Origin of the sequence: Vibrio sp. 10N.222.52.B12 (genome assembly GCF_002875385.1) — a bacterium.
In the GTDB taxonomy this organism is placed as follows: Bacteria; Pseudomonadota; Gammaproteobacteria; order Enterobacterales; family Vibrionaceae; genus Vibrio; species Vibrio jasicida.
In genome coordinates this window covers 1-55,397 of record NZ_MDAW01000150.1, presented here as the reverse complement: position 1 = coordinate 55,397, position 55,397 = coordinate 1, and the positions used below count along the sequence as shown (strand labels likewise).

The following is a 55,397-nucleotide window of genomic DNA, read 5'->3' as shown; positions in this document are numbered from 1 at the left end:
ATCCCGAGTTCAGGTTAACTAAGAATACTTTTTTCAATTTCCAAGTTTTTTCTACAGCTCATAGAAAGAAATCCGACAAAAAAGCCATGCAAAGTAGACTCTGAATGGCTTTGGTTTGGGCAGCAATGACACCGCCCTCGTCTAGGACTGGTTACATTGAGCTTTGATCGAAATCGTTGCCTTGGTCAGTACCCGTCTGAGTATCCGAGTCGAAGCTGCCAGAGTCATCCGTGAAGTCAACACCTTGATCTTGACCTCCCGCACTTGTCCAGTCGCTGCCGCCAGATTCCATACCCGCCATATCTGGTTGCTGATCTTGAGCAGAACCTTGCATGGTGTATTGATCATCGACTTCAACTTCAACTGTGCCACTCGCACCTTCTACTGCGCTGCCCAATTCGTCGTAACCTTGGAATTGGATTTCGCTCGTACCTTCGTAACCTTCTGGTAAGTCAACCGATACTGGTTGGTTCAGGTTGCCACTTAATGTGAAGCTGCCATCGCCATTATCCAGTGCGTTGCTTACTGATGCACCATCAGGTAGACCGGACATTTCTGCATAATCCACCGATTCGTTACCGCTGACCTCATCTGGAACCGAGATAGAAATGGTATCGCCTGGTGCTGCAGTCACATCAGCTGCGCTCTCCTCTTCACTGTCTGCACCGTTTGCTGCTTGCTCTTCAGGCTGTTGCGCTTCGCCGACTTGCTGCTCTGATGATGCTTGAGCAGTTTGGATTTGTGGCTCGTCGCTTTGCGCTGAATCGTCCGCAACTTGGATGCTCAGGTTCTGATTAGACACCTCACCGTTGTCGTTGACCTGAACATCCATAGCCAAATTGCCATCGAAGTCATCGTTCGGCCAGTACGTCCACTCTTCATCACCTGATTTCGCGAAGAAACCTGCATCGTTTGCATCGGCGACATCCAACACTTCTGCTGAAGGGCTAATGCCAAGCTCATCAATCAACTGTGCTTCCGTTAGTGTTAGTGAACCATCATCAGCGAGTGCGTAGCCTTCGCTGGTAGTAGTTTCACCTTCACCTTGGATGTCGACATTAAAGAAGCTCTCAATGCGGTTTTCACCGTCAGTTGCAATAAAGCCAACTTGAACACCTCCGGTGTAGCCTTCTGCTGGTGTGAATTGGTAGTTACCTTGGTTATCGGTCTCTATCACACCTTGACCTTCCATTAGGCTCACTGACTCAATGCTCAAGCTGTCGCCTTCTGCATCGCTCAAGGTCGATAGCATGTCATCATTGGTGAACGACAAGGTGCCATCCGCTGCCATTTCTGTGGTAGAAATGCTGTCGATTTCTGGAGAAGCATTCTCTTGTGGTGCGTCTTCTTTCACGACCACACCTGTTTGCTCATCATGAAGCACACCGTCTTTATCAATCACGTAAGCGATATCCGCTTCACCAGTAAAGCCTGGTGCTGGATTGAATGTCCATGTGCCATCACCGTTATCGACAATCTCACCTTGGCTGCGATCAGCTAGGTGAACGAATTTCACTTCATCACCCGCGTCAGCGTCTACGTTTTCTGCCAATCCGATTAGGTCATCAGCGGTTAGGATAACTGCTTCACCCGCTAGGGTTTCGAAGTCACCTGAATCGATACCATCTTCGAACTCTTCTGGCTCATCACCATAATCCACCGTTGTTGCGGTCACGGTTACGAAGAACTCGCCATTAAAGTCAGCCGGAGGCGTCATTTGCAGGTCTGAGATATCCCACTCGTTCAAGTCGATGTATTGACCCGGCTCCGTAATGGTAATGGTGTTCACACCATCCGTAACTTCGAAGCCAACAGGGAAACCAGTCATCACTAGGTTACTTAGCGTTTCTGAATCGTCGATTAGACCGACATTCAAGCCTAGGTGACCTGTTTCGTCCTCACCGAAGACTAACGGACCATCATGGTCGGTTGTGATGACTGCGCCATCCGCAACAGGGCGAACAAACACTGGTACATCAAGTACCGTCTCAAACTCACCGTCACTTACCACAACTTGCAAGTCAGAAACACCCGAAAAATCGCTAGTCGGTGTGAATGTCCAAGTACCGTCACCGTTGTCTGTTACCTCACCACCATCTTCACCTTCTGCGGTGATAATGCGTGATACGACTAGGTTTTCAGTATCGATATCGCCGAACAAGTTCATCAGGTCGCCAGCGTCGAAGGTGAATGCGCCATCTTCGTCGGTTGCCATAAACGCATTACCCACATTGAATGGAGCATCATTGACTGGAATAACATCCACATTCAACGAGCCTTCAACCACTTCTTCACCATCCGTCGCGGTGTAGCCCAGTTCCACCAAACCATTGAAGTCTTGAGTGGTCACCAAGTGGTACATACCATCTGGCTGCTGAGTTAATGTCGCGTTTGCAGGAGCACGAACCGTGATGCTTTCTAAGCTGATTTCGTCACCATCAAGATCCGTGACTTGATCAGCGATGTAAGCTGGGTCAATCACCATGACCACATCTTCTTCGCCTTGCATCTGGATGGTTGGCGCTTCTGGTGCATCGTTAACCGCTTCGACGTTTAGATTGCCTTCAACCGGCGTAACTAAATCACCATCGCTGATGCCGAACGACATTGGCACATCACCATTGAAGTTCTCAGCCGGAGTGAATGACCAAGTACCATCACCGTTGTCTAGCAAGTCACCGTATTGCTCATCAATCACTAGGTCTACAGCAGACAGTTCATCGTAGGTGTTGTCGATGTCTGTCGCGTTAGCAAGCAACATGTCCTGCGTGATAAGAATGGTGGTATCTTCGGTGCCAGCAATATTCACTGGCGTTGATTGCGGCGCATCGTTAATTGGGTTCACCGTTAGGTCAACGCCCACTTCCACGCTTGCACCATCGTTATCAATCAAGTCGAAGCTTAGGTCGATATCGCCATTGAAGTTCGCATCAGGCGTAATCGTAAAGCTACCATCTTGGTTCTCAACAACGGTTGCATTGGCTACCGCGGTTAAGTTCACCGCTTCTAGATTATCGCTGTCGACGTCACCCGCTTGAGCCAGTAACTGCTCTTGACTCAATGTGATTGAACCGTCTTCATCGACGCTGTAAGCCAAGTCGCCAGATACCGGAGCATCGTTGACTGGCAATACATCAATGTTTGCGTTGGTTGTCGCAGTTGCACCGTCTTCATCAGCCACTACTACGTCTAGGCTTACGCCACCATTGAAGTTTTCATTTGGCGCGAAGCTGTAAGTACCATCGTCATTCGCCGTTAGAATACCGTCGCTACCACTGTAAGAGACGCTTTCTAGGCTCACGTCACCTTCCACATCGCTTGATTGCGCTAGCAGTTGCTCTTCCGTGAAGATAATGACTTCGTCTTCATTGACAGAGTAACTTGTCGCACCTGCGATTGGTGGATCGTTCACCTCAAGAACGGTAATACCCGCAGTGGTTGAGTCTGTCGCGCCCTCTTCATCGACAACTACAACGTCTAGGCTGACCTCGCCATTGAAGTTCTCGTTTGGAGAGAAGGTATACGTACCATCACCATTGTCTTGGAACACACCATCGTTACCACTGTAAGTCACACTGCTGATGTCTACGCCGCCTTCAATATCCGACGAATTAGCCAGTAGTTGCTCGTCACTAATGGTGATCGAGTTGTCTTCATGTACGGTGTAAGACGTGCTGCCTGCAACTGGCGGATCGTTCTCTGGCGTCACACTCACATCAATGTTGGCAGAGGTTGTATCCGTACCGTCTGACACATCGAAAGTGAAGTTCACGTCGCCATTGAAGTTCTCATTCGGTGCGAAGCTGTACGTGCCATCACCATTGTCGGTTAGGACACCGTCTGCACCTGTGTAAGTCACGCCTTCAACTGTTAGGTTGTCACCTTCTACATCCGTCGTGCCTGTTAATAGGTCTGCATCTGTAAAGGTAAGAAGACCGTCCTCACCCACGGTGAACGCTTGATCTTGTGGCTCTGGAGCGTCATTGACTGGCGTTACCGTTAGGTCGAGACCAGCAGCAACCACTTCTTCCCCGTCAGTCACGTCGTAGGTGAACTCGATGTCACCGTAGAAGTTCTCGCTTGGAGTAATGGTGAAGCTGCCATCCTCGTTCATTTCAACCGTTGCATTTTCATCATTGGTGCTCAGGTTGATTGCACTTAGATCGTCACCATCGATATCAACAGCGTGCTCCAGTAACTGCTCTTGAGTTAGCGTGATGCTGTTGTCTTCGGCAGTGACCGCCGCGATATCACCCGTTACTTCTGGTGCATCATTGGTTGGCGAGATATGAATCGTAACATCTTGCGTCGCTGTCGCCGTTGTACCTGTATCCACATCCGTAGAGATTGCGTTTACGGTTAGCGTCACATCGCCATTGAAGTCCGCAGAAGGGATAAACTCTAGCCCTTCTAGCTCGCCTGGTTGTAGTGACCAAGTGCCGTCCCCGTTATCAACACCAACCGATAGTGCGCTGCCTTCTGGCACATCTTCAATCAAGATAGAGAGGTTTTCTGAACCATCGGTATCGGTTAATGCTGCATCGATATCAAGCGGCACTGGCGTATCTTCGGTACCGATGATTTGGTAATCCGCGTCCGCTACCGTGATTTCGATGTTGTCGATACCAAACGATTCATCCCAAACGTCTTGATTCAAGGTTGAACCGAAGCCAAGTTGCAATTCACCATCCTCGACAGGAACCGTCAGGTTGATTTGGTGAGCTTGGTCATTCCAACCACTGAAACCTTCGCCTTGTGAAGAGCCGTGGACAACTTCACCTACTTCGTTGCCGTTAGAGTCGTAAAGCGTTGTCGTACCATCTTGAGTAAGGAACGCTGAATTCTCCAAGGTGGTTAGCGGTTCGCCGCCGACAAAGATTTGGAACGACTCGCCATCCCAAGAATCGATTTCGTAGAAGCTAAACGAGATATTCACTTCGTTGACATCGCTTGGGATCTCGTAGGTTTTGCTGACCGCTTCATCACCGCCAGTGCCACCAATACGACCCAACATATCGCCCGTTTCGAACCCTTGTGAGCTCTCAGTGTTCGCGTTCCAACCGTTCGAGCCAGACTCGAAGTTATCAGAGGCAATCACCAAGTCTGAAGCAATCGACAGCTCTGGCATATCGACCACAGATTGAACATCGATGTTCGCTTCTGCTGGTACGGTTGCGGTGCCATCGTTGACATCAAACGTCACGTTCACGTTGCCATCGAAGTTTTCATTCGGTGCGAAGGTGTACGTACCGTCACCGTTATCAACCAAGGTACCGCTGTCAGAGGCAACGTTTTCAACCGTTAGGTTATCACCATCGATATCACCTGCATTTTGCAACAGTTGCTCTTCGGTGAAGGTGAAGCTGGTATCCTCTTGCGTAACGAACTGCGGCTGACCAACCGTTGGCAAGTCATTCACTGGGTTCACAGTCAGATCGGCAGTGGCTTGAATGGTTGCATCACCGTCCGTAATGTCGAAGCTCAGATCAATGTCGCCATTGAAGTCCGCATCCGGTGTGATAGTGAAGCTACCATCATCGTTCGCAACAACGGTCGCATTACCGTCAACAGTCAGGTTGGATGCGGTTAGGTCATCGCCATCCACGTCGCCGGCTTGAGCAAGAAGTTGCTCTTGGCTGAGAGTGATAGAACCATCTTCATCCACGCTGTAAGCCAAATCACCTGATACTGGCGCATCGTTGACTGGCAATACATCAATGCTTGCATTGGTTGCTACCGTTGCACCATCTTCATCGGTCACGACAACATCTAGGCTGACATCACCGTTGAAGTTTTCGTTTGGTGCGAAGCTGAATGTACCGTCGCCGTTATCGGTAAAGATACCATCGGAGCCGCTGTAGCTTACGCTATCAATCGCGACGTCACCTTCAACATCAGAAGCATTCGCCAATAACTGCTCAGAGCTAATGGTGATGACTTCGTCTTCGTTCACTGAGTAGCTAGTTGCGCCGGCAATTGGTGGATCGTTCACCTCAAGTACCGTGATACCTGCGGTAGTTGAATCCGTCGCACCATCTTCGTCTACCACAACAACATCTAGGCTGACTTCACCATTGAAGTTCTCGTTTGGAGAGAAGGTATACGTACCATCACCATTGTCTTGGAACACGCCATCTGCGCCGCTGTAGCTGACGCTATCAACCGAAACATCGCCTTCAATATCTGACGAATTCGCTAGTAATTGCTCATCGCTGATGGTGATTGAGTTGTCTTCGTGTACGGTGTAAGACGTGCTACCTGCCACCGGTGGATCGTTCTCAGGCGTCACGCTTACATCGATATTCGCCGTCACGGTATCTGTGCCATCGGAAACATCAAAGGTAAAGTTCACATCACCATTGAAGTTCTCATTCGGTGCGAAGCTGTAAGTGCCGTCACCGTTGTCGGTTAGGACACCATCTGCGCCAGTGTAAGACACTCCTTCAACCGATAGGTCATCGCCATCGATATCCGTTGCACCATCAAGCAGATCTTCATCAGTGAACAGCAAGACGCCATCTTCACCAATGGTGAACGCTTGATCTTCTGGCTGTGGTAGGTCGTTAACTGGATTAACCGTCAGGTCAGCCGTTGCAACAATAGTGTCGGTGCCGTCGTTGATGTCGAACGTGATATCAATGTCACCATTGAAGTTCGCATCAGGCGTGATGGTGAAGCTGCCATCATCGTTTGCCGTGACCGTTGCATCACCGTCAACCACTAGGTTAGATGCGGTTAGCGCGTCGCCTTCTACATCCGATGCTTGAGCAAGAAGCTGCTCTTGGCTTAGCGTAATTGAATGGTCTTCATCGACACTGTAAGCCAAGTTGCCCGATACTGGCGCATCGTTGATTGGCAATACATCGATGTTTGCGTTAGTTGCCGCAGTTGCACCGTCTTCATCAACAACCACAACATCTAGGCTAACATCGCCATCAAAGTTGGCGTTTGGTGCGAAGCTGAATGTGCCGTCACCGTTATCAGTAAAGATACCGTCAGAGCCGCTGTAGCTTACGCTATCAATCGCAACTTCACCTTCAACGTCAGAAGCGTTCGCCAATAACTGCTCGTCACTGATGGTGATCGAATTATCTTCATGCACCGTGTAAGACGTGCTGCCTGCTACCGGTGGATCGTTCTCTGGTGTGACTGTCACATCGATATTCGCGGTCACGGTATCCGTGCCATCGGAAACATCGAAGGTGAAGTTCACGTCGCCATTGAAGTTTTCGTTTGGAGCGAAGCTGTATGTGCCATCGCCATTGTCAGTTAGGACACCGTCCGCACCTATGTAAGTGACACCTTCTACCGATAGATCATCACCATCAATATCCGTTGCACCATCAAGCAGATCTTGGTCAGTGAAGGTCAACACGCCATCTTCACCAATGGTGAACGCTTGATCTTCTGGCTGCGGCAAATCATTAACTGGGTTAACGGTTAGGTCCGCTGTTGCAACAATAGTGTCGCTGCCGTCGCTGATATCGAACGTGATATCAATGTCGCCATTAAAGTTCGCATCTGGCGTGATAGTGAAGCTACCATCGTCGTTTGCCGTAACCGTTGCATCACCGTCAACCACTAGATTAGATGCGGTTAGCGCATCACCTTCTACATCCGTTGCTTGTGCCAACAATTGTTCTTGGCTTAGCGTGATTGAGTTGTCTTCGTCGACACTGTAAGCCAAGTCACCCGATACTGGAGCATCATTGATTGGCAGAACATCAATGTTTGCCGTCGTCGAAGCGGTCGCACCATCTTCGTCCACGACTACAACATCAAGATTCACTTCACCATTGAAGTTTTGGTTTGGTGCAAAACTGAACGTACCATCACCATTGTCGGTAAAGATACCTTCGCTGCCACTGTAGCTCACGCTATCTAGTGCTACCTCACCTTCAATATCGGAAGAGTTTGCCAACAACTGTTCTGCACTGATGGTGATAACTTCATCTTCATCAATGGTGTAACTGGTTGTGCCTGCGATTGGTGGATCATTCACCTCAAGAACGGTAATACCCGCTGTTGTTGTATCAACCGCGCCGTCCTCGTCAACCACGACAACATCTAGGCTAACATCGCCTGTAAAGTTTTCGTTTGGTGAGAAGGTGTAAGTACCATCGCCATTAATTTCTAGCACACCGTCGTTACCGCTGTAACTCACGCTACTGATCGCAACATCACCCTCGATATCAGACGAATTAGCCAGTAGTTGCTCATCACTAATGGTGATCGAGTTGTCTTCATGCACAGTGTAAGACGTGCTGCCTGCAACCGGTGGATCGTTCTCTGGCGTCACTGTTACATCGATATTTGCCGTCACAGTATCCGTGCCATCGGAAACATCGAAAGTGAAGTTCACGTCACCATTGAAGTTCTCGTTTGGAGCGAAGCTGTAGGTACCATCACCATTGTCAGTAAGAACACCGTCTGCGCCTGTGTAAGTGACCCCCTCAACAGATAGGTCATCCCCTTCAATGTCGGTAGCGCCTGTTAGCAGATCCGCATCAGTAAAGGTCAGCACACCATCTTCACCAACGGTGAAGGCTTGATCTTGTGGTTCAGGCGCATCATTAACTGGTGACACCAATAACTCAAGGTTGGTTGAGACAACATCATTGCCGTCAGACACATCGAACGTAAAGGTAATATCACCATTAAAGTCCGCATCTGGCGTTAAGGTGTAAGTACCGTCGCCATTGTCTGTGATGGTGATGTTTTCATCATCCGTTGCCAAATTCAGCGCTGTCAGTTGGTCTCCATCCAAGTCACGCGCATTAGCAAGCAAATCTTCTTGCGTAATTAGGATTGAACCATCTTCTTCAACCATCGCTGAAACAGGCAATGCTTCAGGCGCATGTTCAATGTGGGCACCTGTTGCATTGACGTAGATGGTTTGAGAAACGGTTTCAGAATCATTATTTGATAGCTCTGTTGCCGTTGCCGTTACATTGATTTCTAGCTGTTGGTTAAAGTCTTCTGGCAATTGAATCTGTAGCTCTTGTTCAATTGCTGTGGTTGGAAGCGTTACAGAACCATCTGGACCGACTGTCACTTCACCGCTGTAGATCTGGCTGTTCACTTCACCTACATCAATGGTGAAGTTGAAGTCGGTGTAATCGGCATCGCCGCCACCGTAGAGATCTTCAAAGCCGTAAACCAGTTCACCGTCTTCGTTCACGGTAGTTCGGGTATGTTCAATGCCATCTTGGTTGAGCTCTGAGCTTGAACCACCATGGAAGACTGCATCACCGAATTGGCTTTGAATTACGGTTTCAGAACCATCAGCGCCAACAAACACGAGTTGTGGGTCAACCGTATCCATGTTCGCAGGAGAGCCATCTGCTGCACGGAACTCGTACTGACCATCTTGCATGGATGCAAAGTCATTGAAGTTATGACCGTTAGGAATCAAGAATAGGTTGAAGCTTTCCCCTTCCGAGATTTGGAAGCTGAACTGATCTTGTCCCGGAACGAGGTCACCGTCGCCACCAACTTGAGAGGCGTTTTCGTACACAACTTCAACGCCCGTGATGTTGCCATCTTCATCAACTTTGTAGTAACCCGCTGTGTTTTGGTAACCCGCGGTTTCACCTTCAAACGTAACCGTGATTTCAGTATCGTTGAAACTGGTGATACCGTTGTCTTGATCGTTAAGTACCCCTTCGTTGTCGTAGCTGATCACCGAACCTTCTGGAACACCATCAACGGTCACCGTCAGTGTTTCTGACAAGTCTTGGTCAACCAATGCTGCAGCGATGTTCACTTCAACAATACCGCCTGGCTCAACCAAGATTGCTTGATCATCCACGTTTCGACCATCGCCATCAGTGATGACTAGGTCTGGCGCATCTGCCACGGCTTCGATATGGACATTAATGTCTTGCTCAACTTCATCAGTACCGTCAGAAACCGTAAAGCTGAACTGCAAGTCACCACTGAAGTGCTCTTCTGGTACGAAGCTAAATGTACCGTCACCGTTGTCCGTTACAGTACCTTCATCACCCGAGTAATTAATGCTGGTAACAGTGAGGTCATCACCATCAATATCAATCGCACCACTTAGCAGATCTTCTTGCGTGAACAGGATGCTGCCATCCTCTTCAATGTGGTACATGCCAGGCGCAACAATTGGAATGTCATTGACTGGGTTCATCGTCAATGTCATTTCATTGGCAACACTCAATTCACCGTCGCTCACTTCATAAGTAAACTCGATGTCTCCATTGAAATGCTGTGAAGGCGTAACGGTAAAGGTGCCGTCGCCGTTATCCACGATAGAGGCATTAGGATCATTGGTTTCTAGTGCCGTTGCGTATAGGTCATCACCATCTTGATCGCTGGCGTTTTCAAGCAGCATTTCTTGTGTCACGAGGATAGAGCCATCCTCGTCCACGTCTGCCACGATTGGCGCTGCTTCTGGTGCGTCGTTGACGAACTCAACTTTCAAGTCGATGTTTGCCGCCACCACATCGGTGCCATCACTCACATCAAACGTGAGGTCAACATTACCAAAGAACCCCTGCTCTGGCGTTAACGTGTAAGTGCCATCGCCATTGTCTGTTACTTGAACCGTATCGCTCAAGCTCGTCACGTTCACAACAGATAAGTCATCGCCTTCGATGTCCGTCGCTTGAGCCAGCAACTCTGCTTCAGTAATCGTGATGGCTTCGCCGTCTTCTGTGGTGAAGTACAAATCAGGCACATCTGGCAGGTCGTTCACTGGGTTAACGGTGAGGTTTAGATCCGCAGCGACGGTTTCAATCGCATCAGTTACGTCATAAGTAAATTCGATTTCACCAAAGAAGTTTTCGCTCGGTGTAATCATGAAGCTACCATCAGCGTTCTCAACGATGGTTGCATTAGGATCGTTGGTCGACAGGTTCACCGCTTCAAGATTGTCACCATCCACGTCCGTCGCGTTCGCTAACAAGTCTTCTTGAGTGATGGTAATCGAGCCATCTTCGTCCACGACTGCATCAATAGGACCGCTGACTTCCGGTGCTTCATTGACGATCTCGACATCAATTGAGGCGGTACTTGGTGCACTTGCTTGACCATCGCTGATGTCGAAGGTTAGGTTCACTTCACCGTAGAAGTTCGAAGTTGGCTCGAAGGTAAAGGTGTTGTCGCCGTTGTCTGTCAACGTACCTTGTGACTGGTCAACAAGCAGTAGATTCTCGATATGCAGAATGTCGCCATCCACATCGGTCGCACCTGATAACAGGTCTTTTGCTTCGATGATGATGGTGCCGTTTTCTAGCATTTGAGTGTGCAGCGGTGCACCAGGAACTGGCACATCGTTGACCGGAATAACGGTCAGATCTAGATGGGTATCGACTTCATCGGTGCCATCGAAGACTTTGTAATCGATGTCGACTTCACCATTGAAGTTTTCATTCGGCATAAAGGTGTAAGTGCCGTCGCCATTGTCGACAAGCTCACCGTTATCACCGCTGTAAGAGATATCAGAGATAGACAGCGCATCGCCTTCCACATCACTTGCATTGGCAAGCAGATCGTCCGCACTAAACGTAATGCCCACATCCTCATCTGTCGACAACACAATCGGACCAGAAACAATTGGCGCATCGTTTACTGCTTCGAAGTTGATATTGATGATGTTGTCGTCGGTTAGCTCACCATCCGTGACTTGGTAACCCAGCTCAATCTCACCGTAGAAGTTCTCAGCTGGTGTAACTGTCCATGTACCATCACCGTTGTCGGTTAACGTCGCGTGCTCCGCATTATCCCCCACCAGCTCTAGGTTTTGAATATCAAGAACATCGCTATCGATATCACTCGCTTGTGCTAGAAGCTGTTCTTCTGTGATAACCACAGAGGCAAACTGCGTAGAACCTTCGGTATCGATGGTCACATTTGGCAGGTCAGCGGTCAGTTCGATTTCACTGTCACCTTCACGGATATTCAGTTCGACCGTTTCAGTGATTTCCGTGCCGTCCACACCAATAGATGTAAATACTGCTTCATCATGACAAGTTTGCGAAACCGTCATGTTTTGAACCACATAAGTACCGTTACCTTGAATCGTTCCTAACTCAAAGTAAGACACTGGCTCGTTCACCGTTAGAGTGTAATCCGTCTCATAGCTACCACGATCTTCTTTGTGGTAAGTCATTGAGTCGATCAAGTCACCCTCAGAGTTGAATGCTCGAATTTCCACTTCTGTAAAGTGGCGAGACTCTTCCATAAACCAGCCGCCTAGACCATCTAGGTGGAAGCTGATTTCGTTGATGTCTTGACCTTCAACGGTTACAGTCAGTTTTTCATCGCCACTCAAACCTTGGCGGTCAGTATCGCCAATACCATGCCCAATGTGCGTGTTACCATTCCAAGCACCAAGAGGGTCGTCGTTACTCTGAACGGTAACCGTCAAATCACCATCAGTGAATTGACGCGTATAAGGGTCAACTTCATCCCCCCAATCATCCACACTCGCGTTGTCATCAAACGTACCGATTTGTGTCGTATGTGTACCGTTGGCTAATGCCTCATCATTTGGAATGAAGCGCACTTCCGTATCTGCAGGCACCTCCTGCCCGACTTCTAGCTGTACCCATTCGTCATTTAGATTCGCTTCAATGATGCCGTTTTCAGGGGCTTGGTCGAGACGTAACGCAGGCTCTTCACGCAGAGAAACACCCACGGTTTGGTCTTCTTCCGCTTGAATAAAGATTTCGTCGCCCGCTTCTGGCGCATCGTTGACAGGGTTAACGGTCAGATCCAGCGTGGTCAGAACATCATTTTCGCCATCGCTGATGTTGTAAGTGAAGTCCAACTCACCGTTAAAGTTTTCCGTATGCGTAATGGTGAATGAACCATCGTCGTTGGTTACGATCGTCGCATCTGGATCATTGGTTTGTAGATTGCTGGCAACAAGGTCATCACCTTCAATGTCTGTCGCATTCGCAAGCAACTGTTCTTGCGTGATGGTGATGGCGTTATCTTCATCCACCTCCGCTTGAATGCCTGACGTTTCTGGTGCGTCGTTCACCGCGATAACATCGATGCCTGCGGTTGTTGTATCCGTTGCGCCATCTTGGTCGATGACCGTCACGTCGAGCGAAATGTTACCGTCAAAGTTCTCATTTGGCGTGAAGGTATATGTGCCGTCGCCATTGTCCACGAAGCTACCGTCGTTACCAGAGTAGCTAACATTCGCCAAGGCTACGTCGCCTTCCACATCAGAAGAGTTGGCTAACAACTGCTCGTCACTAATGGTGATTTGACCGTCTTCTTGAACCGTGTACGACGTAGAACCTGCCACCGGCGGATCGTTCACTGGTGTTACGCTGACATCAATGAATGCTGGTGTTGAACCCGTGCCGTCAGACACATCGAATGTGAACTGAACATCACCGTTGAAGTTCTCATTCGGCGCAAAGCTGTAAGTGCCATCGCCATTATCGGTAAGCACACCATCCGCACCTGTGTAGAGAACGTTTTCGATAGACAGATCATCGCCATCAATATCCGATGCGCCTTCCAATAGGTCTGCATCCGTGAACAGCAAAGTGCCATCTTCTTCTACCGTGAACTGTTGATCTTGCGCTTGTGGCAAGTCATTCACAGGATTAACCGTAATATCCAGACCAACTTGTACCGAGCCACCATCGTTATCAATGATATCGAAGGTCAGATCTAGGTCGCCGTTGTAGTTTTCATCCGGTGTGATGGTGTAGCTGCCATCATCGTTGTATTGAATTGTCGCGTTGTCATCTGTCGATAGATTGATGGCTTCAAGGTTCTCGCTATCAATATCGCCCGCTTTGGCAAGCAACTGCTCTTGGCTTAGCGTAATTGAACTGTCTTCGTTGATGGTGTAAGCCAAATCACCCGAGACTGGAGGATCGTTGATTGGCAATACGTCGACATTGATGTGCGTATCAACGGTCGCCCCATTCTCATCTTGAATGGTCACATCCAACTGAACTTGACCATTGAAGTTCTCGTTTGGCGCAAAGCTACAAGTACCATCGCCATTGACGGTAAAGATACCATCCGAGCCTTCATAGCTGATGCCAACAAGCTCTACATCACCCTCGATATCAGATGCGTTGGCAAGAATTTGTGACTCACTGAATGTCAGTACTGAATCTTCGTCAACCGTGTAAGACGTTGGACCGGCAACTGGAGGGTCATTCACTTCAATGACCGTAATGCCTGCGGTCGTTTCGTCAATCGCTCCTTGCTCATCCGCCACAATCACATCAAGGCTGATATCACCGCTGAAGTTCTCATTCGGCATGAAGGTGTAAGTGCCGTCACCGTTGTCTTGGAATACGCCATCCGTGCCTGAATAGGTCACGCTATCGATAGACACTGCGCCTTCCACATCAGAAGAGTTAGCCAGAAGCTGCTCGTCAGAAATGGTAATCGCGTTGTCTTCATCAACCGTGTAAGACGTTGAACCCGCAACCGGAGGATCGTTCACTGGAGTGACGCTCACGTCCACATTTGCTGGTACGGTCTCAGTGCCGTCAGAAACACCAAAGCTAAAGCTGACGTCGCCGTTGAAGTTTTCGTTTGGTGCAAAGGTGTAAGTACCATCGCCGTGGTCAGTCAGCACACCATCGCTGCCTGTGTAGCTAATGCCATCAACCGTTAAGTTGTCGCCATCGATATCGGTCGCGCCAGCAAGCAAGTCTGCATCGGTAAACTGAAGCGTGCCATCTTCTTCAACACTGAACTGCTGGTCTTGAGGAACAGGAAGATCGTTAACCGGATTAACCGTTAGATCCGCCGTTGCTTGGATAGTGTCTGTGCCGTCCGTAATGTTGAATTGGATATCAATGTCACCATTAAAGTCCGCATCTGGTGTAATCGTGAAGCTGCCATCATCGTTCGCTGTAACGGTTGCGTTTCCATCAACAGTCAAATCGCTAGCAGTCAGGTCATCGCCCTCAATGTCAGATGCTTGAGAAAGAAGCTGCTCTTGGCTGAGTGTAATCGCGCCGTCTTCATCAACGCTGTAAGCCAAATCACCCGATACTGGCACATCATTGATTGGCAATACATTCACATTGATGACGGTATCAACTTCAGCTCCATCTTCATCTCGAATGGTCACATCAAGTTGAACTTGCCCGTTAAAGTTCTCGTTTGGCGCGAAGCTGCACGTGCCATCATCGTTAACGCTGAAAATGCCATCCGGACCATCGTAACTAATGCCAACAAGCTCTACATCGCCTTCCACATCCGAGGCATTCAACAGCACTTGCGACTCACTGAAGGTCAGAACAGAATCTTCATCAATGGTGTAAGAAGTTGGTCCTGCGACTGGTGGATCGTTCACTTCCAGCACCGTAATGCCAGCAGTGGTGGCATCCGTTACGCCTTCTTCATCAGCGACGACAACATCAAGCGTCACTTCACCATTAAAGTTTTCATTTGGAGAGAAAGTGTACGTACCGTCTCCATTGATTTGCAACACACCATCGCTGCCAGAGTAGCTCACGCTATCAATCGAGACATCCCCTTCTAAATCCGAAGAATTTGCCAACAGTTGCGCGTCAGAAATGGTAATAGAGTTGTCTTCGTGAACCGTGTAAGACGTTGAACCAGCCACAGGAGGATCATTCACCGGCGTGACGCTCACATCCACATTCGCTGAAACTGTATCTGTGCCATCGGACACATCAAAGCTGAAGTTCACATCACCATTGAAGTTTTCATTTGGTGCAAAAGTGTAAGTCCCATTGCCGTTGTCGGTCAGGATGCCGTCGCCACCGTCGTAGCTCACACCTTCAACTGTTAGGTTGTCGCCTTCAATATCCGTTGCGCCAGTAAGCAGGTCTGCGTCCGTAAAGATCAGCGTGCCATCTTCTTCCACACTGAATTGTTGGTCTTGAGGAACAGGCAGATCGTTGATTGGATTAACGGTTAGGTCAGCGGTTGCTTGAACGGTATTCGTGCCATCTGAGATATCGAAGCTGATGTCGATATCACCGTTGAAATCTGCGTCCGGCGTGATGGTGAAGCTACCATCGTCATTTTGAGTCACCGTCGCATTGCCATCTACCGAAAGATTAGACGCAGTCAGTGCATCACCTTCCACGTCGGAAGCTTGCGACAACAACTGTTCTTGGCTCAAACGAATCGAGCCATCTTCGTCCACCGAGTAAGCAAGATTGCCAGACACTGGCGCATCATCGACTGGTGTGACGCTTACATCAATGTTGGCAGAAACCGTATCCGTGCCGTCGGACACATCAAAGCTGAAGTTCACATCACCATTGAAGTTTTCATTTGGCGCAAAAGTGTATGTCCCATTACCGTTGTCGGTCAGGATGCCGTCGCCACCATCGTAGCTCACGCCTTCAACTGTTAGGTTATCGCCTTCAATATCCGTTGCGCCAGCAAGCAGGTCAGCATCGGTGAAGACCAGCGTGCCGTCCTCTTCCACCTCAAAGGCTTTATCTTCAGGCACTGGTGCGTCATTGATTGGGCGAACGGTTAAATCGATAGAACTTGAAACGGTTTCTTGACCATCACTGATATCAAACGTTAAGTCGAGCTCACCATTGAAATCAGCGTCCGGAACCACGGTGAACGTACCGTCACCATTATCTTGAACCGATGCATTCGCACCCACTTGGACGTTAGACGCAACAAGGTCGTCGCCATCAACATCACTTGCGTATTCGAGTAATTGTTCTTGAGTGAAGGTAATAGTGCCATCTTCATCCATGATGTAAGCCAGATCTTGTTCTACCTCTGGCGCGTCGTTTTCACCTTCGACTTTAATTTGGAACGTTTCGCTCGTGGTTTCTGAGTCGAAATCATCTTCTACTTGCGTCGTGGTCTCTTCACTGGTGTCTTGAACGTCCACCGCAAAGGTTTCTTCTGTGGTTTCTGAATCTAGGTTATCACCACCTTGTGAACCTTCAGAACCGGATGAAGAGGCACTTGGCGCAGCCGACGTTTGTACAGCTTGTCCTTGTGCTTCATTGCCTTCTGCGTCCGAACCACCTTCAGAGCCAGAGGCATCGCCGCCACCAACAGCTTGTGCACCCGCACCTGAAGCCGCACCGCCGCTGCCAGCCGCTTCTTCACCAGACCCACCGTCTGATGCCACGCTGTCTACCACGTTCGATTGAGCGGCATCCGAACCACCGCTACTCTCTGGCGTGTCTTCTTGTACCGCACCACCGGACGCCGAGGCTTCTTCTTCCGATCCAGCACCACTTGGATTGTCTTCCATCGCCTGATTGGCTTCGTCTGCTGCGTCGGTATTTTCAGCACCTGTCGCTACGGTCGAAGCAATCGTATTTTGTTGATTTTGCTGCTGGGAGGGCGTACCCGCGTCATTGGTTTCCGTTTGTTCTACCGCGTCATTTAGGTCTTTGTTTTGGTTATTTTGGTTGTTGTCACCTGCCATTACAGCCTCCGTTGCCATTAGCTAACTGATCGTGTTTAGAGGCAGTAAAGGACACCATTCTGGAAAACCAACTTTTTTATCCAACTTTTTTCATACTCATGTTGTTTAACCAAAAAGAGGTAAAAAAAATTTGAAAACGCAATTTAAAGATCCTTAGTTATTGTCATTAAAGCAATTAGGGCGGTGGAACAATGATAAACATGACGAATCTGTTGCGCTCAGTCGACAACAGCCACAAAGGGCTGCAATTGCTATTGGGAGATTTTTATAAGGATTTCAGCAGCGCGGCGATCAACATCGAAATGCTGCATAAACAAAACCGTTTCGAAGAGCTGAGCGGCTACTCAAAAAAGCTGAAAACCATTCTGGTCTTGCTTTGTGATGATGATTTACCACCCAAGATGGCAAAGCTAGAGCATTTAAGTAAGCACCACTTTCCCGCACCTAATGAATTGATTGAGGACATCAAAACTGAGCTCAATAACGTGAACAAACAAATAAGCCAGCTGTTAGATATCGAAAACTCTATCGATAACAACACTGATGATGAATAACAGAGGTGGAGCATGAGTAACAAGCAGATCGAGCACCACCTCAGAAAAGCACTCGTTTCCAACAACGAGTCTTCGAAGGTGACCGCAGACGATACGATCGTGCTAGCCAGTGCGATGACCAGCGTACACAAAACATTGCTGGTTATCTTTTTGCTTTCAATGGTGGCGATCGCCGTGGCGTCTCAAGCTCGTATCGACATTGTGGTGTCGGTGCGCGGTGAGCTATTGCTGGAATCTGACGTAGAAAAAGTGCAACACCTTGAAGGCGGTATTCTCGAAGAAATGTTAGTGCGCAAAGGCGAAGTGGTTTACGAAGGTCAACCTATTGCGCGCATTCGCTCTTTGGATAGAAACACTCAACTCGATACGGTGAACACAGAAATCATTCAGCTTGAGTTAGACAAACTCCGTTATGAAAGCCTGCGCGATATGGTAGAGCCCGATTTCTCTGCCTACATCGAAAAATACCCAGAACTCGTTCAGGTAAATATGAATACCTGGCAGCAAGAGTTTTCCAAAAACCGATCTAATGAAGAGTTGATCACTCACGACATCAATCACAAGAACTCGTTGATTGATTCTATGCTTAAGCGCCGCAAAAGCTCCGAGAACCAGCTTTCTTTGATTCGCAAGCAGCTCAATATCAAGAACACCCTCTATAAAGAAGAAATGGCATCTTATGTCGATGTTCTGAATATGCAGGTTCAAGAGTCAAACATGGTGCGTGAGATTGAAAACCTTGATGAGTCAGTCATGAATGAGCGCTTCCAACTCGACAAACTAGAAAAGCAGTACCGAGACTTGGTGGAAAATCGCAACTCCGAATACCAAGCGCAAATCATTCAAGCGAAGAAAGATCTCAAGTTAAAACGCATTCTTCGTCCTCAACACTCTGACAAAGTGGATCGCCTCGTGGTCTACGCCCCTATTGATGGTGTGGTGGATAAAGTGCACTTCAACTTCCGCTCTGCCGTGATACCGCCGGGGGAAAGTATCGCGGACATTGCGCCGATCAATAACTCCCTTCATGGCGAAGCGAAGATTCCACGTAAAGACATGGGTTTTGTTGAAATTGGACAGGCAGTCAAAGTGAAGATGGACACCTACAACTTTGCCAAGTACGGATTTTTGGAAGGTCGAATCGCGTCGATCAGCCGTTCGTCCTATGAAGAAGAGGACGCTGAATTCTACCTCGCGGAGATCCAAATCAGCCAAAACTATCTAGAGCGTGGAGGCACACAATACAAACTGTCCCCTTACATGGAGTTTACCGCCGACGTGAAAACAGGGTCACGTCGGGTGATCGAATACGCTGCGAAGCCGGTTATGTCGGCTATCGAAGACGCGTTCGATGAGAGGTAATGGATGAGTAACAAACCTTCCTACAATATTTCCGTTCCTGTTATGCGCCTAAGCATTGCTTTCAGCTTGGTGCTGGCTGCACTCGCCTTCTATTTGTATGTTTCTTGGGAAAAAGTGGATTCAGTGGAGCAAGTGCAAAACGCGCCTCTGTTAGTTCAAGCCCAACAACTCAACCAAACCATCGAACTTGATATCCAAACGCTTCAGCGCTGTTTAACCGCGCGTTATTGCAGTACAACAGAGCTCGATTTTAAGGTTCTGAAAAACGAAATTGACCAGTTTAAGTCTCTCGCATCACTCAACAAAACCGAGTTTAGCTTGGTGGGCGCGACCGAATATACGCAGCTTGAACTGGCGATTAATCGCTTCTCGGACAGCTCAAAAACACGTGACGATGTGTTGGCACTGTATCTCTCGCTCACCAACAACTACCTACAAATGGACGACAACTATCGCACCATGTTTAACAACCATGCGAGCGACCTAATGATGGAGAAAAACGAGTTCTTCATTTGGCTATTTATGGTCGTTGTTGTGTTGGTTGGTATCGCCGTGCTATCGAATTTGGTGGCAATCCTAAAACTGAAAAAATCCAATTCGAATGAGCGCGACATTGACCAAGAATTCGATGGGCTTTATCAAGAGCTCAAACAACTGGATTTACAAAGGTTGGAAGAGTTGCTGAATGAAGTGAGCATCAATCCGAAGCAGCGTCAGATCTACTCTCACTTAAAACTGATTTTCAGCAAACTCGAAGAGCAAAAACGCAATAACGATCTCTACAAACAGCTCTATGCTCTGATTGGTTACGAGATTCGTGGCATCACCAACACCATTAACGGCGGCGTGCAATACCTCGTTCAAGAGACCGATGAGAGCGGCGTTTTGATGGCGCAAGATATAACCTCGGCTGCCAATACCCTGTCTGAATTGGCAGAGAACTACAACCGACTCATTTCACAAGGGACCGAGAGCAAATCGAAAGAGTTTTCACTGCTTAATGTGTTGTCTGAATTGATGATTCACATCAGTTCCAAAGTGCAGCGAAATGAAGGTGAGCTAGACTGTTTTATCTCGGATAACTTGCCAAACCGTGTTGAAGGGCAATCCACCAGCTTATTCTGGGTGTTGTTCCTACAGCTATCGAATGCCATCCAACTCAAAGCCGATAAGAAACTGCTTGTCACCATTGAATCGGGCGCAGCGTCAGACATCGAAAACACCCGCTTAACCATCAATCTAAACTTCTTAACCACACTGGATGTGCCGTTTGCCAAGCTCAATACCCTACACTGGAGCGACCATAAACAGCACACCGCAACCAAAGACGATTTGGCGAAAAGCGTGCTGAAAGATTATGGCTATTACGAGAGCCATTGGTATCAATCGGGCAATCAGGAACGTTTTCAAATTCAGCTCGATTTAAAAGCCAAGAGCTTCCACACCGAGAAAACTCGCTTCGACAATAAACGTTTGTTGCTGTGTGCCAACTCTCAGCTGCGCATTGATGTGATGAACAAAATGCTGGTCAACTTGGGCTTAGAGATCACGCCAATTCAAACCCCGAACGAGCTCTTCTCTGCTGCAAAAACCTTTGGCGAATACGATGCCATCATGCTGACTGACACGTTCGAGCCACACAAGCTGCCCTCACTGAGCAAAACGGTAAAATCGCAACTGCGCAATCACCCGAATACCAAGTTGTTGCTTTCGGTCTCTAGCACTCAGCAAGCACAAGAGAGCCATACCTTTGTCGACAAGATTCTGAACTCGCCTGCGACTCCGTATGAGTTCATCCCCAATCTGTTAGCAATCATGGAAGCGGAAGCCTCTGAAGATCAGATGGAGAACAGCTCATTCCTGATTGTGGAAGATGACCGCGTTCAACAGATTCTACTCAAACGTATTTTGAGTAAGCAAGAATACGAAGCCGATACCGTTGGCGATGGCGCAGACGCTGTTCAGCACTTCATGAATCAGCGCTCGGACATCATTTTTATGGACTGCATCATGCCGGGCATGGGCGGTATTGAAGCAACCAAACGCATTCGACAATACGAACAAGAAAGCGGACAAAACCCTTGCACCATTATAGGTGCGACAGCATTGACCAGCAGTAATGAACACCAAGCTTGTATCGAAGCTGGGATGGATTACGTGATCAGCAAACCTTATAAAAACGACGAAATCATCAAGGTGATCAACAAATATGTGGCGGTACAGAAACTTAACTAGCTGCGTATTGGCAGCACTAACATTGAGCAATGCTCCTTCGGCAATGGCGACCACCTTGCTTGAGGCGGTCAAACTCGGCTTGGAAAACAACTTATCTCTGCGCGCTAGTGACAAAGGCGTGGAGGAAAACGAATACAACATCGACATTAGCCGTTCTAAGTTTCTACCCTCTTTAAACGGTGCCGCTGATACTACATGGAATGAAAACGAGACCATATTAACTGGAACACCGGATACGCGTTCTAGCTACAACTCAAACAGCTACAGCGTGTCTTTATCCCAATCGGTGTTTAACCTTAGCGACATCTTCAAATACGGCACCGCGAAGCTGGATTTCAACATTGAAGAAATCAAACACGAGAACAAAATCCAGAGCACCATTTCTGAAATCGCGACGCAATATTTCGAGTACCTGAAAAACAACGCGCAAATCAAAGCCACAAAAGTTGAGCTTAAATCGTCTGAAACACGTGAACGCCAAATGCGTCGCAACGTGGAGCTTGGCAACACTGCGGCGAGCGAGTTGTATGAGGTAATTGCTCAGAAAGAAGGCATTGCCAACCGCTTAAGAGCCTTAGAGAAAGACCGACGCGTAATTTTGAACGGTTTAGAGATTCAAGTTCAATTCCCGGTCACCCCATCGCAGGACATCTACGAAAGCGTGCCTTTGGCAGAAATCAGCGAATCCGAACAACGCGCGATTCTTGAACAAGCGTTGAAGCTCAATAACGACTTATTGGTTGCGAAGAAAACCGTAGAACGCAGCCGAAGAGGCTTGAAAGAAAGCGGTTCAAACTTCGTTCCGACCGTATCGCTCTCTGCCAGTTACCGTTACGACGATGCGAACAACTATGACCGAACCGACCCAACCGCAACAGGGGACAGTAATTCCACCAGCGTCGGTTTAAACTTGAATGTGCCAATTTTCTCCGGCGGTTCGGATTACTACGGTTATCAAAAATCGTCGACTGGCATCGAGCGAACCGAGCTGCTGTACCAAGATTCGTTGTTCACGACGCGCAATAGCGTTAATACCTCGGTGCTCAACATTAATGACTTCTCCCGCGCCATCAGCAGTTACGAGAACATCATCCGTGCAAACTACGCTTCCTACAAAGGCATTCAACGCGCTTACCAGCTTGGTACGCGAACCATTACCGACTTACTGGCAGCGGAAAGTAAACTGTTTAGCGCGCTACGTGATTACGAGAGCGCACGTTATGACTACATCATTGAATCGATCAATCTTGAGCAAATCAAAGGCATGTTGTCGGTGCAATCTATCGAAAGCATCATGCAGTTGATGAGCGATATCGAAGGCAGAAGCAATCAAGACTTAGTTCCAAAACACCTTCTCTCCAAACCATCGATTAAGAAAGGAGGTCGCAATGCAAACTGAGCATTTTTCCCAGAAGATTAACTTCGCTGACAAGTGTTATCTGACTTTCTCAACGGTCATCTCAACACTGTTTGGTTTAGTGCTGCCCTTTTCGATTCTGATTATCTTTGACCGTGTTTTACCTAACCAAGCCAAAGACACGCTGTTTCTTCTGTTTGCCATTATCTTGATCACTATCTTCCTCGATTATCACTTAAAGAATCAGGAAGAGAAGATTTCGTCGGTGATCATGAAGCAGTTCGAGACCAACCTAACCAACAAGGTGTTTCAATCCATCTGTTTGGCTGAGATATCGAAGTTTCGTCGTCTAGAACCTGGTGAATACCTAGAACGTATTGCCACCATTCCAGAAATTAAATCCTTCTTTGGCGGAGAATCTGTACGGGCATTGATCAACCTTGCCGTCAGCATACTGACCATTCTGATTATCGGTCTGATCAACATCTGGGCAGGGGTGACCATCTTGCTCGCCTCCATCATTTTGGCGGTGTTCGCACTCAGCCTCTCCAAGCAAAAAATCAACAGCCTAGAAAACAAATCCGACATCGAAGGCTTAACCACCTCAAAAATCATCGAGATCATCTCTAGCCCACTCGATATCAAAGCGCGCAATATGGAATATCGCGTTGAGAGCCTCATGACACAAATGGTGGAAGAGCGTGAAGTCGAGAACATCAAATACGAGCAAATCGAATCAAACTTCAGCCTTATCTTGTCGCTCATACAACAGCTCTCCATTGCTTGTGTGGTGGTAGTTTTGGCAACGGCAGTTATCAACATGCAATCGAGCCAAGGCATCATGGCAGCCATCATCATGCTTACCAACCGCTACTTCGCCCCATACCAACAAGTGATGCGCACGGTGAGCCGCTGGGAGTTGAACAAGCTTCATATTCAACGTATCGCCGAGCTGCTTGAGCTTGCTGCATCTGTAGAACAACAAAATGATACGACAGAAGTCGAGCGCATCTCGGTGAAGTATTCGGAAAAGCAACGCATCGAGTTTGAACGCGGTCAGGCTTACTTGCTAACGGGGAAAAGCGGCGCAGGCAAAACCCACCTCGCCAATTGCATTACGCGGCAAAACACCGACAGCAAGCTCGATATCCAAATCAACGAGACACCGCTCGATGACGTCAACTACAACGTCTGGCGTAATAGCGTGCTCATGGTCGACAAAACCAGCTCGTTCGTCGAAGGCACCATCATAGACAACTTGACTTGTTTCCGCCCGAGCTTAAACAACACCGCATTTGCGCTTTGCGAAACCATGAACATCAAAGCACAAATCGATGCCCTTCCCGCAGGTTTTTACACCGAGCTTAAAGGACATTTACGCAACCCATTCTCACGCCAAGTCGCTTATGCCTTGTTGTTAGTGCGTGCCTTACTTGCGAACAAACGTGTGTTGATCTTCGACGACATCGACTGTGTTTATGACGACGACTTTGCTCGATTGGTTTTGACCAGTACCGCCTATCGCGCCAACGACAAAATCCTAATCATCGTCAGCAATAAGATGGACAAACTCAATCATCGCCTCAAACGCGTCAAACTTACCGGAGGTGACCAATGAGTATTTTGGTTGATTTTAATAATGTCCCTCAGCGCTTGTTGGACTTTGAGGCTCGCAGTTATGACGAGCGATACAATCAGTCACCTTTGATTCGTGGTTTAGCTTACACCCTCATTGCGCTTGAGTGGGAAGGCACACCTTCTATCCTCAGTGACGCTTTTATCCCTAAACCAAAAGACAGCGACAGTTTTATCGCTACGATTGAACGCCTTGGTTACCGTTGTGACGTCACCAAATTAAAAACATTGGAGCACATCGAGGGGCACCCTCATCCTTGTTTTATCGAGATAGAAAACCTCACTGCGATTTTCTTGGGCACCAAAGACGGCAAACTGATCCTGTTTGATTACACCAATAACAACACCATTGAATACCCGCTCTGCAAGAAGCCGTGCTTGTTGGTCTCGATCAGCGAATACTCCCGCTTGTTCCGAGAGCCGCCACCAGAATCTCAAGACCGCAGTAACTGGATTAAATACGCGTTTTATCGCTACAACAATGAACTCAAAAGCCTGATTATCCTCAGCTTCGTGATCAGTATCTTGGGCGCACTCCAACCCTTCTTTATCATGAGTGTGTACAACTTCGCCTTGACGTCTAGCTCGCAAGCCACGCTCTATTGGCTCACGTTGTTTGCGGTGATTGTTGGATTCTCGGAATACTTTTTTAAGAAAATGCGGGTCAACATCATTGCCACGTCAGGTAAGGACTTGGCGGTACACATTTCTCAAGCGGTTATATCCAAGCTGCTATGGCTCCCGTATGCGATGACATCCACCGCCGGCGTGTCTTCTCAGTTGGCACGTTTAAAAGACATCGACACATTCCGCCGATTAGTAACGGCAGAATCAACCTTGAGCTACTTCGACATGCCGTTTGTTATCGTGTTCATTGTCGCGATTGCCATCATGTCAGGAACCGCTGCATTGGTCGTCATGGCGGGTTTGATTCTGATGCTGGTGTTCTGTGTTTATTCTCGTTACATCTACTCACAAGCCACGTCTAAGAGCTCTCGCGCCAACGCCATGGTTTCTTACCAATGGAATGAGATTCTTCGCGGCATCAAAACCATCCAAGGCTTGCCACTGTTGCGCGTTATTCAATCTCGCTTCAGCGCTTCACACATGCAAAGCACAAACGATGCAGAAAACGTTGCCGTCACCAACAGCAAGGTTCAAGCCGCAGGTGGCAGTTTGATTCAGGTGATAGGTACCGCAAGTATCGTGACCGCGGTTATTGGTGTAATGGATGGAACGTCTGACGCTGGTGCCATGCTTGCAACCGTAATTTTAGTCTGGAAGGCGTTAGGTCCGATAATGGGTATCTACAACTCCATATCCAAATTCCAATCCATTAAGGCGTCCTCTGCGCAAATCAACAACCTGATGGCAATGAATGACGACAAGCTAACGTTAGAGAAAAGCCCCCCTATTCGCCTGTTCCAAGGCAGCATTGTCGGCAGCGGTGTAAGCCATCGCTACACTGGCGCGGCAACAGGCTTAACCAATCTCGGGTTTAAAATTGCCCCAGGGGCGAAAGTGGTGATTTGCGGACCGACTGGTTGCGGCAAAACCACGCTAATCTCCATTCTTGCGGGTTTAGAGGATAGATACCAAGGCGCAGTGTCGGTAGACGGCTACAACATCAAACAGTTCAACAGTTATCGCTACCGAACCTCGATTAACTACATCCCGTTTAATTTGCATATTTTTGAAGGCTCTCTGGAGACTAACTTCATCTTGCATAATGGACTCATCCCTACAGAAAAGATGCAAGAGATGGTGAGCTTTTTCGAACTGGATGCGTGGTTGCCAGAAGGATTGAACACTCAGCTAAGCGTAGATAAATGCAAGAATTTACCTAACGGTATTCAACAGAAATTGCGCCTCGCGCTGGGGCTTGGAAGCTGTGAGCAATCACTGATCATCATCGATGAGCCATTTAATGGCGCTGAGCAAGAAAATGCCCAGTACTTCAACCGCTTGTTCACCGATAAATTGCTAAACAAAACCGTGGTGTTCTCTACCAACGATCCGAGCTTGATCGCCACTTCGAACATGAGTTTGGTATTAGAGCCAGACGGCAACTTGAAATATTTTGGCTTAACAGACAAATACTTAAACAGCTTAAGTTAATACTGTGGCGCTTATTCACAAATCCAGCATTACTTAATGAATGCAATTGACAAACATATAGACCAAAGAGATGATTCGCATGGACAAGACGTATGATAAGGGATGAAATGTACACATTCGTTGCTGACAAACTCGATACCGTTTATTTATCAGCGATTCCAGACAGCCATGATTTTCAGGATTGTGATATTCCGGAGGAGGAACTCGAGATCCGAGAGATTATTGACGTTTGGTATGAAAGTGCTTTCTTGCCTGATTTTAATCTTCAACGTATTGAAATTGAAAACAAAGCGCAGCTCGTTGAAACCCAAAGTCATGTCATGAGCAAAGACACAACCACCTTGGCTTTTTTGCTTAAAAATAGAGTTTATCGAGCAGCCCTTAAAAGAGTATTAAGTGTATGGACTCGAGAACAAACCGCTAAAACGCAATTACAACTGCTGTTGCTGTCCACTGAACAATGAAAAAAGCCAGCTAACTCGCTGGCCTACGTACCGTTCTTCTGAGATTAGCAATCTCACTACACCCACCCATCAAATTTCAAACGCTTCTGAATACGCTCAACCGCTTCTATTTGCATTTGGCGCACTCGTTCGTTCGAGATATTTAGCAAACCACCCACTTCAGAAAGAGTCTTAACGCTGTGTTCAAACAAACCGAAACGATGGATTAAGACTTGTTGTAACTTTATCGGCAATGTATTGACCACGTGCTCTAACGCTTGAGTAAAACACTCATCTTCACAGTCTTGCTCAGGGTCTGGCGTATATTTACTTTCACAATGGTCAAGAACGAATGGCGCATGTTGCAAATCAACCGTGGTAGAAACATCAATAAAGCCACTCAAAGCAACCAATTCATCAACTCGCTCGACTTTAACCCCAGAACAGTTAGATAGCTCTGCAATGGAGATGTCTTTACTCATGCTTTTACTCGCGTCGTGTTTTTTGGATGCTAAGCTGTTTATCTCTTTGCAAACATGAACAGGGAGTCGAACCGTACGGCCATTATTCATCAATGCCGCTTCGATATTTTCGCGAATCCACCAAACAGCATAGGTCGAAAAGCGGAAGCCTGGTTCTGGATCAAACTTATCGATGGCTTTGATCAAGCCGATGTTGCCCTCTTCAATTAGGTCAAGCAACGTGAAATTGTTACCAGTACGTTTTAAGTAGCTTTTTGCAATTTTCACCACCAAACGTAAGTTAGACTCAATCATGACCTCGCGCGCTTCTTTATCACCCGCACGATTAAGCTTGGCGTAATGCAGTTCATCTTCTCGAGAGAGTAAATCAATCCCCACGATGTCTTTTAGATAATGCGCGTAAGGATCTTTACCTGCAGAAAGCGTTTCTTTCATTGGCATCTCATCCGTGACACCTCGGGACCTAGCAAAACACTCGTTGTTCATTTCCCCGTCCTTATAAAGCCAACTTTATTTGTGTAACTCTTTGGCTACTTTTCTACGTGGCTCAATTAATATACCACCCAACGAATAACATTCGTTTTACGTTGAGTGTAGACAAGGCTTTTTAGCTTTACCAAGAAATTGCATTTAATTTCATATCAACCCTGCACTCAACTGTCAAAGCGTGAGCGGGTTGGTATTTATGGAGCAGCATTCAGTATCGTATTTACATCAGAGTTGATAGCAGAGTTTCACTTACTAACTGTTAAATAAATTCACTTTTAAAACATATATTTAAAAACTGTATTTAATATTAGCAAACAACAAAGTCGCAGGTACTTCGCCAAACAAACTGCCACTGCTACCGTTAAAGCTTTGGATTACCGTGAGCAATTGCCAGTCATTAGCAAGGGAGTAGTTACTCGATATCCCAAGGAAATAGGAATGATCATCGTAGTAACTGGTTGAAAACGTGACGCGGTTTAGAGGTGTTAAGTCAAAGCTCACATCGGCGTACCATGTATTTCGTGTAAAGCTCAACGTTTTTGCATCGAGAGGAAGGTTCAAATACGCCAATGCGCTTGATGCATCTTGCGGCTCAGAGATAAATAACCACGCTGTACGCCCCATCCAGCTGCGTTTGCCGCCAAAGCTGTAATCCGATTCAATACTGGCAACTGTGGTTTTTCTGGTCGGTTCACCCTCAAATTCTGGATCAATGGGATCAAACCACGTGAGCTCTCCACGAAAACCCGCATCAAACACATCCGTTGCAAAACCAGCACCGAGTACGTAATCCATCCGAGCTCGCCCTGCAATAAACTGATAATCCCATCCCGATTGATTGGCGAAATAACGCAGTGAGGCACTGTCTTGCCCTGACTGACGAGCTGGTGAAAACACCAAATCTACGCCGTCGGCAAAGCCCAGCTTTCTGCTCAGCATGACCGCATCCGTGCCTGCCCGCTCTTCATAGTCAAAATCGTAAATCGAATACGCATTGTAGATATCGTTTGGATTCCATATCGTATTCATCGACCAATTGATACGAAAGCGCCCTAGTTGCGCTCCCCAGTCATTTTGCTGCCAAGTGAGATATAGACGATCAAGCTGACTGTTAATGACCACATCATCTTCATGCCAGTTTTTGCTTAAATCCATGTAACCAGAATCCAACGCGACCAAATCGGCATAGCCAGGAAAGTCGGTAGAATCGCCCCAAAGTGCTCGATTTCGTAGCCCAACATTCACACGCCAGCTAGAGGAAAAACGGTATTCAAAGTTAAGTCGATTGTGTATCAAGTTATCGAACGTATTATCAGTGCCATCAGGAATACTGTAGGTTGCCATGTATTTGATGTAACCATCCAAATCCCATGACTTTTGAGGCTCTAACCCGGGAACAGCAGACAAGGCAGGACCAGCCTGAAGACTAAGCAATGAAAGACTTAACGCCTTAATAAACACTGCATTTACTTTTGTTCTGGGCAAGTAAGTATTCAATCGGATAGCTTTAGTGCAAGTCGCAGACAAATGGGAAATAGCTCTATGCATGCGACCTCTCTGCGCGATTATCGATATTGCTGAAATCACGCGCTAAACGGCCGTCTTCAAACACGATAATTCGGTGTGCACGTTTTATCACCCGCGGATCGTGGGTCGAGAAGATAAACGTCGTCCCCTCTTGCTCGCTAAGTTGCTCCATAATGTCGAGCAGCTCCGCGGTGCTTTTGACGTCTAGATTGGCAGTAGGTTCATCCGCCATGACAAAACGAGGCTTCGGCGCTAAAGCACGGGCAACCGCAACACGTTGTTGCTGCCCACCAGACATTTTGCCTGGCACCTTATTCATCTGTTCCGCCAACCCTACTTGTTCAAGTAAAGACGTCGCACGTTCACGGCACTCTCGCTCGGTTTTACCTTGCAGCTGCATGACGAATTCCACATTCTCAAGCGCGGTTAACACAGGTAACAAACTGTAGTCTTGGAAGATGAAGCCTATATTATCGCGACGATAGGCAATCAGTTCTTTTTCTGACATCGATGAAATCATGCAACCGTCGATTTCCACTTTGCCTGAGCTTGGGGCATCAATACCTCCAATCATGTTCAGCAACGTCGTTTTGCCCGAACCGGATGGTCCCATGATCGCAATAAATTCACCCTGCTTAATCTCTAGGTCTACCGACTGCACTGCGTGAACAGGGTAATCACCATCGGCGTTGTAAATCTTAGTTAGGTTTTCTAGTTTGATGGTCATTAGCTTTTCTCCGCCATGGCATCCACAGGTCGATGCTTCAAAATTTGTCGTGCGGGATACAGGGCTGCGATAAGGCTGGCAACAAAAATCGCGACAATGATCATTTGATATTCCGTTATCGATACCCGTGGATAAAGCAAGGTATCCACGCCATAAGCCCCTAGCCCTTCCGCCATGCCAGCCAGCGACAATCCGGTAACACTTAGCACCTTAAGCATAATTGCACTCCCGAGTAACCCAAGCGCACAACCGCTTAATCCGAGGAACAAGGTTTCGAAAACGATCAACAAGCGTATCTTGTGTTTTTGCATGCCTACAGCCATTAACACACCGAACTCTCGCGTACGCTCAAACACCGACATCAGCATGATATTAATGATGCCAAGAGTCATCGCCAGCACAAAAACCACCAGCATCACTTGGTTGGAAACATCCATTGTGCTCATCATGGTCGAGAGCAAAGGTTGGATCTCTTGCCAAGGTCTCACACTGAGCAAGTCTTTACTTTCCGGCAGTAAAATAGAATGGGTGAACTCCAGTAACTGCTTGAGCTCAGCATCGTTATTAGAAGTAAGGAGTATCGCAATTTCGTGCGTGCCACTCAGCCCCGCTACCTTTTCAAGATCCGCTTTGCGGACGTAAACATTCCCGTCATCAAATCCTGTCGATGGTGTTTTGAATATACCTCGAACACGAAATGCCGCGCCTGCGACCTCCCCGTTCACATCAGACAAAGTGAGTACGACTTTGGAACCAACGCGTAGCTTCAATCGTTCGGCTATCTTGCTCGAAACCAAAATCGAATTTCTGCCTTCTTCACTCAGCCATTCCCCGTCGACAATATGTTTCGAGAGTGGCGTGATGTTTTGCTCTTGCTCGATATTAACGCCGTTGATGCGAATACCACGTGTACTGCGCGCCGACGCTATCATGCCATCTGCTAGAAATCGCTCAGAGATGGCTTTCACTTCTCGGTTACTCGCCAACACTTTGGTTATCTTATCCGCATCGGGAATTACATCTTTAAGCTCAGGATTGACCAAATAGGACTTTTGCTGGATCTTCAAATGACTGGTTTGCCAAGAGATGGCGTTCTTGATCATGCTATCGACCAAGCCATTCATGAAACCCATCATGGCAACCACGCCCATCAGGCCAAATACCATGGCTCCGAGCATAATTGAGGTTCTCAACTTATTGCGCCACAAGTTACGCCACGCCAACTTAACCAGCATGAGCACCTCCTTTTAACCCTGCCGCAATGGGCATTTGAAGCATGCGAACCATTGGGTAAAGCAAACACAACAAAAGAATGAACAGCACGACGACGATTTGATTGAGCAGTAAATGTGGATCGAGCGAAACGGGCACAATAGGTTCAAAACCACTTTCGCGCATGAGCTTGGCGGCATCGCCGGTAATTTCGATTGGATTAAAATAGAAATACCCCAACACGGGAGCACTCACAATAAGCCCAATAATGATGCCAATTATGGACATAAACAGAGACTCTATCGTGAGCAGAAGAACGAGTTTGGAGCGCAACATTCCGGTTGCCAACATAACAGCGAACTCACGTTGGCGTTCTAATGTCGTCATTAAGATTGTCGCGAACAAGCCAAAACCAACAATGCCGTAGAGAATATAAATCAAGAAAATACCGCCCGCTTTATCCAAGGCGATTTGCTGTGCCATTTCAGGCGACAGCTCTTTCCAATCTTTCACGGCTACGTTATCGCCATACTCGGCTTTAAGCTGTTCAACGGTATCAGGTAGATCTCTTAGACTCTCAGTATTTAAAACCCATGCGGTGACTTGGTCATCCAATGAATACAGGTTTTGCGCAGTATCGAGCGGCATGTACACCAACTGAGAATCAAGCTGCTGCAAAGGAAAATGAAGAATGCCCGAGATTTGATACAAACCTGCCGCGGTCTGTCCTCGATAACCGGCACCGTAAAGTACTAATTCATCACCAACCTTGAGTTGTAAATAATTCGCTAAACCACCACCAACTAGCACTGATTTTTGCCCCGATTGGATGTAGCTTCCCTCAATCAACTTGTCGCTGATATTGGAGTACTGGTCTTCAGCTTCAGGCTCAACGCCTAGTACCATCACGCCTTTTGAGCGTTCGTCTTTTGCGGCTAAAGCAAAAGACTCTACCCGAGGTAATACCACATCAATATTAGGATTGCTTTTCGCCGCTGAAATGAAGGTGCTGGTTTGCGGCAATACATCATCAATACTTGAGGAATCACTAAACTTTGGGTTCTGTAACTGAATGAGCCCTGTGTAGAATTTGGCCGCGTTTTTAATATTGGCGCTATAACTGCCCTCTTGGAAAGCACGAGTAATGAGAGAAAGGAACAAAACCAAAGCCAATGCAGAAGCAGTCAATAACGTTCTGCGTTTTTGTCGCCATAAGTTTCGCCACGCCAGTTTCACCAACATTTGTCTATCTCCTCACAAGGATCTTAACCATCAAATGAGTCTAATCACGTAAAGACTTCATTTGCTGCTGAGAGAAAAAACTGTCATCGATATCAAAATCAAACTGCGCTTGGTGAGTAATGAGTACGGTTTTGTTTTCTGGCTTATCAAGCGGCTGCATTTCCATTCTGGTCGCCAATTTTCTCCCGCCGAGCTCTTTCACATCATAAGTCGTCATCACGTTCACTCTCTCATCAAACTCATCGTAGAATTCCACTTTGCGCTGCAGATAGGTCGATTTGGAAATCCACAACGTTACTTTGCTCCAAACCACGGGAGCATCGGGCTTAGCAACCGCATCTATCACCCAAACCTTATCGCCATCAAATGTATCCTCGCCTTTCAATTGATGCTGATAATCGACCACAATGGAAGACTGGTTGATCAAGTCATCGTTGGTGAAGTCTGAGCCCATCCACGACTGGCTCAACATAGATGGCGCAATTTTGATGACGCGTTCAATACTCGGCACCCAATTCCACATTTCGCGCTGGCGTTTCAACGAGGCACTTCCTTTGTCCTTGGCCGGTGCTGTCACTAATACGAGCGATAAATCCGTTCCTTTAGTCCAACTTTTCATTGTCATTGAACGTGTCCAATCAGGCCGAACAATCTCCATTGTTGATTCGCTGTAGCTCGAGTCGCCTCGCATTGCTTGATCTGACTTTTTAACAATGTCGGAGGCACTTTCCGCATGCAAAGAACATGAAGCAGTAACACAAAGTAGAGATAATAAGGCTTTATACATGACATACCTCAATGTTAGAAAAACAATGATTTACTAAAAAAATAACAATGAAAACAGTAGGTTCAAATCAGTATAGCAAGCGAGATGGAGGGGGTAGCGAGAGGTGGTTCAAAGTTTTACTGAACCTTACGAAGTAACGGCTCAACGTTAGTTCTATTAATGATCTGAAAAACAGCGCGGTTCTTACCATTGGCCTTACCGCAATACATAAGTTGATCTGCGTCTTGTAAACTTAATTTTGCATCGAATGTTGGATAGAAAGCGCATCCTAGGCTGACACTAACGTGCATAGTTTTTCCATCTAGCAATATGGGAAAATCGTTTATCCGAGCACAAATTTCCCTAGCAAGCACTTCTGCTTCTTCCGCGGAGAGTGCTGCTGTCACCAAAGCGAATTCTTCACCACCAATACGAGCAAGCGTCATGCGCTCATCAGTAACGGATTGCGCGGTATTCGCAACCGCGACGATCGCTTTGTCCCCAACTAGGTGACCAAACTGGTCGTTAATCGACTTAAAGTCATCGATATCAAACACCATCACAGTCAAGTTGCTGCGCATGGCGCTCAGCGTAGAAAGTTGCTCTATCAAATGACGGCGGTTGTAGAGCTTTGTCAAAGGATCAGTCAGGGTCAATTCGAATAATTGTTGGTTGGCGAGCGTTAACTGCCGAGTCCGTAACTCGACAGTTCGTTTTAATGAAAAGATATGAAACATTGCAGCTATGATAAGAGCAAAAACGGCAACGGGGACAAGGTAAGTGGGGTATACGGTTTTCACATGTATCCAGCGGCTTAAGATGCGATCTTTATCCGTTTCTAGCACTCGTTCAAAGGCATGTGAAATTTTTGCAATGGACATAGGGCTGCCAACTCCTGCTGCAATTCTTAAGTCTTTACTATAAAGATGCAACGCAGGAACGAATGTCAGGCCCTCCGGCACGGTTGCCATGTAAAAATTAGTGACTTGCATATCAGCTACGAATAGGAAAATTTTCTTCTCTGCCGCGGCACGCAGCATCGCATCATTATTTGCATAAAGGGTGAGTGTTGCTTTCGGGTATCTTTGCCGTACAAAGAACTCTTCGTAGCCACCTTTTACGATGCCCACTTCCATTGCCGAGTCGCCCTTAAGCACCGCATTGATTTCAAGGCCCAGTATGTCCTTGTTGATATACAGTTGGGTATCAATTGGCATGATCACCGAGCCAAAGTCTAAATAGGCATCCCTCTCTCGTGAATAAATCAACCCGGCATGAATATCAGCCTTGCCCTCTTTCACGGCTTGTAACGATGCTTCCCAGTCTAAGAGTAGAAATTCTACGTGTAGATGATTTCGAGCTGCAAATTCTTTCCAAAAGTCGATAAGAATGCCTTGAGGTTCACCATCTGGCGTTAGGTAAGAAAAAGGTTTCCACGCTTTAGAATTGGCGACAACAAGTGTATCTTGCTGCGAATCATGGCTATAACAAGCAGCACTGTACAACACCGTCATCACCAGCGTTAAAAAGAGCAGCTTTGTGCTTTTCCAACCATAAGAACTATAACGTAAGAGGTACATACAAACTTTCGCCAACCTTAGGTTCATCTCGTCTAAGACTTCAATCGAACCTAAGATATAGCAGAGACTTATCAAACTGGTAGAACACCTTATTGATATGAATCTAAATTAATACACATTTTCTCAAAAATGATACTTTTTAACTATTCGTTACTGCCAATTGATAAGCCTTTGTGATGAATTTTATATCGAGAATAGTATGGTAGAACTCAAACGTTTGCTTAGAATTTTTATGCAGCAGCGAAAACACCTGACATAGCCCACAAAAAAACATAAAAAATGTAATGATTATTCGCTCGATAACTGTGGTTTTTGTTAACTTACGCGCAATTTTTTTGTGACCCGAATTTTTCGCTTTCGCTATGCCTTCTCAATATAGAATTAACAAAATCGTCGAAATTGGCGATACATTGCACCGCAGTGGTTGCGCACCATACAAGGTAGAGAAGTACACTCAACACTATGCTCAAAAGCATGGCGTCGATGTGATGATCCAAGCGACACCGACTGCGATCAACTATCAATTTCCCGATGACAACAACGCTGTGGTTCTTAAGCGCCTAAAACCTGCCTCTATTAATCTAAGCTTGTTAGCGAACACCATTATCCGGATCAACCAACCGAGTAGCGACCCCGTTCCTGAACCTGCGGGCTATCCGCCTTGGGTCATTGCGCTTGCGAACATGGGCATACCGCCAGCGTATTTAATGTTAGTTGGTAGCACATTAGAAGCGGTTGGTTTTGCATTTTTACTCGGTTTTATGGTGTGGGGCTGTCAGCAGGTCTGTCGGGCTCGACGAGCAATAGCCGTCGAGTTCATCGCCGCCCTATTTACAGGCATCATCGTTGCCTATCTTTCCAGCACAGGTTTACCTATACCCGTTTGGGCATTGTGCATCGCGACTATTGTCTTATTTGTACCGGGACTATCTATCGCCAACTCACTTGAATGTTTAGCATTTAATGATTTGGTTTCCGGAACGAGTTTACTCGGACAATGTGCACTCACATTGATCAAACTGTTTGTCGGCATCACTATGGGTCTCAATATTGGCGAGGCGATTTGGGGGCAAGCCCAGTCCATCGCGTATACCAACGAGATCCCGATTTGGATGCACATCAGCGGCTTATTTTTAATCTCTGCTTGTTTGGGTGTGATTTTTAATGCCCGTCTGATCGATATTCTATTGGGCTTACCCGTTGCTATGCTCGGGATGTGGGGACCTTTCTACCTTGGATTTGAAAGTGGTTGGGTGGTAGGCACATGGGTAACAACCGTGTTGATCACGTTATACGGTACATGGATAGCGAAAAAGATGGAGTTAACGGGGTCCATTTACATTGTCCAAGGCATCATCATTTTGGTTCCAGGCAGTCGCGTGTTGGTTAGCGCAAGTCAATCTGTGTTTGAACAATCAATTCTACCAATACCAAGTATTGGTCTTTCTGCCCTGTTTATGTTCTCGGCCATCGTTGCTGGACAAATCACCGCTTACTCTATCTACTCGCCAAAAATTGAACGCTAGCCAACATCGATGCTTCAGCCATGAAAAAAGCCCTATTCAAAATCCACTGTAGTGAAAACTTTGAATAGGGCTCTTTGCCTCTATGTTTCGCTTTTCTGTTAAAACTGCCTTTCCCTTTCTTTGCTTTTACTACTCGAGTTTTGAATAGTTGGCTGGTTACTACTGCTTTTAGTGCGTTATCTTTGATTTCGCCTCGGCCGAATTCGGTATCTTGATGACATTCATTCAGCTGAGGAGTCGGTTTTTTCGTTGCCATAAGTCCTCCGCAATGGTCGAACCAGATTGGACAATAATTTTCGAAAATAGTCAAATTTGTAGAATTAAATTCATTTTATTCTTCAAAAACTTCACAACAACGTCATTTATTTGAAATTTCATCAAAAATACAGTGGTTAAAAAGTGACTAAATACAAATATTTGCCCTATAAGCACCAATATATGTTGACTCTGCCTGTATTTAACCTAGACTCTCTCACGGCTAGAAAGAAAGTTCTTTGTTTTCACATTTCGTTGGATTACTCGTAATTCCCCCGTCCTGTGGTACGCAATAGCAATTTATTTTTCCACGCTATAAGCGCCGTATTAGGCGAAGATTTACATAAATTAGATATTTAGGAAATAGACATGTCTAACAAAGCTACTGGTACAGTTAAGTGGTTCAACGAAACTAAAGGCTTCGGCTTCATCCAACAAGAAAACGGTCCTGACGTTTTCGCTCACTTCTCTGCAATCCAAGGTGACGGCTTCCGTACTCTTGTTGAAGGCCAGAAAGTAGAATTCGAAATCACTCAAGGTCAAAAAGGTCCACAAGCTGAGAAAATCACTCTAGTTTAATCCTTTAAGATTTTGATATGGTAGCCAGCTCTAAGCTGGCTATTTTTTTGCCCTTAATTTATTGATACCCTTATGGCTTTAAAACCGACAATTTACAAGTTTCGTATCGCAATCTCCGATATGAACAACGACCACTACGACTCTAAGAACCTAACCATCGCCCTTCATCCTTCAGAGAAACCACAACGCATGCTCGCGCGTATTTTGGCTTTCTGTCTTAATGCAAAAGATGATTTAGAGTTCACGAAAGGTCTTTCAACAACTGAAGAACCGGATTTGTGGCGGGTGGAAGACGATCAGAGCATCACGCACTGGATTGAAATTGGTGAGCCAGAACCGGACCGCATCAAGAAAGCAACCCGCTTAGCAAAACGTGTAAAAGTGTATACCTACAACACAAAAGCATCCGTTTGGTGGGACAAGATGGCAGGCAAGTTTGGCATGCTTCCTGTTGATGTGGCAAGTTTGGATTACGACGCTATCGACTTGATTTCACAACACCTTGACCGCGGCACTAGCCTTTCTGTTATGATTACCGGCACCTCAATTTTCGTTGATATAAACGAACAACACGTCGAAGTGACGGTGAAGGAATTACAAAGTAATGACGCCTCTTAATGAACTGATCCAAGAAATGGGGTTCAAAAACATCCCTTTCGTTAACGAGCATAAAGCCGCGAGACGACGTTGGACCAAAGAACAAGCCCCATTGTTCATTAGAGTATGTGAAAACAAGCCTGAAACGGCGCCTGCCCTGCATTTACTTGGACTTTTGACCAAGTCTCATATTGAAGCCAGCGCACTGTACGAGCAGCATTCCACGTCTTCTCAACATATGCAGAAAGCGCTGAGTGATACCTTAGGCGATGAGCATGCAGACAAGTTTACTAATCAGTCCGCAGAAGACTTAATACTCATCACTCACCTATGGCTGTATACGCAAGGCTACTTAAACATGGATTTTAGTCTTGCTCATGATCATGCAGAACAAACTCAAGAAAGCCTTCAGCACGAACTCGTAATTAAACGTATGGATCTCGATGCTTTCCGTACCGACTTAATGCAGAGCTTCTACCTTGGTAAAGAAGCAACCCCAGCCAAATCGAATGGATTATTTGGTTGGTTAAGGCAACTCTTTTCCTCATAAAAAACATGGTTTTGTCAAAACCCGACACCTGCTAGACTACGCCCTACATACATGCAACGATTTCTTAACTATTGAGCTCGTTGCATGCCTCGTAAAGGACACTCATCCATTGAACATCAAGGGATCATTATGACGTTTATCCGTTGGATTTTGGGAAAAATCATTTTACTTCTCAATGCTGTATTCTCTCCTCGTGGCGTTAAACGTAGCGAAGAAGCTCAAAAAAGTGTTGACGAAAAAGCCACACATTACGCGCTATACCAATTTGAAGCCTGTCCTTTTTGCGTAAAAGTTCGTCGAGCGATGAAACGCCAGTCAGTAAACATCGAATTGCGTGACGCAAAAAATGACTCAGTACATCGTGAAGCACTGGAGCAAGGTGGCGGTCGCGTTAAAGTACCGTGTCTTCGTATTGAAAAAGATGGCGAGACACAATGGCTTTACGAATCTTCAGACATCGTGACATACATTGAAAAAGAATTTGCCTAGTTCCCCCTAAGAACATTGGCGGATGTAGAAGAGGCACCTATTGGTGCCTCTTTTCTTTGATGCGAAAACATTATTCTGTTTACTGATCCACAATCAACATTAGTTCTACTCGACGGTTACAAGCTTTACCAGTTGACGTCGCGTTGCTGCATTGTGGTACGTATTCTCCAAAGCCACGAGAAAACACGCGCTGGCGCGGTAAACTCGTCGCCAACAATTGCTTCTCGACTTCACGAGCTCGCTTTTCTGACAAACTGTCGTTGAAACTTGCAGCACCTGTACTGTCCGCATGGCCATCAATCACGACATCGACATCCGTTCTGCCTGATAAATAATGACCTAGGTTACGAATCCAATCTTGAGATTGCGAAGAGAGCTTCGCTGAGCCAGTTTGGAAATGAACCTGCTCTTTCAACCGAATCATAAGATGCTCGCCACTGATGGTTTCGTGGGCGATTTGATGCCTATTTAAAAACATCTCCAGTGACATCACGCCCTGTGGCTTTTTTCCCATCGAACTCGTCGCTTGTGTAGTCTGTCTCGGTGCAGAAACATAAGAAGTAGGTGCGTAACCCCACTCTGGATGTCTTAGCTCTGAATTTGTTCGAGGGGCGGTATCAAGAATGTTCCCCCCTGGGACCATGTTAGGATCCATGCTGGTGCATCCGGCTAACATACCGCATGCAACTAAAAACCAATGCTTCATACTGTTACCAACGTAGAATGAATTCCTGCTCACTGTGTCGGCTCAAAATGTCCAAACTTTAGTGCTTTCGTTTTTCTAATCTATTTTACAAGCACCTATCGTGCCAATGTTTTCTTTTACTCGACAATTTATCGGTGTTTCCAAAGGTTTAACCGCCTATCCCATCATATGCACATCACTAAGTTGCGACCAAATTTTATGAGCTAACATCCGCTAACACGATTTAGGGCAACAAACCACGCGCCATAACTATGTTTTGACTAAACTTTCTTCGATTGTCTCACTTTAGTGTAACAAGCCGTTTTAATGGTTTTCGTTGATAACGTTAACCGATAAACTATCGATAACTTTACAATCTAGAGCGTCACCCATGTTTAAAACCATTTCTAAAGGCGTTGTCCTTTTTGCCGCAGTAGCGGCACTTGCTGCTTGTGATAACGGCAATTCTCAGCCACAACAAGGTAAACAATACGAAGTACTGCCAACATCATTGACGGAATATGACCTAGCCCCACTGACGGAAGTCTTCTCTCTCAACTGTGGTCACTGCCGTACAATGGAAACCTTTGTTCCTCAAATCGAATCACTCACTGAACAGAAAGTGCAAAAAATGCATGTGACGTTCAATGAAAGCGCGCAAATCAGTGCCATCATCTTCTACACAGCGGTTATGCAATTAGATGGCACACCAGACAAAGCATTCATGGAAGAATTGTTTGCAGCAGTCCAAATGGGGTCAGAAGCGACGACTGATGAGCGTCAAGCAGCAGTAGAGAAAGTATTTGAATCTCGTAATTTAATTAGCCCATACCAATTGGACGAAGCTCAACAAGCTGAGCTGTTTAAGTTCATTACAAAGGCAGAAGAAATCACAACTCGTGGTCAGATTAACTCAGTACCTGCCTTTATCGTAAACGGCAAATACCAAGTGATCACTGGTGGTCATGAAACCGTTGAAGCAATGGCTGACACCATCAACTATCTGCTAAAACAACCAAAATAAGACAAGGAGCAATTGTGTCTAAATTTCTGTTTCCTCTTATCATTTTCATCCTAGCTGGCTTTTTTATTTACCGCACTTGGACAAACCATAAAGTCGCAGATGAAAACTTTGCAAAAGGCCAAGCGTTCTTGCTAGAAAACAGCAAAGCCGAAGGCGTCATTACAACAGAAAGTGGCCTACAGTACTTAGTACTAGAAAAAGGCACTGGTGAAGTCCACCCAACAGCGAACAGCAAAGTAAAAGTACACTATCACGGTACACTTATCGACGGTACGGTATTCGATAGCTCAGTAAATCGTGGCGAGCCGATCTCATTTGGTCTTAACCAAGTGATCAAGGGTTGGCAAGAAGGTTTACAGTACATGGTTGTTGGCGAAAAAATCCGCCTGTTCGTGCCAAGTACACTAGGTTACGGGAAAAGTGGCTCAGGCCCAATCCCACCAGCGAGCGTCTTGATTTTCGACGTGGAGCTATTGGATATCCAATAACCTCTCCATAAACTAAAAAACGCCGCGATAATCGCGGCGTTTTTGTTTTATTGGCTTAGCTTATGAACTCAACATCCAATTGTAGTCAGTATGCAATCAAACTTACCGTCATCTCATCTTCATACTGCCCAGCGGTGGCTCCGGGTACAGCTTTGTTTTCAAAAGCCATGTTGAATCGAGTTTGATTACCACGTCGAGTATTTAAAAATATAGGGCTATCTAAGTCGATATTCTGCCCTTGCAACGAAGTGGTATAAGGGACCTTGTGAGTGGGTTTCCTAGTATTAACAAGATGGCCGTTATTCAATGAATTGAGCTCGAGTTTAACCGATGCATTGCTAATCACAATAATATCCAACGCTCTATGATTTTGGTTAGTCAGGTTCCCCATATCCACGGTGATTCTCGCCCCCGATACGGAAATGCGAGAGCTAGACTTAGCTTCAATCCTCGCACGAACGAAAGGCTTTATGGTGTAATCAAGGCTGGCATTTTTGACGACTGCGTCCACTTGCTTACCAAACAGAGACAGTTCAAAATCAGCTCGATAGTTCCCAGGCTGCATGATTTTACCCTCTGGCACTTGCACCCAAAAATCGACCTGTTTGCCACCACGGTTTGGTAATAAAAAATCACCTTGAGGAGTTCTATTTAAGCTTTTTCTTTGTGCGTTCAAAACTGTCGAATTCACCTTACCTTGAGGCCCTGTAACAACCTGCTGCCAACCATTTGATGGTTTGATGGCAATACCATTTACACAGTTGACCAAGCGGTTATCTAATTCGACTTTACCTTGAAACCACAGGGTGTCAGGTTGCGCCACTTTCAGTTTATACGGCACATCATTGATACTCACTTGAAACGAACCCTCACACTGAGCTTCATTGATATCACTTGCCACCACTGATGAAGTAAAAGCGGTCACAAGCAACATTCCTGCGATTGTTAAGACATCACTGCAACTTATCGTGTTCATCCTATTCACCCTTTCCTTAGCAGTACAATGCACTTGATTACTTGTCATTACTCAGCACCACTTTGATTTCGCCCAAATTAATCAAGCTCGAATCAGATTCCGGAATCGTGATAATGATTGGCTGGGTGCTCAAACCGTAAAGTTGAACCAAGTATTTACCGGGACTCAGTCCTTGAATGAAGAAACGCCCTTGTTTGTTGGTGAAAAACTCAATTTGTTCATCATCAACCAACACACGCCCTTGTCGGTACTCGATAGGTTCACCGCTAAGACGCTTCAAATAACCACTCGCGGTGTATGACGCATCGGAACCTATCGTCAACAAATATCCGGTAGCTGCCGCAGGCATTAGTTCAAGTTTGCCATCCCCCCAGTCATAACCAACGGGAGAACCCATCACGTTATAATCCATCGAATAACGAGCATAAGGTTGCGAGATAGAGACCAGACCATCAATGCTTTGGGTTGCTATCGCTGTCGGCCTTCCTTGGGAGTCTACATCTAGATTCGCTGTCGCTTCCCCCAGTGTTGGGTGTACCTCTGCAACGACAAATGGCCCACTGGTTGCACGTCCCCACCCCCAGTCGCCGTCAACCATACCAATTGCTGTCGCTAACCGCACTGAAGCTTGGTATTGCTCGGTATCTTCTTTTCTCACCACATCACGACTCACTTCAGACTCGGCTCTGAATCGGTTTGCGGTGTAGCTAAGTTGAGCGCGTTGGGTATCACGAAACTCATCCCGCTCCGCTTCAATTCTCACTCCGTAATCACCGACATAGTTCAAACCTTCATTACTAAAATACGCTCGGCTTCGTTCATTCTCACTGTTGTAAGAGAGACCTATACGATTTCCATGCTCATCCGAATACCAATTGTATTCAAAGGTAAACAAGAAACGCGTATCCGGTTCGTTATAACGCTCGGATTCTTCGTATTCGGTACCAACCCCTACGGTAAAACCACCATGCCGCCAATTGAGCAACACAGAACCTCTCAACTCATCGTCATCCGGCGGAAGTTGCGTGACACGCCCCGTTAACGTCAGATCTAACTCACTATTGATTTGCCAAAAATAATTCGCGAGATACTGCGTATATGAGTTACCCTCTTGAGACTCTTGCCAAGGCTTACTTTGAAAGTCATCCGATTTTTCAATTGCAAAACGTAAGTTCGGCGACTGGCTTTCGCCACTGCCAAAAATACTGTTCTCGTAGTCAAGAGATGTTATCCACCCATCTTCGTCTGAACTTGCAGAGCTGAATGAATAACGCGCGGTGACATTACCGACTGCACTCTTAAATGTCGTCAATGCACCCCAAATTGCCGCTTCTTGGGCATACAAACCGTTGACTCCTGTCGTCAACCAATCGGTAACACCATATTCGATATAACCTGTTGCCACCCATTCGTCTTGATACTCAACTTGACGATTGTCATAGGTAATTGGTTGCCCAACAGAAAAAGAGTAATCAATCAGACCTTTTTTCAACAGCTTAGCGTTATAAAATTGAGTAAAGCGTAATACTTCCTGCTTACCAGAAACATAGTTAACGACAACCGTAATATCATTCGCACCGTTATCTAAAATCAGGTTCTTAAGGTTGTAGCGCCCCGGCTCTAATCGCCCACCAGAAATTCGCTCACCGTTGACATAAACTTCCACTTCAGCAGATTCAAGCAGGACAAGCTGCTGGCTGCTCTCTGGGCTTGTCTCACGATCCGGCTGCAAGTCTGCATATCGACTCTCAACAGAAAAACCGCCCAGTGACATTCCATAAATATGTCCGGACTCACCGCTGATCACATCGCCGACAGATGTGCGCATTGGTAGGTTAGGTTTGTCATAAAAAGCAATCCACTCACCTCGGGAAAAATTTGTTGTTTCGTTATCCACTTCGAGGTAATTGGCGAAAAGAAAGTTAACACCATTAGCACCACCGATGTTGCCTTGTGACAGCCAATCCAGCGAAGTGTCCCAAGTCTCAACGCTCTCTTGCCAATAATTGTTATAGGCAAAACTAAAACTATTTAACCAGCTTAGCGAGCCACTTTCGGAGGGAACAAAATCGGGGTAACTAGACGATAGATTTATATCTTGCTCGCTAAGGATTTGCGCAGAGAGGCGGACGTCAATAAACAATGATTCAGTGTTGAGAGTGGCTTCTATACCACGCTCAGCGAGCGTTGCGACATCAACGAATGTTGATGATTCTGAGCCAAAAAACTGCTGCCACCATTCTGGGCTCACTCGCGGCCCAAGCAAATTTTGAAGCACATCAACAGATACGCGTTCTAGAGCCATACCGTGTATTTCAACAGGGAGATCGCCAAGCTGATTTTGCTCATATACTAGGGGCAAAGAGAGGCTGTAAGAGCTTCCCCATACAGCCCCAGAAATAAGGACAGCGATCGATACGACGAATGCGCGCCACATTGTAACCTTCCGTGTATATCAGTGACGTTATGAAAACTGGGGGGTCGTTAGTTCACAAGAAGTGACTCGACGTTCACCAGAACTTTCTGATTTGGTACGAGATATTGCATCGGCAGAACCGGTTCTAATTGTTCCCAGTCCCAACGCTTAGTCTGACCTTGCCAATCAACCGAATAAGTGTGTTTGTTTAGCTCAATAACACTTGAACCTGTATTGCTAATTTTCAGGTTCGGCTTCTTGCCATTGGACACAATGATTTCGCTAGAATAATGGTCTTGCGCATCTTGTGGAGACACAAATACAAGCGCTCCGATTCGGAACAACATTTGTATGGCATCTTTCTCAACTTCATTCGCTTTGAGTGGCAATTGGCTCACGATCAAGCGATAGGATTCTGCCACGCCCTTAGGTGCACCAATATATTGCACTTTAATGGTCTGAGATTTCCCCGGTTGAATAAGAACTTGCGGTGGAAAGATCATCAAGTCACCGGTTTCAAGAAGCGACTCTTCATTGTTGAATTCGACCAATCGCTTAACACCAGTCACTTCGATAGGCAGAGGAGCAAGAGAGGTATTGGTTACCTTAAAAAATACCGTCGTCTCTTTCCCTGAATCGGAAAGAAATTGCACCATAGGGAAAAGCTCAAAAGCCAACACTTGGGCTGGCATATAAATCAAGATAAGAAATAATATTCGAAGTGTTTTCATACAACATAATGGCTGAGGGATGGGCAGAGCCTCCCTCAGCACATTCCTTTCTACATGTGGAATAGAGTCACATACATCGCGCCGCTGTATTCACCCCAACGCGCACCAGCTTGAGGTTTAGAGGTAATTGAAAGCTTGTGCTCATCAGTCATCGTTTTATCTAGGTTGTTACTAATTTCAACAACTTGATGGATACGAGCAACGGTAGTGTCAATCCCTTTGTCTTTTAGCTTAGTTTCACCATTGAAGCTGTACTCCATTGGAATTTCATCTTCATTACTGTTGGTAAAACCGAACGGGTCAACTTGGACAATGCCTTTAGTACCGTATGAGTTGCACCATGTTTTAAAGCCAAATTCTTTGGTGTCAGATGATTTGGTCAAGTCGAAATTAATGACGTCCAAATTGCCGTAAGTCATCATTTCACAACGCTTAGGCACTTCACCTTTGAACTTGACATAAAAGTCTGCACGACCTTCGTCAGACCCAACGACCCAAGGGTTCGCAATGGCACCAGCCGATAAAAGTAACGCCATTGCTGCAAAACCTGCTAAACGTTTCATGATTGTTCTCCTTTACATTTATTCCTGCGGTTTAGACCAAAAGTTGAATTAAGTAGACGAGATAAATGTACGCCTTATTAACTTTTTTCCTATCGGTCATCTGACCAGCAATAATGAAATAAAGAATGAGGAAAGTATCATAAAAAAATAAAATTGATTTAGAACAATAAAAACAACAATTACTCCATCATTAAAGCACCAAGCTGATTACGACTTTGCTTCCCTGTTTTACATAAAATATGTGATACATGAGTTTTAACTGTGCTTAAACTTACGTTCATTTGAACCGCAATCTCCTTATTAGAATAACCTTGAACTAAATATAAGAATACTTTTTGCTCTTTCCCCGACAACTCATATTTCGTACCAAGAACTTCCATGGACAGGCCAGTATTTGATTGCCCTCTTACGATGTTTCTCAAGGAATAAGACATTGCCTCTCGACTAAACCAAAGCTGACCAGAGGTAACCATCCTTGTGGCTTTATGGAGAAGTTCTAACGTCATATCTGACTCAAGCAAGCCACACCACCCCAAAGAAATCAGCCCCTTAACACCTTCTAAGTCTTGTTGATTTGCATTCACAAGTATCCAAGCCCCTCCACGTGTAATTGGAGAAATTAAATGAAGAGATGGATTTCCTAGCGTAGAACGATCATAAATAACCAGATCATTTTCTGTCAACCCCCAAAGTTTATTGACAGAAGTTTCAATAAAAAATGTATAAGCTTTAAAACTGTGTGAAAGACCCGCAATAACCAACTCAGACCACTCAGGATTTTCTGAAACAACAAAAACCTTTTGTGAGATCTTCATAATGCATCCTTTTAAGGATTGTAATAATTAAAAATAACAATTATAGAGAGCCTGAGTATATTACTTTATTATCAGATTGATATTTTGACTATCTTCACAATACAGTTTTTATTTATCTGGGTTAAATTTCGAAAACAGAAAATAAAAATTAAAACAAAAACGCCGCGATTATCGCGGCGTTTTTTCTATCAGATAAAGTTATACCCAAGTAATCTGAAAGTGATTAGCTGTATTAAGCTTTCGGGTAAAATACCAGTTTATCCCCTTCCACCATGACGCAATCCATGTCCGCGGCATGAGCGGCTTTTTTGCCAAGCTCGGTATCTTCAAATACCACACACTCTTTCGCGTTTAAGCCAAGCTGTTTTGCTGCCATCAGAAAAGTGTCTGGGAAGGGTTTGTGATTTTCTACGTCAGTAGCCGTCACGACTGCGTTTAGCTTCTTCAAGATACCCGCTTTCGTCAGTAATCGCAGTGCACTGTCACGTTGACTGCCAGTCCCAACCGCGATCTTCTTTTCGCCAAAGTATTGGTCAAGAACCGTATTGGTGCAGGAAATGATTTCGCCATGCAGTTCCATCTCTGCAAAGGTTTCCATCTTGAAACGAGAGACAGTTTCAGGATCAAGAGACAAACCATGCTCACGGTTCACTTCACCTACAATTTTGAAGCTTGGCATTCCACCTAAGCTGTGTAACCAGTCTTGATGAAATGGGAAGTCAAATCGATCGGCTGTTGCTTGCCAAGCGGCCAAGTGCGCTGGCATAGTATCAATCAATGTGCCATCCATATCGAAAATCAGACCTTTGTAGGGGCTTAAATCTATCGTGTTCATGTCAATTCTTCTATTTATACATCTCTAGTGGTAATTTATCAGCCATTGCAACAAACCATATTGGCATTTAGTAAACATGCTCAAAATTTCGAACTCCGTCACAATTCAAGACTGGGAAATCCAATTATCCCCCATCCGCGCTCAAGGAAATGGTGGGCAAAACGTTAATAAGGTATCGTCCGCGATACATTTGCGCTTTGATGTACGTCATTCCACATTGCCGGATTTCTATAAAGAGCGGTTACTTGCGCTGTCAGATAGCCGGATCACCAAAGAGGGAGTGATCATCATCAAAGCACAACAATTTCGGACGCAAGAGCAGAACAAAGAAGACGCATTAAACCGATTACAAGCGTTAATCCAATCTGCTAGCCGGACGGATAAGAAGCGTATTAAAACCAAACCAACACGCGCTTCGCAACGTCGCAGACTTGATAGTAAAAACAAGCAAGCGACAAAAAAACAGCAACGCCAAAGAGTGCTGTACTAAAAACGTCAGAGCTAACCATTGGGAACCTTTTTGGGCTCCTTACTTTAGTCAACTATTCAGGACAAGCTTTATGACTATCAGGCACAAGCTCTACTCCCTAGGAGTGATCGCCATTTTGGGTATCGTCACCCTGTTGGCCACCTCGTCACACTTCGCTAACCAAAGCCAAGAGCTCAACCACGCGATTAAACTCGTCGGAGATTTGGAAATCCGATTGCTCAACCTTCGCCGTAACGAAAAGGACTTTTTATTGCGCGGCAACAACAAATACCTTGGTAAGTTTGACGAAAACGTTGATAAGTTCCTTAGTACCGAACAAGAATTGGCAGGCATTCTTAACCGTTATGACCTCCCTTCTAGCCACCAATTCAAACAAGACCTATTATCTTATCAAACTGGGTTTCAAAAACTTGTAGCGGCCTATGAACGTTTCGGATTGGATGACCAAAGTGGGTTGCTTGCACCGTATCAGCAAGCGCTGTCTGAAGCCAAGATAACCGCTAATCACGAACAAGTGATCGCTTTGACTCAATTCGATGAACTCGTAAAAGCAGGCGAAGTTAATGAGAGCCTATTACAAGGCTTATATGTACCAGCATTGATTGAGAGTGCGCGTCAGCTTTCCGCTCAGAAACGAACCATAGGTGTTGCTTACAATAAAGGTTTATTGGGCGAGACTCGTGCCCTCTCTCATACTGTGGAAGAACAATTTAAGACGTTCTCTTCAGCACTGACCAATGCGGCTCAAGAACGCGATACTCAGAATGCTATCGTGAAGCAAAGCATCACTGTGCTGGTTTTGGTGGTGATATTTGCCCTTATTATGCAGATATCTCGGTCTATTAACTTACGAGTCAGCAGCTTATTAGCCACGATAAAAAACATCAGTGAAAGCAACAATATGAGTTTACGTTCTGAGCTAAAAGGCAAAGATGAGCTGGTAGACATTAGTCACCACTTAAATGATCTATTAGATAAACTAGAACACTTAATCCATGGCACCCAAGAAAAGTCCGCACAGTTATCTGCTAGCACAGACAATATGCACCGCGAACTTGAAGGTGTGATGGAGCAATTCCACGCACAAGCTGACCACACCTCTTCTATGGCAACCGCTGTACAGCAAATGGTGGCGACAATTGGAGAGATTTCAGAAAGCACATCCGTCGCTGTAGAGGGCGTCCATCAAGCCGCAAGCAACGCAGAACAAGGTCGTACTGTCGTCGAGACTACAGTAACGAATGTCGGCCAGTTAACGGGCATTCTGTCTAATAGCCAACAATCGATTGGTTCTTTGAACGAACACGTTGCGAAAATTGGTGGTGCAGTCAACATCATCCAAGACATTGCAGAACAAACTAATCTACTTGCTCTCAACGCAGCAATTGAAGCGGCGCGTGCTGGCGAACAAGGACGCGGTTTTGCGGTCGTTGCAGATGAGGTTCGTGCATTGGCAAGCCGCACACATCAATCGACAGAGGAGATTACTCGCGTGGTGTCAGACATTCAATCGCAAATGTCGATGGTGGTTTCAGATATTGATCAATGTAATGACCAAGGGCAACAAACCCTATCGGCATCAGGACAATTGGATTCAAGCTTACAACAAATCATTGCCGACATGAACGCGATTCAAGGCAACTCGGAGCGCATTGCATCAGCTATTGAAGAGCAAGGCATTGTGATGAACCAAGTCAGTGATTCGATCACCGAACTGAATGTAATTTCCGAAAATAACATGCAGTCAGCCCAAGAATGTTTGCACGAGGTGAACTCGGTTTCTGCACAAGCTCATGATATGGACGATGCCGTCGCTAAATTTAAGACACGCGACGTATAGACAGCAACAATCACTAAGCATTCTGTGAATACGCCTGTTTCGCTCTGCCCTCATCCTAGTGAGAGTATAGGGATGTTTAAAGTGCTCAATAACTTCGACCTAGCGTCACAAGATTTGAGCCCATATGAAAACGTCGAAGATTGGAGCAAGTGCCAAGAGCTTGGCAACTGATGCCTTTTCACTATCAACGTCAACAAAAAGCCCGAGGCACTCACATGCATCGGGCTTTTTATTTTCAGAGTGAACTCAGCGTTTATTCATCATCAAGAGGAACAAGCTTGGTACTCCCGCCATGGATTTTCTCACGCTTTCTCTGTACCAATGCGTAGAAGCCTGGTATCAAGAAAGTACCCGCTAGCAGCACGCAGAGTAGCCCCCCTATCAACGAGATACCCAACGAGTTCTGGCTCACGTGACCTGCACCCGCCGCAAAGATCAGCGGGAAGATACCCAAGATGAACGACCAAGAAGTCATGTTCACCGCACGGAAACGCAGTTTACCACCTTGAACAGCCGCACTATCGATATCCACATCTTTCTCTTCACGCTCCTGCTTGGCGAATTCCACAATAAGGATTGCATTCTTCGCCGCGAGCGCTATGAGTAGGACGAGACCTATCTGCGCGTACAAGTTGAGAGGTGTGCCTGTTAGGTTCAATGCGAGGAAGGACCCCAACGTCGCTACTGGCACCACTAGGATAATTGCAAGTGGAATCGTCCAACTTTCGTATTGCGCTACCATGAACAAATAAATGAAGATCAACGCCAACGCAAACGCATAAATCGCTTGGTTACCCGCTAGCACCTCTTGGTAGGCCATGCCCGTCCATTCGTAAGTGTAACCTTGTGGCAGAACTTCTGCCGCAACGCGTTCCATTGCAGCAATGGCATCACCACTTGAGTAACCCGGAGCTGGCTGACCTTGGATAATGGCACTGCGGTACATGTTGTATCGCCATGCTACATCCGGTTCAAACACTTGCTCATAGCTCACTAGCGTACTCAACGGCACCATATCACCACCAGAAGAACGAACGTGGAAACGCTCTAAATCTTCCATGCTGTTACGGTGTTCACTGTCTGCCTGCATGGTTACGCGGAAGTTCTTACCGAACATGGTAAAGTCATTCACGTAAAGTGAACCAAGGTTACCTTGTAGAGTTTGGAAAATAGACGACAGTGGGATGCCTAACTGTTGCGCTTTTTCACGGTCAATGTCGACGTAGTAATGCGGAACGTTGGCACGGAACGTACTGAAAGTGTAAGCAATTTCAGGCGCTTGGTTAGCTGCCTGAATCATCTCGCCCATAACCATTGATAGGTCTGTACGGCTACGGCCTAGCGTATCTTCAAGTACGAATTCAAAACCAGATGCCGCACCCATACCCGGAACCGCAGGTGGTCCCATGGCAAAGACGATAGCTTGAGGAAGCTCCATTGCAGCTCGACCGTTAATACGGTTCGCGATCGCATTGGCAGAGTGCTCTCCATCTAAACCATTTCGCGTATCCCAATCATGCAGTTTGATAAACAGAGATGCACCGTTTGATGCTGCGGCACCTGTCATGAATGAGTAACCATTCGCAACGGTAACACCATCCACGCCCGGTTCCTGTTCCACCATCTTCATCAGATCATTTGTCACTTCCTCAGTACGAGAAAGCGAAGCGGAATCTGGAAGTTGCACGTTAACCAGCAAGATGCCCTTATCTTCTTGGGGTACAAACGCCGTTGACGTCGTTTTCGCAAAGAAGGTTACTGCAGCAACCGCAACAAAGAAGAAGGAGATCAGTAGGATCGACTTCTTCACTAAGAAGCCAGCAATTTGACCATAGCGCGCAGTCACTCGCTCAAGACCACGGTTAAACGCTTGGAACCAGTTTGCCGTGTTGCCACCACCCTGTTTCAATACCAACGAACATAACGCTGGAGACAGTGTTAGTGCGTTAATCGAGGAAATAACAACTGAAATACAGATGGTCAGTGCAAACTGACGATACATGATGCCAGTGATACCCGGAAGCATGGCAACTGGAAGGAATACTGCTAATAGAACCAAAGTCGACGTAACAATTGGACCCGTCACCTCTTTCATTGCGATCAAGGTTGCTTTACGCGGTGAAATACTCGGGTCTTTCGCCATCGTGGTATCCACGTTTTCGATAACCAGAATCGCATCATCTACAACGATACCGATAGCGAGAATCAAACCAAATAGCGTTACTGTGTTTATGGTGAAGCCTGTGGCCTGCATGATGGCAAAGGTACCAATAAGCGACACCGGAATGGCCACCACCGGAATTAAGGTTGCACGCGCACTCCCCAAGAACAGATAAGTCACTGCGATTACCAGCAAGATTGCTTCAATCAGTGTTTTGACAACCCCCTTAATCGATTCGGCAACAAATACGGTTGTATCGTAACTGGTTTCGTAAGCCATACCTTCAGGGAAGTTCGTACTTAGGCGATCCAGCAAGTCCATGACCGCCTTACCACTTTCCAGTGCATTCGCATCCGATTGCAAAGACAGCGCCACGATAGAAGCGTCTTGACCACGGAACTTACCGTTACCGTCGTAGAACTTTTTACCAAGTTCAACACGAGCAACGTCTTTCAGGTACACCGTTGAACCATCTGAATTGGCACGAAGAACCACGTCTTCGAACTCACTCACGCTTTCCAAACGACCTTTGGTCACTAGGTTAAACTGAACTTCTTGCGGATTATTGTAAGGAGCAGCGCCAACACGTCCCGCAGCAACTTGAACGTTTTGTTCAGCTAACGCAGCGTATACGTCGCTCGTGGTCAGGTTGAGGTTGGCCATCTTCTCTGGATCCAACCAAACACGCATTGCGTATTCACCGCCACCGATAACGTTAACTTCACTGATGCCTTTAACACGCGCTAACTGGTCTTTCACGTTCAGGTTGATGTAGTTGATAAGGAACTTGTCATCATACTTACCATCTGGCGAGTAGAAGTTCAGAACCATCAACAGGTCCGGAGAACGCTTTTTCACCGTGACACCAACCATACGCACTTCTTGAGGCAACTTGGACTCAATCTGTGACACTCGGTTTTGCACGTTAACCTGAGCCATGTCTGGGTCTGTGCCTACATCAAAGGTGACATTTAGGCTGTACGAACCGTCATTCGCGCTTTTCGAAGACATGTAAATCATGTTTTCTACGCCATTGACGGAGGTCTCTATGGGGTCGGCTATCGCCTGTTCAACCACTTCGGCACTCGCGCCTGTGTAAAACGCCGTCACGCTCACCGATGGCGGGCTGATTTTAGGATATTCAGCAACGGGTAGGATCGCTAAAGAGATGGCACCTGCCAACGTCAAAATGATCGAAATTACCAGTGCAAACTTTGGTCTTTGTATAAAGAAACGACTTAACATTCCGCCTCCTACTGCTTGTCTTCAGCAGGTGCTTGAATGCGTACTTCTACGCCGTTACGCACACGTTGCAGACCTTGTGTAATGACCGTATCGTCCTGTTCTAGACCTTCATTAATGATGATGCCCTGCTCGACTTGTGGACCAAGCTTCACATTGCGACGTTCAGCAACATTACCTTCTGCCGTCACCATAACGAAGTCACCTTCGAGGTCAGTTTGAACCGCACGACGTGGTACAACGATCACGTCTTTCGCGTTTTTATCACGCAAGTTCACTTTAATATGCTGACCAGGAAGTAATTTCTGTTCTGGGTTTGGCACCAAAGCACGCATAGCAATCGTACCCGTCTGAGTATTGATACGGTTACCCAAGAAATCCAACTGACCGAGATGCTCGAAGTACTCGCCGTTTTCAAGTTCAAGTTGAACCTCTACCCCACTCGACTCAGCACTCCCATCACCTTTGATACGATCCATTCCAAGCGTTAAACGCTCACGTTCGCTCACGCTGAATGAAGTATGTACTGGGTCTAAGCTAACCAGTGTCGTTAGGATGCCAGAAGATGGAGAAAGTAGATCGCCCGTACTTACTTTACTGTCACTGATGCGACCGCTAAATGGCGCTCGGATTTGCGTATAAGAAAGGTTAACTTCCGCCAGTTTAAGCTGTGCATTTGCGGCTTCCAATTCAGCACGAGCACCAAGTAACGTTGCCGTTAATGCATCAAACTCGGATTGCGAAATACTGCCACGAGGAAGCAAGTTTTTGCCGCGTTGGTGATCAAGCTCCGCTTTTTTCAATGCTGCTTTCGCTTGAGCTAGTGCCGCTTTAGCACTCGCCACTTGAGCTTCGAAAGAAGAAGGCTCTATGGAGTACAACAGCGCCCCTTTTTCGACCATTTGACCTTCGTCAAAATGGCGAGCTTCGAGGTAGCCGGAGACTTGTGCCGTAATATTCGTATCTTCTACTGCTTCAATGCGGCCGATGTAAGATTTACTCGGCTGGTAGTCGATAATTGTGACATCCTGAGTCACAACAAGAGGAGCTTGGCTCCCCTTCTGGGCATTGTTTGCTTCTCCGCATCCCGCGAGGATAGCTGTTGCCGCCATTAATGCGACGAGTGATTTCTTTTGCATGTATATACCGTCTTTATAGAACAGGATTCAATTGACAATACCCTAACCTTACAGGGAGCTTTGTCCGAAAACTTCAAGAGAAATAAGGGAATATGTTTCAAAGTGTAAGCTGATGAAACGACTCGCAAACATAGTAATAATGGCGCTAAAAATGTTGCGATCATGTTCGTGGTTTAACATGAAAATCATCTTGGTAACTCACTTCATCATTGCCATTTTTTTACGCAATCATTGTTATATGAGTTAATAAAGTGAAAACTTCGTTGAGAGGAAGCATGATTTGACTATTTTTTTAAACAGAATGGGTTATCATGCAATTAATTCAAAGCTTTCGACCGAGGATGAGTATGATTTCTAAATGGGAGAAACGTTTTTACCAAATGGCTGAGTTAGTGGCGTCTTGGAGTAAAGACCCATCTACACAGGTCGGTGCGGTAATCACTAAACAGAACCGCATTGTTTCGGTAGGCTTCAACGGCTACCCACATGGCGTGTCTGACAGCGTTGATACAGATGAACGTGAGCTAAAATACCTCAAAACACTACACGCAGAAGAGAATGCGATTCTGTTCTCTAAACGCGATTTAGACGGTTGTGATATTTGGGTAACCCACTTCCCTTGTCCAAACTGCGCAGCAAAGATCATCCAAACCGGGATCGCTCGAGTAAGCTGTCCAGAACAATCAGAAGACTTTTTGTCTCGATGGGGTGACAAGATTCAAGTGAGCCAAGATATGTTTGACCAAGCAGGCGTTGAAGTAAACTGGTTACCAATAAGCGACATTGAAGAAAAAGATGTTCGCTAATTCTGATTAAGACGCCAAAAAATAAGAAAGCCCAGACACTGTGAACTGACCCCCAATAGT

At 46.3% G+C, this 55,397-nt stretch carries 35 protein-coding genes; 17 read left to right on the top strand and 18 right to left on the bottom strand.

The features are described from left to right. Positions 1–151 precede the first annotated feature (151 nt). A complete protein-coding gene (locus BCT11_RS23340) occupies positions 152–17,401 on the bottom strand; it encodes a tandem-95 repeat protein (RefSeq protein ID WP_102389397.1) in 17,250 nt (5,749 codons plus the stop codon). A 200-nt stretch (positions 17,402–17,601) separates the two neighbouring features. Here BCT11_RS23340 and BCT11_RS23335 point away from each other — a divergent pair, with 200 nt between their 5' ends. From BCT11_RS23335 to BCT11_RS23305, 7 genes are all read left to right on the top strand, one after another. After that, positions 17,602–17,955 carry a hypothetical protein gene (locus BCT11_RS23335; RefSeq protein ID WP_078609168.1) on the top strand — a complete coding sequence of 118 codons (354 nt, stop codon included), beginning with the start codon at positions 17,602–17,604 and terminating at the stop codon, positions 17,953–17,955. 12 nt (positions 17,956–17,967) lie between these two features. Then, positions 17,968–19,317, top strand: coding sequence for an HlyD family type I secretion periplasmic adaptor subunit (locus BCT11_RS23330; protein WP_009704725.1), 1,350 nt, complete (start codon positions 17,968–17,970; stop codon positions 19,315–19,317). 3 nt (positions 19,318–19,320) lie between these two features. Beyond that, on the top strand, positions 19,321–21,552 hold the full coding sequence (locus BCT11_RS23325; RefSeq protein WP_102389396.1) for a response regulator: 2,232 nt from the start codon (positions 19,321–19,323) through the stop codon (positions 21,550–21,552). Then, positions 21,527–22,951 (top strand): TolC family protein, encoded by a 1,425-nt coding sequence (locus BCT11_RS23320; RefSeq protein ID WP_102389395.1) that lies wholly within the window; start codon positions 21,527–21,529, stop codon positions 22,949–22,951. The genes BCT11_RS23325 and BCT11_RS23320 overlap by 26 nt, the downstream gene beginning before the upstream one ends. Continuing rightward, on the top strand, positions 22,941–24,527 hold the full coding sequence (locus BCT11_RS23315) for an ATP-binding cassette domain-containing protein (protein WP_005453704.1): 1,587 nt from the start codon (positions 22,941–22,943) through the stop codon (positions 24,525–24,527). The genes BCT11_RS23320 and BCT11_RS23315 overlap by 11 nt, the downstream gene beginning before the upstream one ends. Next, on the top strand, positions 24,524–26,662 hold the full coding sequence (locus BCT11_RS23310) for an ATP-binding cassette domain-containing protein (protein WP_102389394.1): 2,139 nt from the start codon (positions 24,524–24,526) through the stop codon (positions 26,660–26,662). Before BCT11_RS23315 ends, BCT11_RS23310 begins: the two co-directional genes overlap by 4 nt. A gap of 107 nt (positions 26,663–26,769) precedes the next feature. Then, positions 26,770–27,126 (top strand): hypothetical protein, encoded by a 357-nt coding sequence (locus BCT11_RS23305; protein ID WP_102389399.1) that lies wholly within the window; start codon positions 26,770–26,772, stop codon positions 27,124–27,126. Between the two features lie 56 nt (positions 27,127–27,182). Here the strand turns inward: BCT11_RS23305 and BCT11_RS23300 are convergent, their stop codons facing one another. The 7 genes from BCT11_RS23300 to BCT11_RS23270 all read right to left on the bottom strand — a co-directional run bounded on the left by BCT11_RS23300 (position 27,183) and on the right by BCT11_RS23270 (position 35,130). After that, positions 27,183–28,073 (bottom strand): sigma-70 family RNA polymerase sigma factor, encoded by an 891-nt coding sequence (locus BCT11_RS23300; protein WP_038867449.1) that lies wholly within the window; start codon positions 28,071–28,073, stop codon positions 27,183–27,185. A 291-nt stretch (positions 28,074–28,364) separates the two neighbouring features. Further along, positions 28,365–29,624 (bottom strand): hypothetical protein, encoded by a 1,260-nt coding sequence (locus BCT11_RS23295; protein WP_241909053.1) that lies wholly within the window; start codon positions 29,622–29,624, stop codon positions 28,365–28,367. Next, the gene (locus tag BCT11_RS23290) at positions 29,617–30,330 is read right to left on the bottom strand and encodes an ABC transporter ATP-binding protein (RefSeq protein WP_102389393.1); all 714 of its coding nucleotides are present in this window, start codon (positions 30,328–30,330) and stop codon (positions 29,617–29,619) included. Before BCT11_RS23290 ends, BCT11_RS23295 begins: the two co-directional genes overlap by 8 nt. After that, positions 30,330–31,565, bottom strand: coding sequence for an FtsX-like permease family protein (locus BCT11_RS23285; RefSeq protein WP_102389392.1), 1,236 nt, complete (start codon positions 31,563–31,565; stop codon positions 30,330–30,332). Before BCT11_RS23285 ends, BCT11_RS23290 begins: the two co-directional genes overlap by 1 nt. Continuing rightward, entirely contained in the window at positions 31,555–32,784 is a 1,230-nt protein-coding gene (locus tag BCT11_RS23280; protein ID WP_102389391.1) for an FtsX-like permease family protein, read from the bottom strand. The genes BCT11_RS23285 and BCT11_RS23280 overlap by 11 nt, the downstream gene beginning before the upstream one ends. 40 nt (positions 32,785–32,824) lie before the next feature. Continuing rightward, positions 32,825–33,571: an outer membrane lipoprotein-sorting protein gene (locus BCT11_RS23275; protein ID WP_039978080.1), complete on the bottom strand. Its 747-nt coding sequence runs from the start codon at positions 33,569–33,571 to the stop codon at positions 32,825–32,827. Positions 33,572–33,687: 116 nt separating this feature from the next. Then, the gene (locus BCT11_RS23270) at positions 33,688–35,130 is read right to left on the bottom strand and encodes a sensor domain-containing diguanylate cyclase (protein ID WP_102389390.1); all 1,443 of its coding nucleotides are present in this window, start codon (positions 35,128–35,130) and stop codon (positions 33,688–33,690) included. 362 nt (positions 35,131–35,492) lie between these two features. On the opposite strand from BCT11_RS23270, the gene BCT11_RS23265 reads away from it, so the two are divergent. Beyond that, complete coding sequence (locus BCT11_RS23265; RefSeq protein ID WP_038867439.1) at positions 35,493–36,656, top strand: threonine/serine exporter family protein; 1,164 nt, start codon at positions 35,493–35,495, stop codon at positions 36,654–36,656. Here BCT11_RS23265 and BCT11_RS23260 read toward each other — a convergent pair. Further along, positions 36,628–36,912, bottom strand: coding sequence for a ribosome alternative rescue factor ArfA (locus BCT11_RS23260; RefSeq protein ID WP_042603271.1), 285 nt, complete (start codon positions 36,910–36,912; stop codon positions 36,628–36,630). The genes BCT11_RS23265 and BCT11_RS23260 overlap by 29 nt on opposite strands. A gap of 368 nt (positions 36,913–37,280) precedes the next feature. Here BCT11_RS23260 and BCT11_RS23255 point away from each other — a divergent pair, with 368 nt between their 5' ends. The 4 genes from BCT11_RS23255 to BCT11_RS23240 all read left to right on the top strand — a co-directional run bounded on the left by BCT11_RS23255 (position 37,281) and on the right by BCT11_RS23240 (position 39,126). Beyond that, entirely contained in the window at positions 37,281–37,490 is a 210-nt protein-coding gene (locus BCT11_RS23255) for a cold-shock protein (protein ID WP_005433440.1), read from the top strand. A 72-nt stretch (positions 37,491–37,562) separates the two neighbouring features. After that, entirely contained in the window at positions 37,563–38,108 is a 546-nt protein-coding gene (locus BCT11_RS23250) for a YaeQ family protein (RefSeq protein ID WP_038867436.1), read from the top strand. Further along, positions 38,095–38,637, top strand: coding sequence for a hypothetical protein (locus tag BCT11_RS23245; protein WP_038867435.1), 543 nt, complete (start codon positions 38,095–38,097; stop codon positions 38,635–38,637). Before BCT11_RS23250 ends, BCT11_RS23245 begins: the two co-directional genes overlap by 14 nt. 129 nt (positions 38,638–38,766) lie before the next feature. Then, entirely contained in the window at positions 38,767–39,126 is a 360-nt protein-coding gene (locus tag BCT11_RS23240; protein ID WP_038867434.1) for a glutaredoxin, read from the top strand. A 79-nt stretch (positions 39,127–39,205) separates the two neighbouring features. Here BCT11_RS23240 and BCT11_RS23235 read toward each other — a convergent pair whose 3' ends face one another. Then, a complete protein-coding gene (locus tag BCT11_RS23235; RefSeq protein WP_038881812.1) occupies positions 39,206–39,832 on the bottom strand; it encodes an OmpA family protein in 627 nt (208 codons plus the stop codon). A gap of 370 nt (positions 39,833–40,202) precedes the next feature. Between BCT11_RS23235 and BCT11_RS23230 the strand changes: the two genes are divergently transcribed. Beyond that, on the top strand, positions 40,203–40,835 hold the full coding sequence (locus BCT11_RS23230; protein WP_038881813.1) for a thiol:disulfide interchange protein DsbA/DsbL: 633 nt from the start codon (positions 40,203–40,205) through the stop codon (positions 40,833–40,835). Between the two features lie 14 nt (positions 40,836–40,849). Beyond that, on the top strand, positions 40,850–41,323 hold the full coding sequence (locus BCT11_RS23225; protein WP_038881814.1) for an FKBP-type peptidyl-prolyl cis-trans isomerase: 474 nt from the start codon (positions 40,850–40,852) through the stop codon (positions 41,321–41,323). Between the two features lie 85 nt (positions 41,324–41,408). Here BCT11_RS23225 and BCT11_RS23220 read toward each other — a convergent pair whose 3' ends face one another. The 6 genes from BCT11_RS23220 to BCT11_RS23195 form a co-directional block, all read right to left on the bottom strand. After that, positions 41,409–42,347: a hypothetical protein gene (locus BCT11_RS23220; RefSeq protein WP_227741162.1), complete on the bottom strand. Its 939-nt coding sequence runs from the start codon at positions 42,345–42,347 to the stop codon at positions 41,409–41,411. Further along, positions 42,337–44,736 carry a fimbria/pilus outer membrane usher protein gene (locus BCT11_RS23215; protein WP_102389389.1) on the bottom strand — a complete coding sequence of 800 codons (2,400 nt, stop codon included), beginning with the start codon at positions 44,734–44,736 and terminating at the stop codon, positions 42,337–42,339. Before BCT11_RS23215 ends, BCT11_RS23220 begins: the two co-directional genes overlap by 11 nt. A 47-nt stretch (positions 44,737–44,783) precedes the next feature. Beyond that, a complete protein-coding gene (locus tag BCT11_RS23210) occupies positions 44,784–45,446 on the bottom strand; it encodes a fimbria/pilus periplasmic chaperone (protein WP_038881816.1) in 663 nt (220 codons plus the stop codon). 50 nt (positions 45,447–45,496) lie between these two features. Then, entirely contained in the window at positions 45,497–46,009 is a 513-nt protein-coding gene (locus BCT11_RS23205) for a hypothetical protein (protein WP_038881817.1), read from the bottom strand. Between the two features lie 179 nt (positions 46,010–46,188). Next, complete coding sequence (locus BCT11_RS23200; RefSeq protein ID WP_102389388.1) at positions 46,189–46,824, bottom strand: response regulator transcription factor; 636 nt, start codon at positions 46,822–46,824, stop codon at positions 46,189–46,191. Positions 46,825–47,056: 232 nt separating this feature from the next. Next, a complete protein-coding gene (locus BCT11_RS23195; RefSeq protein WP_038881819.1) occupies positions 47,057–47,659 on the bottom strand; it encodes a beta-phosphoglucomutase family hydrolase in 603 nt (200 codons plus the stop codon). Positions 47,660–47,735: 76 nt separating this feature from the next. Here BCT11_RS23195 and arfB point away from each other — a divergent pair, with 76 nt between their 5' ends. Beyond that, positions 47,736–48,149, top strand: a complete 414-nt coding sequence (gene arfB / locus BCT11_RS23190; protein ID WP_038867424.1) for an alternative ribosome rescue aminoacyl-tRNA hydrolase ArfB — start codon at positions 47,736–47,738, stop codon at positions 48,147–48,149. Between the two features lie 70 nt (positions 48,150–48,219). Beyond that, the gene (locus tag BCT11_RS23185; RefSeq protein ID WP_102389387.1) at positions 48,220–49,989 is read left to right on the top strand and encodes a methyl-accepting chemotaxis protein; all 1,770 of its coding nucleotides are present in this window, start codon (positions 48,220–48,222) and stop codon (positions 49,987–49,989) included. Between the two features lie 253 nt (positions 49,990–50,242). On the opposite strand, the gene vmeZ is transcribed toward BCT11_RS23185, so the two are convergent. Further along, a complete protein-coding gene (vmeZ, locus tag BCT11_RS23180; RefSeq protein ID WP_102389386.1) occupies positions 50,243–53,395 on the bottom strand; it encodes a multidrug efflux RND transporter permease subunit VmeZ in 3,153 nt (1,050 codons plus the stop codon). 8 nt (positions 53,396–53,403) lie between these two features. Beyond that, positions 53,404–54,531, bottom strand: a complete 1,128-nt coding sequence (gene vmeY, locus BCT11_RS23175) for a multidrug efflux RND transporter periplasmic adaptor subunit VmeY (RefSeq protein WP_102389385.1) — start codon at positions 54,529–54,531, stop codon at positions 53,404–53,406. A 347-nt stretch (positions 54,532–54,878) separates the two neighbouring features. On the opposite strand from vmeY, the gene BCT11_RS23170 reads away from it, so the two are divergent. Then, positions 54,879–55,337 carry a cytidine/deoxycytidylate deaminase family protein gene (locus tag BCT11_RS23170; protein ID WP_038867415.1) on the top strand — a complete coding sequence of 153 codons (459 nt, stop codon included), beginning with the start codon at positions 54,879–54,881 and terminating at the stop codon, positions 55,335–55,337. The last annotated feature ends 60 nt before the right edge of the window (positions 55,338–55,397 follow it).

What these genes read in the sequence shown, in the direction of transcription:
- BCT11_RS23340 (WP_102389397.1), bottom strand. Translation starts at nt 17,401, where the DNA reads ATGGCAGGTGACAACAACCAAAATAACCAAAACAAAGACCTAAATGAC.
- BCT11_RS23335 (WP_078609168.1), top strand. Translation starts at nt 17,602, where the DNA reads ATGACGAATCTGTTGCGCTCAGTCGACAACAGCCACAAAGGGCTGCAA.
- BCT11_RS23330 (WP_009704725.1), top strand. Translation starts at nt 17,968, where the DNA reads ATGAGTAACAAGCAGATCGAGCACCACCTCAGAAAAGCACTCGTTTCC.
- BCT11_RS23325 (WP_102389396.1), top strand. Translation starts at nt 19,321, where the DNA reads ATGAGTAACAAACCTTCCTACAATATTTCCGTTCCTGTTATGCGCCTA.
- BCT11_RS23320 (WP_102389395.1), top strand. Translation starts at nt 21,527, where the DNA reads ATGTGGCGGTACAGAAACTTAACTAGCTGCGTATTGGCAGCACTAACA.
- BCT11_RS23315 (WP_005453704.1), top strand. Translation starts at nt 22,941, where the DNA reads ATGCAAACTGAGCATTTTTCCCAGAAGATTAACTTCGCTGACAAGTGT.
- BCT11_RS23310 (WP_102389394.1), top strand. Translation starts at nt 24,524, where the DNA reads ATGAGTATTTTGGTTGATTTTAATAATGTCCCTCAGCGCTTGTTGGAC.
- BCT11_RS23305 (WP_102389399.1), top strand. Translation starts at nt 26,770, where the DNA reads ATGTACACATTCGTTGCTGACAAACTCGATACCGTTTATTTATCAGCG.
- BCT11_RS23300 (WP_038867449.1), bottom strand. Translation starts at nt 28,073, where the DNA reads ATGAACAACGAGTGTTTTGCTAGGTCCCGAGGTGTCACGGATGAGATG.
- BCT11_RS23295 (WP_241909053.1), bottom strand. Translation starts at nt 29,624, where the DNA reads ATGCATAGAGCTATTTCCCATTTGTCTGCGACTTGCACTAAAGCTATC.
- BCT11_RS23290 (WP_102389393.1), bottom strand. Translation starts at nt 30,330, where the DNA reads ATGACCATCAAACTAGAAAACCTAACTAAGATTTACAACGCCGATGGT.
- BCT11_RS23285 (WP_102389392.1), bottom strand. Translation starts at nt 31,565, where the DNA reads ATGCTGGTTAAGTTGGCGTGGCGTAACTTGTGGCGCAATAAGTTGAGA.
- BCT11_RS23280 (WP_102389391.1), bottom strand. Translation starts at nt 32,784, where the DNA reads ATGTTGGTGAAACTGGCGTGGCGAAACTTATGGCGACAAAAACGCAGA.
- BCT11_RS23275 (WP_039978080.1), bottom strand. Translation starts at nt 33,571, where the DNA reads ATGTATAAAGCCTTATTATCTCTACTTTGTGTTACTGCTTCATGTTCT.
- BCT11_RS23270 (WP_102389390.1), bottom strand. Translation starts at nt 35,130, where the DNA reads ATGTACCTCTTACGTTATAGTTCTTATGGTTGGAAAAGCACAAAGCTG.
- BCT11_RS23265 (WP_038867439.1), top strand. Translation starts at nt 35,493, where the DNA reads ATGCCTTCTCAATATAGAATTAACAAAATCGTCGAAATTGGCGATACA.
- BCT11_RS23260 (WP_042603271.1), bottom strand. Translation starts at nt 36,912, where the DNA reads ATGGCAACGAAAAAACCGACTCCTCAGCTGAATGAATGTCATCAAGAT.
- BCT11_RS23255 (WP_005433440.1), top strand. Translation starts at nt 37,281, where the DNA reads ATGTCTAACAAAGCTACTGGTACAGTTAAGTGGTTCAACGAAACTAAA.
- BCT11_RS23250 (WP_038867436.1), top strand. Translation starts at nt 37,563, where the DNA reads ATGGCTTTAAAACCGACAATTTACAAGTTTCGTATCGCAATCTCCGAT.
- BCT11_RS23245 (WP_038867435.1), top strand. Translation starts at nt 38,095, where the DNA reads ATGACGCCTCTTAATGAACTGATCCAAGAAATGGGGTTCAAAAACATC.
- BCT11_RS23240 (WP_038867434.1), top strand. Translation starts at nt 38,767, where the DNA reads ATGACGTTTATCCGTTGGATTTTGGGAAAAATCATTTTACTTCTCAAT.
- BCT11_RS23235 (WP_038881812.1), bottom strand. Translation starts at nt 39,832, where the DNA reads ATGAAGCATTGGTTTTTAGTTGCATGCGGTATGTTAGCCGGATGCACC.
- BCT11_RS23230 (WP_038881813.1), top strand. Translation starts at nt 40,203, where the DNA reads ATGTTTAAAACCATTTCTAAAGGCGTTGTCCTTTTTGCCGCAGTAGCG.
- BCT11_RS23220 (WP_227741162.1), bottom strand. Translation starts at nt 42,347, where the DNA reads ATGACAAGTAATCAAGTGCATTGTACTGCTAAGGAAAGGGTGAATAGG.
- BCT11_RS23215 (WP_102389389.1), bottom strand. Translation starts at nt 44,736, where the DNA reads ATGTGGCGCGCATTCGTCGTATCGATCGCTGTCCTTATTTCTGGGGCT.
- BCT11_RS23210 (WP_038881816.1), bottom strand. Translation starts at nt 45,446, where the DNA reads ATGAAAACACTTCGAATATTATTTCTTATCTTGATTTATATGCCAGCC.
- BCT11_RS23205 (WP_038881817.1), bottom strand. Translation starts at nt 46,009, where the DNA reads ATGAAACGTTTAGCAGGTTTTGCAGCAATGGCGTTACTTTTATCGGCT.
- BCT11_RS23200 (WP_102389388.1), bottom strand. Translation starts at nt 46,824, where the DNA reads ATGAAGATCTCACAAAAGGTTTTTGTTGTTTCAGAAAATCCTGAGTGG.
- BCT11_RS23195 (WP_038881819.1), bottom strand. Translation starts at nt 47,659, where the DNA reads ATGAACACGATAGATTTAAGCCCCTACAAAGGTCTGATTTTCGATATG.
- arfB (WP_038867424.1), top strand. Translation starts at nt 47,736, where the DNA reads ATGCTCAAAATTTCGAACTCCGTCACAATTCAAGACTGGGAAATCCAA.
- BCT11_RS23185 (WP_102389387.1), top strand. Translation starts at nt 48,220, where the DNA reads ATGACTATCAGGCACAAGCTCTACTCCCTAGGAGTGATCGCCATTTTG.
- vmeZ (WP_102389386.1), bottom strand. Translation starts at nt 53,395, where the DNA reads ATGTTAAGTCGTTTCTTTATACAAAGACCAAAGTTTGCACTGGTAATT.
- vmeY (WP_102389385.1), bottom strand. Translation starts at nt 54,531, where the DNA reads ATGCAAAAGAAATCACTCGTCGCATTAATGGCGGCAACAGCTATCCTC.
- BCT11_RS23170 (WP_038867415.1), top strand. Translation starts at nt 54,879, where the DNA reads ATGATTTCTAAATGGGAGAAACGTTTTTACCAAATGGCTGAGTTAGTG.